Below are 57671 nucleotides of genomic sequence, written 5' to 3'. Positions count from 1 at the left end.
GCCCTGTCGCTATCGTCTTCGGTCGTGAGAGTAATGGCCTGAGCAACGACGAACTGCAAAAGTGCAACTATCATGTGAGCATACCGGCGAATCCTGAGTACACCTCGCTGAACCTGGCCCAAGCGGTGCAGATCATCTGTTACGAGGCTCGTGTGGCACACCTTGCCATGGATTCTGAGACGGTAGAAGTAAAAGAAGAGCAGGCGTATCCCCTGGCCAAGGAGCAGGAAAACTTCTTCGTGCATCTGGAGAGAACCCTGCAGTCGACCGGCTTTATCATCAAGCAGCATCCGGGGCAGGTGATGACTAAGCTCAGACGTCTCTTTAGCCGGGCGAGAATCGAGAGCCAGGAGATGAACATACTGCGCGGTATCCTGACCTCGGTCGACAAGAAGGTTGAATTGGCACAGCAGGCCACACAAGACCCACAGTCAACGAAGGAAGAATAGAGCCATGGGCGTGATTTCCAGAATTAAAGATGACATAGCCTCAATTTATCACAGAGATCCGGCGGCAAACGGTACCCTAGAGATCCTGCTCAATTATCCCGGGATGCAGGCTATTTGGATCCACCGCGTCAGCCATAAACTTTGGAAGGCCAAGTGGTGTCTGACCGCCCGTATGATCTCGACCTTCTCACGTTGGCTGACCGGGGTGGAGATCCATCCCGGCGCGACCATAGGTGACCGTTTCTTTATCGATCACGGTATGGGGGTGGTGATAGGTGAGACCGCCGAGATAGGCAACGATTGTACGCTTTACCATGGTGTCACACTTGGGGGAACTACCTGGCAGGCAGGTAAGCGTCACCCGACCCTAGGCAACAATGTAGTCATTGGTGCCGGAGCCAAGATCTTGGGGCCGATCACCATGCATGACGGAGCCCGTGTGGGCTCTAACTCTGTGGTGGTCAAAGAGGTGCCCAAAGACACCACTGTAGTAGGTATCCCGGCCCGCGTGGTGGCTAAGCCCACCGATGAGGCCAAGGAGCATGCCCAGCGCCGCACCGCGATGGCCAAGAAATATGGTTTCGATGCCTATGCGGTCTCGCCCGATAATCCCGACCCCGTGGCGAATGCCATCGGCCAGATGCTGGACCATATGCATCTGATGGATTCTAAGGTACAAGAGGTATGTCAGGCCGTGCAGAGCATGGGGGGCAGCGTCTGCACCGAGCGACTTCCCGAGCTCGAAGTGGGTGAATTTAGCGATGCCGAGCAGGCCGCCGCCGAGAAGCGCCAGCAGGCGATAGATGAGTTTGATCCCATTATTTAATAAAGAGTGAGATTTATTGCCTTCCGAGCGTTGAATCTTTGCCTTGAAACAGGTTAAATACCCCAGCAACGAAGCAGGGTATTTCCTGTTTCCGATAACGTCCTTAATACCTGACTAATTTGCTAGGTTTTATACTTGACTAAAACAGTCAAGTATGATTGAATTGACTCAAGCATTTTAGAGAGCAGTGGTAGCTATGAAACTAACTTCAAAAGGTCGGTATGCGGTAACGGCAATGTTAGACGTTGCAATGCATTCTACTTCTGGCCCAGTCCCATTAGCTGACATCTCCGAGCGTCAGGGAATCTCCCTTTCTTATCTTGAACAACTCTTCGCAAAATTACGTAAGCATGGATTAGTCTCCAGTGTTCGAGGGCCCGGCGGTGGTTATCGTCTAGGGTTCGATGCCAGTGAGATCTCCGTGGGTATGGTCGTTAGGGCGGTTGATGAGTCGGTCGACGCCACACGTTGTCAAGGTCTGGGAAATTGTCAGAGCGGCACCCGATGTTTAACCCATTCGCTCTGGGGCGATTTGAGCAAACAGATTTCAGATTTTTTAAATGGCATTAGCCTTGCGGGTCTGATGAACAAAAGAGATGTGCAATTTATCTCGATAAAGCAAGACAAGATGCAACAGGAACAGAGAGTAACCCTATAGGTTAACTCTGTTATTAATTATTACTATATGTACGTGGTAAGTGGTCGCGCCATGACTACTCAGTACGGAGTGTGAGATGAAGCTTCCTATTTATTTAGATTATGCTGCAACGACGCCGGTCGATCCGCGCGTGGCAGAGAAAATGATGCAATACATGACGATGGACGGGATTTTCGGTAACCCCGCTTCACGTTCTCACCGTTACGGCTGGCAGGCCGAAGAGGCGGTCGATATCGCTCGCAACCAGATTGCTGAGCTGATCAACGCCGACCCGCGTGAGATCGTCTTTACCTCGGGTGCGACCGAGTCTGACAACCTGGCGATCAAGGGTGTTGCGCATTTTTATAATAAGAAAGGCAAGCACATCATCACCAGTAAGACAGAACATAAAGCCGTGCTGGATACCTGTCGTCAGCTAGAACGTGAAGGTTTCGAGGTGACTTACCTTGAGCCCGAGTCAAACGGCATCATCCCCATCGAGAAAATCGAAGCGGCGATGCGCGAAGACACAATACTGCTTAGCCTGATGCATGTTAACAACGAGATCGGCGTGATCCATGATATCGACGCCATCGGTGAGCTATGTCGTGCCAAGAAGGTGATCTTCCACGTAGATGCGGCCCAAAGCGCCGGCAAGCTGCCTATCGACCTGCAAAAGAGCAAGGTTGACCTCATGTCTATCTCGGCGCACAAGATGTACGGCCCTAAAGGCATTGGCGCCCTGTATGTTCGTCGTAAGCCACGTATTCGTCTGGAAGCGACCATGCATGGTGGTGGACACGAGCGCGGCATGCGCAGCGGTACCCTGGCGACTCACCAGATTGTGGGCATGGGTGAAGCGGCGGCGATTGCCAAGGCCGATATGGAAAGCGATAACGCCCGTATCCGTCGTCTGCGCGACAGATTATGGGACGGCATCAAGCATATTGAAGAAACCTATATCAACGGTGATGCAGAGCAAAGATACTGCGGCAGCCTGAACGTCAGCTTTAACTTCGTCGAAGGTGAATCTTTGATGATGGCATTGAAAGATCTGGCCGTTTCATCGGGTTCTGCCTGTACCTCAGCAAGCTTAGAGCCTAGCTATGTGCTTCGTGCATTAGGATTAGACGATGAAATGGCGCACAGCTCAATCCGTTTCTCTATCGGTCGTTTCACGACAGAAGAGGAGATTGACCATGCGATCGAGACCATTACCAAGTCTATCGGTCAGTTGAGAGAAATGTCTCCATTGTGGGAGATGTTTAAAGATGGTGTAGACCTGTCTAAAGTGCAGTGGGCACACCACTAATCCGGCCGATAAACGAATAGAGATTGGAGCAGAATCATGGCTTACAGTGAAAAAGTAATAGATCATTATGAGAACCCGCGTAACGTAGGTTCATTCGACAAGAACGACCCTTCAGTGGTAACCGGTATGGTAGGTGCGCCTGCCTGTGGTGACGTCATGAAGCTACAGCTGAAGATCGACGAGCAGGGTATCATCGAAGATGCCAAATTTAAGACTTACGGCTGTGGTAGCGCGATCGCCTCTAGCTCTCTGGTCACCGAATGGGTGAAGGGCAAGACGATTGAAGAAGCGCAAGCGATTAAGAATACGGATATTGCCGAAGAGCTTGCCCTACCGCCGGTGAAAATTCACTGCTCGATCTTGGCTGAAGACGCCATCAAGGCAGCGTTAGACGAATACAAGACTAAGCACGAGAAGTAATAGTCGGAGTAATAATGGCAATAACGATGACACCGGCGGCGGCCGAGCGCGTAAGAAGCTTCTTGGCGAACCGCGGTAAAGGTATCGGATTACGTTTGGGACTGAAGACATCGGGCTGCTCCGGCATGGCATACGTGCTGGAGTTTGTCGACGAGCTCAACGACGATGATGAAGTTTATGAAATCGAAGGGGTGAAAATCATCATCGATGCCAAGAGCTTCATCTACCTGCAAGGGATCGAGTTAGATTTCGTCAAAGAGGGACTCAACGAGGGCTTCCAGTTCAACAACCCCAATGCCAAAGGGGAATGTGGCTGCGGCGAGAGCTTCACCGTTTAGCGAGCGAATCGAGATACATGAACTATTTTGAGTTGTTTAGTTTATCGCCATCGTTTGAGCTAGATACCGCTTTACTTTCGGAGCGGTATCGCGAGCTGCAGCGTGCGGTGCACCCGGATAAGTTTGCCAATGCCAGCGAGCAGGACAAGCGCCTTGCGGTGCAGCATACTGCCCAGGTTAACGATGGCTACAACACCCTGAAACATCCTATCTCGCGCGCCGAGCACATGCTTAGCCTCAAGGGGATTGACCTCAGCCACGAATCCACCACGGTTAAAGACACCATGTTTTTAATGCAGCAGATGGAGTGGCGCGAGGCCCTAGAGGAGATCAACGACAGCGATGATCCCGATGAGGCTATCGAACACCTGCACCAATCCTTTGGCGAGTATCGTCGCGAGATCATGGCGCTGCTCGCGCAAAAGATCGACAGTGACGAGGCGTCAGTCTTAGAGCAGGCCGCCGACCTGGTGCGTAAGCTCAAGTTTATGGATAAGTTGCAGGCGGAACTCGAGCGAGCCGAAGACGCTCTCTTTTAAGCGCGAACATTTTTTATGGCTCTGTCGTCGACTGAGCCTTTTATTTTTTTAAGTTGGAAAGATATGGCACTTTTGCAGATCGCTGAACCCGGACAAAGCGCCGCACCGCACCAGCACAGGCTGGCGGTGGGCATTGACTTAGGTACCACCAACTCATTAGTCGCAGCCGTGCGCAGCGGCGTAGCCGATACCCTGGCCGACGAATCTGGCCGTCATGCCCTGGCCTCCGTGGTGCGTTACAGCGAAGATGGGGTGCAGGTCGGTGTCGATGCCGAACGTTTCTCCGCCCAAGACCCGCTAAATACAGTGGTCTCGGTGAAGCGCTTCATGGGGCGCAGCCTGAGCGATATTCAGGCCAAGGACGCCTCGCTACCTTATCATTTCTCTGCTAGCGAAAACGGCCTGCCACTGTTTAACACTCAGGCGGGTCAGTTTAACCCTATTCAGATCTCTGCCGATATCCTGAGACCTTTGGTGAACCGCGCCGAGAAGACCCTAGGTGGTTCTTTGGAAGGCGTGGTCATCACAGTGCCAGCGTATTTCGATGACGCCCAGCGTCAGGGCACCAAAGAGGCGGCGAGCCTGCTGGGTGTCAAGGTGTTGCGTCTGCTCAACGAGCCGACGGCGGCCGCCATCGCTTATGGTTTGGATTCGGGCCAGGAAGGGGTGATCGCCATCTATGACCTTGGTGGCGGTACCTTCGATATCTCGATTCTGCGCCTGAACAAAGGCGTGTTTGAGGTACTGGCTACCGGCGGCGACTCGGCGCTTGGCGGCGATGACTTCGACCATGCCCTGGCCGATCATCTGCAGAGAAGCTGGCAGCTGACCAGCCTTACCGCCAGTGAACACCGTGCGCTACTGATCGAGAGTCGCCGCGTGAAAGAGGCCTTGACCGAACAGGCCAGCGTGACCGCCAGTCTGACCCTGGAGCAGGGCAAGGTTCATGAACAAGTTGTCGACAAGGCACAGTTTGACGCCCTGATCGAATCTTTGGTGAAGAAGACCATAGCTAGCTGTCGCCGCGCGCTGCGTGATGCGGGGATCGGCAACGATGAAGTGCTGGAAACCGTGATGGTGGGCGGTTCGACCCGCGTGCCTCTGGTGCGTGAGCGCGTCGAAGGCTTCTTCGGCAAGGCGCCGCTGACCTCGATCGATCCCGATCGTGTGGTCGCCATCGGCGCCGCGATTCAGGCCGACATCCTGGTGGGTAACAAGCCAGAGTCTGATCTACTGCTGCTGGACGTGATCCCGCTGTCGCTGGGTATCGAAACCATGGGTGGCCTGGTAGAGAAGGTGGTGTCTCGTAACACCACGATTCCGGTTGCCCGCGCTCAGGAGTTTACCACCTTTAAGGATGGTCAGACGGCCATGGCATTTCATGTGGTGCAGGGCGAGCGTGAGCTGGTGGCCGATTGTCGCTCGTTGGCACGTTTTACCCTCAAAGGCATTCCGCCTATGGCGGCGGGGGCGGCGCATATTCGCGTCACCTTTCAGGTCGATGCCGATGGCTTGCTCAGCGTGACCGCCATGGAGAAATCATCTGGCGTCCAGGCGAGCATTCAGGTGAAGCCTTCCTTCGGTCTGACCGATGAAGAGATCGGCACCATGCTCAAAGATTCGATGGCCCATGCCAAAGAGGATATCGAGCGCCGCATGTTGGCCGAGCAGCAGGTGGAGGCGGCCAGGGTATTAGAGTCCCTGTCTGCGGCACTGGCTAAAGATGGCGAACTGCTGGACGAAGCAGAAACTGCCGCGATCCAGGCTGGTATGGCTAACCTGGCACAGGTGGCGAGCCAGTCAGATACGGATGCTATCGAGAAGGCAATTGCCGCGCTGGACGATGCCAGCCAAAGCTTTGCCGCGAAACGTATGGATAATTCCATTCGATTGGCGCTCAAGGGCCAGTCGGTTGATAATATATAGGTAACAATATGCCTCAAATAGTTTTTTTACCCAATGAAGAGTTATGCCCGGACGGCGCGGTAGTCGAGGCCCAGGTGGGCGAGACGGTACTGGACGTGGCGCTGCGTAACGGCATCAGCATCGAACATGCCTGTGAGAAATCCTGTGCCTGTACCACCTGTCATGTGATCATTCGTGAAGGCTTCGATGAGCTGGAAGAAAGCGATGAGCTCGAAGATGATATGCTGGATAAGGCCTGGGGCCTTGAGCCAGAGAGTCGTCTGTCTTGCCAGTCTAAGGTACCTGACAGCGACTTGGTCGTAGAGATCCCTAAATACACCATCAACATGGTGAGCGAAGGCTAATCCAGCTTAAAAGGATTAGCAATGTAGCAGAAAGCCGGTCTATCAGATCGGCTTTTTTGATCCTGCCACCCGCCGAGGAGCTAAACTTAAAGGATAAGCGTTTGCTATAGAGGTAAGACCATGAAATGGATAGATTCTCTCGATGTTGCGCTCAGTTTGCTAGAGGCCCATCCCGATGTGGATCCCGCCAAGATCCGCTTCACCGATCTGCGGGAGTGGATCTTGGCCCTCGATGATTTCGACGATGACCCTAATCACTGTAATGAGCGGATCCTGGAGGCGATTCAAGCCTGCTGGATCAACGAGTATTGACCGTTTCAGCAACGGCTCGGACCAGGAGTTTCACAAGTTTATGCTTCCCACTTTGCGGTCGCGATCGCGCCAGCCTAGATGACGGTTTGATGAATGTCTCATTCATCTCGTTATAAAGGTAGGTTTTTTGGTTTTTATTTCGTATAATCCGCGCGAATTTTTAAAAACCTGTTTAATGAAGGAAGCTAGACATGGCTATCGAACGTACTTTTTCTATCATCAAGCCTGATGCCGTTGCTAAAAACCACATCGGTGCTATCTATAACCGTTTTGAATCCGCTGGCCTGAAAATCATCGCTTCTAAAATGGTTCACCTAAGCAAAGAACAAGCTGAAGGCTTCTACGCCGAGCACAGCGAGCGTCCTTTCTTCGGCGCACTGGTTGAGTTCATGACTTCTGGTCCTATCATGGTTCAAGTACTAGAAGGCGAAAACGCTGTTCTGGCTAACCGTGAAATCATGGGTGCTACTAACCCAGCCGAAGCGGCTCGTGGCACGCTACGTGCTGACTACGCTGACAGCATCGACGAGAACGCCGTTCACGGTTCTGACGCTGTTGCTTCAGCAGAGCGTGAAATCGCTTACTTCTTCAGCGCTGAAGAACTTTGCCCACGTACTCGTTAATACGAGTCTGATGCAAAACTCTCGAAAAGGAGCCTTAGGGCTCCTTTTTTGTGCCTGAAATTTACTGCAAAAAAATAGTGCGGCAAAATAGCACCTTAAAATAGCCCCAAGTAAACTGTGAAGAGAAGTTGATGAAAATTGTAGCCGATGAAAACATGCCCTATGTCGAAGCCCTGTTTGCCGATCTTGGTGAGGTGGTGATGGTCGATGGCCGCACCCTGACCCAGGCTCAGGTAAAAGATGCCGATGTGCTGCTGGTGCGCTCTGTTACTAAGGTGAATAAGAGTCTGCTTGACGGCTGTGATAGGTTAAAGTTTGTCGGCAGTGCCACCATAGGCATGGATCATCTGGATCTGGACTATCTCAAGCAGCGCGGCATATTCTGCACCAATGCGCCGGGCTGTAACGCGGTGGCTGTCGGTGAGTACGTCTTCAATGCCATGCTGGAGCTGGCCAGACGCTTTCATAGCCCGCTCAAGGGTAAAACCGTCGGTATCGTCGGGGCGGGCAATACGGGCACTGCGCTGCAAAAGTGCCTGGAGGCCTATGGGGTGAAGACCCTGCTGAACGATCCCTTGCTCGAGCAAAGTGGCGATGACCGAGAGTTTGTCTCCCTAGATGAGCTGGTTGAGCGCTGCGACGTGATCTCCCTGCATGTGCCCCTGACCCGAGACGGCGAGCATCCTACCCATTATTTGTTTGACAAAGCGCGCCTTAACGCACTCGCTGAAGACACCTGGTTGCTTAACTGCTGCCGCGGTGAGGTGATAGATAACCGGGCGCTTATCGAGGTGAAGCAGCAGCGCAGCGATCTCAAGCTGGTGCTGGATGTGTGGGAGGGGGAGCCTCTGCCACTGCCTGAATTGGTGCCACTGGTTGAGATAGCCACACCGCACATCGCCGGCTATAGCCTGGAGGGTAAGGCTCGCGGCACCTTCATGCTGTACCAGGCCTTGATGGCCCAGCTTGGTAAGCAGGTCGATAAGTCACTTTCCAGCCTGTTGCCACCGCTGTGGAGTCATCAGTTGTCCCCCCTGTCTGTGCCCGATGAAAAGGCCTTGCTCTGCCTGGTGCGTCTGGTCTATGACCTGCGCGATGACGACGAACTGTTTCGCCAGCGTTTCCAAAATGACAAAGGCTTCGACCTGATGAGAAAAAATCATAAGCATCGACGTGAATTTAGCGCGTTAATGCTAGCCAATACCGCGGGTTCTGATGTAGATTGGTTGTTCGAATTAGGTTTTTCAGGAGTCGGTCTGTAATTATGTCGCAGGAATTTAACGTCGTCGTTTTAGGTGCATCGGGAGCCGTGGGTCAAACAATGATTGAGATCCTCGAAGAGCGCAACTTTCCCGTTGCCAACTTGTATCCTCTGGCCAGTAGTCGTAGTGCGGGCGACACGGTAACTTTCCATGGTAAACAGGTCGAAATTTTAGACGTGGAGACCTTCGATTGGTCTCAGGCGCAGTTAGGTTTCTTCTCGGCGGGCGGTGACGTGTCGGCCAAGTGGGCGCCTATCGCGGCGGAACAGGGTTGTGTGGTGATCGATAACACCTCACATTTCCGCTATGACATCGACATTCCTCTTGTGGTTCCCGAGGTGAATCCCCAGGCGATCGCCGATTTTCGTAATCGCAACATCATCGCCAACCCTAACTGTTCAACTATCCAGATGTTGGTTGCCCTTAAGCCTATCTATGATGCCTTTGGGATCTCTCGCATTAATGTAGCGACCTACCAGTCTGTATCAGGCTCGGGTAAGCAGGCGATCGAAGAACTGGCTAATCAGTGTGCCAAGTTGCTACAGGGGCTGCCGGTAGAGCCTAAGGCCTATCCAAAGCAGATCGCCTTTAACGTGTTGCCACAGATCGATAAGTTTATGGATAACGGCTACACCAAAGAAGAGATGAAGATGGTGTGGGAAACCCAGAAGATCTTCGGTGACGACCAGATAGTGGTTAATCCAACTGCGGTACGTGTGCCGGTATTCTATGGTCACTCGGAGGCTGTTCATATCGAAACCGTGCAGCCGGTGAGCGCAGAGGATGTTAAGGCCGTGTTGCATGGCGCGCCGGGTGTCGAGTTGTTTGAGTCAAACGAAGAGTACCCAACTGTGGTGACCGAGGCGGCGGGAACAGACCCTGTGTATGTGGGTCGCGTGCGCGAGGATATCTCTCACCCCAACGGCATCAATCTATGGGTTGTGTCTGATAATATTAGGAAAGGTGCGGCGCTCAACAGTGTGCAGATCGCCGAAGTCCTGATCAGAGACTACTACTGATCATCATGCTTAATGGGCTAAGTAGCGCATAAGTGGAGAAAAAGCCTGCAGTTTGCAGGCTTTTTTTGTGTTATCACTTGTTTTTGAAATGTGAACAGTAGCAGGCCATCTAAATCTGGTTTATAGTAATCTCAATAAATACAATTGCCTAAAGCACGCTGCCAAAAGGCAGTCCATCATCGCTTGAAAGGGAAGAATTGATGAACTTTCGCACATCGCATCTTGCTGGTTTACTGGCCAGCGCACTGCTTGTTCTCTCGTCGACTTCAGGTCTTTTATCTGCCGCAGAACCTCTCAATATCACCGGTCCAGATGGCGAAAGCCGCCAGACGCTGCGTCAATACGGTCCAACCACGGCGTCCGATACCTTCTGGAGTATTGCGCAAAAGTCGCGTCCCGATGCGAGTGTAACCATCTACCAAGTGATGGCGGCAATTTTCGAGGCTAACCCCCATGCGTTTACCAGCGATAACTACAACAGCCTAGAGAAGGGGATGATCCTATTGATCCCCTCTAAAGAGGTGATGTTGGCTATCCCTAAGAGTCTGGCCAAACAGCAGGCGGAAAATAACGATAAAGGCTGGCGTAAGAAGCCGCAGACGGCAGCTAAGCCTAAGTCGGTAGCGACGACGCCAGAGCCACAAGCTAGTCAGGCACAAGCGAGCCAACCAGAGCCCGTTCAAACCAGCACGGCTCAGACAGACAAGCCAAGCGCGGCGCAGCAGAATCAGATCGAGGAGCTAACGGCGAAACTCGAGGCGGAGCAAGCCAAGAACCTGTCGCTCACCGACGAGCTGGCCAGGGCGCAGGACAAGTTAAACCTGGGCAACAATGACAGTGAGATGTTGCAGGCCAAGATAGATGAACAAGATACCCGTATCGCCGAGTTGGAAGAGGCACTGCTGGTACAGAAAGAGCAGAAGGCTCAATTAAGCAGCGAGCTGGAGCAGCTACGTCAACAGTTAGCCGCCGCAACAATGCCGGCACAGCCGAAAGAGGTGGACGATAGCTGGCGTACCATGATGAGCAGCCCGCTCTATATAGGCCTGGCTGCGGCCATTCCCGCGCTATTGCTGCTCGTATTGGTTTGGCTGTTCATCAAGCGTCGCAACAGTAAGAACGAGGCCGTCGAGTCGAGTGAGTCACAGACGCCACCGATGGATGACAAGCCGGTTGCACCAGCGCCTGAAGATAGCGAAGAGATGATGGCGGTGCATCTGGACAATGATGAAGAGGCTGACTCGCTGGATTCCTTGATGAATGTCGACGAGACTCAGCTAAAGCCTGAGGCGGATCTGAGTGAAGAGTTGCCCCAAGAAGCCGCCGAGATGGTGGTCGATTCGGGTGACGAGCAGGTGATGTCGCCGGTTGAAGATGAAGGCCAATCTCTCGATGACCTCTGGGCTGAGGCCATGGGCGAGCAGGAACAGGAAGAGACTCAGGCGACACAGGAAGATGATTTAGACAGTCTGTTGGCAGAGTTGGATACGCCGGCAGAGACGCCTGTCGAGGAGCTAAGCGTCGAGGCGGCGCCGGAGGTGGGCGAGAGTACCGGTTCCGAGACAGATCTAGATGAACTGCTCGCCGAGTTCGAGCAGGAGACAGCGGAAGAAGAAGCCAAAGAGGAAGACTTGGATGCCTTGCTGGCAGAGTTCGACCTGCCCGCCGATTCAGAAGTAAAGGTCGAGACAGAGGAAGCGGTTGACGAGCCAGGCCTGGAGGCCGATGTCGCGGCCACTGACCAAGTGCTAGTTGAAGATGAGAAGCCTCAAGAAGCGCAAGTCGCCGAAGATAAAAGCGACGAAAACGATCTGGCAGATGAGATAGCTCACGAGCTCGAAGATGCGATTGAAGAAAAAGGCGATGAAGGGACGGTCGATGACGCGGATCTCGACGCCCTGTTGGCCGGTTTCGATGCCGAGTCAGCACCGGAAACGGCTCAGGCTCCCGAGGTGGAAAGTGAGCAGCAAGCGGAAGAGGTTGCCCGCCAGATCGCCGCAGAGTTAGATGATGAGGATAGCGACGAGGTCGAGGAAGCCGATCTCGATGCCTTACTCGCCGGATTCGAAGCTGAGGTGCCGGCAAGTGCGTCTGAAGCTGACGCGGCGGCGGATGAAGCGTCCGATACACAAGTTGAAGCAGAGACCCAGGAAGAGGAGCCCGAGCCCGAGCTTGACGCGGCACTAGAGGCTGCGCATCAAGAAGAGCGTCCATCGACTGGCCATGCACCGCTCGAGTTTGATCTCGGTGATGATAAGCCTGGAGTAGAAGTCGAAGAGGCGCAGGCTGAAGACGATAGCGAGGTGGATCTCGATGCCCTGCTGGCGGATCTCGAATCGGTAGAAGAGTCCGAAGAGCCTAAGGTCGAAAAGGGGGAGTCGGGTTTCTTCGGTGATCTAAAGGGCAACAAGCGCAGCAGCGATAACGTGCTGGAGTGGGAATCGGCTCTGACCAACGAAGCGCCTAGCGTTGAAGATACGCCAGCAGAGGATGATGACGAGGGGATCTCGTTACAGCTAGACGATGACGATAACCTTACCGTAGATGAGGCCTTGGCGGCGCTGGATGCAGCGGAGAATAAGCGTCCCGACAGAGCCGTGGCCGAGCATGACTTGACCGCTTTCCAGCAGGATAACGGTTTTATCGATATCGACAGGCTGCTTAACGAGGCCGATGAGGAACAACTGGATGTCGACAAGTATAAGGAACTGGATGTCGACATGGGTGAGCTCGATAACCTGATGGGCAACGCCGCCATGGTAGATGTAGACGACGAGGAGAATGCGGTAAACGCCAAGCTGGATCTGGCCCGCGCCTATATCGAAATTGATGACATGGACAGTGCCAAGGCGCTGCTCAAAGAGGTCGAGCTGGATGGCAACGAGCGTCAGCAGCAAGAAGCCAAGAAGTTGCTAGACGAACTCTAAACCAGATGAGCGATTTGAAAAACGGTGCTTAGGCGCCGTTTTTTTATGGCGGCAAGCCAACATCTTCTCTATTTATGCCGTTAAATTGAGGATGGCCAATTATCGGGCCAGTTAACTATCCAGTTCATACCGAGCTTGTGCTAGAATCCGCCGCCTAGCGTACATCTTTATAAAACATGAGTAATCAAACATGAGGACAGGTATTTCATGCGCGTAGCATTAGGTATCGAATATGATGGCAGCCGTTATTTTGGCTGGCAACGTCAGGCCGAGGTAGACTCGGTACAAGCCCAGCTCGAGAGAGCCCTATCTTTCGTTGCCAACGAACCTATTTCGATTCAATGTGCCGGTCGTACCGACGCAGGTGTGCATGCCACCGGGCAGGTGGTGCATTTCGAGACCAATGCCGTGCGTAAGGAGAGTGCCTGGACCCTAGGGGTCAATGTCAACCTGCCAGACGATATCGCCGTGCGCTGGGCCAAGGATGTGGATGATGAGTTTCACGCCCGTTTCACCGCCACCGCCCGCCGTTATCGCTACATGATCTATAACCACCAGTTCAGACCTGGGATCCTCCGCTCTGGGGTGAGCCACTATCCGGGGCAGATAGATGAGACCAAGATGCATGAGGCGGCTCAGTATCTGCTGGGCGAGCAGGACTTCACGAGCTTTCGCGCCATTCAGTGTCAGTCGAACACCCCGTTTCGCTGCGTCCACGAGGTCAATGTGACCCGTCAGGGCATGTATATCTGTGTCGACATCAAGGCGAACGCCTTCTTGCATCACATGGTGCGTAATATCGTCGGCTCACTGCTCGAGGTGGGCTATGGCCGCCAACCCGTGAGCTGGATTAAAGATCTGCTGGCGCTAAAGGATCGTACTCAGGCGGCGGCGACGGCTAAGCCTAACGGTCTCTATCTGGTGGATGTGACCTATCCCGAGCATTATGCCTTGCCTAAACTGGCCCTGGGGCCGCTGTTTATGCTGGATTAATGCCGAACCGCAAAAACCGAATACGTTCCTAATACGATATTGAATAACATAGAGTTAGAAAGATTCTGATATGACGCCTGTACCCAACGCACAATCTAGTCTAGACGATTGGCTGACGCACCTGATGGTTATCCATCCCACTGAGATAGATATGGGCCTTGGCCGCGTCGCGGCTGTTGCCGAGACCATGGGGCTAGACAGCCTCGAGGGCACCAAGGTGGTGACCGTGGCGGGCACCAATGGCAAGGGAACGACCTGCGCCATGATAGAAGCCATCATGCTTCAGGCGGGTCAGCGCGTAGGTGTCTACAGCTCGCCCCATATGCTCAAATATAATGAGCGGGTACGCATCGATGGTGTCGATGCCAGCGATGAGGCGCTTATCGAGGCGTTTTGCGCCATAGATGCTGCGCGCGGCAATATCTCGTTGACCTTCTTCGAATACGCCACCCTTGCCGGGCTCTACCTATTTAAGCTGGCGAAGCTGGATCTCGTGCTACTCGAGGTGGGGCTAGGCGGACGCCTGGATGCCACCAATATTATCGATGCCGATATCGCGGTGATCACCGCCATCGATATCGACCATCAGGAATACCTGGGCGACACTCGAGAGCTGGTGGGTCGCGAGAAGGCAGGGATCATGCGAGCGGGGCGTCCCGTGGTGATTGGTGAACCTGACTTGCCCGCAAGCGTAGTCGAGTATGCCGAGTCTACCGGCGCCCAGGCCCTACGGGTTAATCACGAGTTTAGCTATCAGGCGAGCGAGGCTGAGTGGTGCTTTACCCTAGGTGCGGTGCCTCAACCCTCTGTGTCCCAATTCTCACTGCCTAAGCTCTCAATAGAAGGCTTGCCGCTGCCGACTTTGCCCTTGGCTAATGCGGCCACCGCCCTGGCCGTGGTGCAGCAGCTTGCGCCGCAGTGGTTTATGACGGGGGAGAACCGCGGCTTTATCGATGCAGGGTTGAGAGAGGCCAAGTTAGCTGGTCGTCTGGAGGTGGTCAGCGAGGAGCCTAAGATCATCTTGGATGTGGCCCACAACCCCCATGCTGCGAGTTATCTGGCCGATCGTCTAAGAGCCTATGAAGGCAGGCGAATCTTCGCCCTGTGCGGCATGTTGAAAGATAAGGATTGCCGCGCCGTGCTTAGCCTGTTAGATGATAGGGTGCATGCCTGGTATCTGGCGGATCTTAATTGTGAGCGCAGCGCCAAGGCGCAAGATCTGCTCACCTATCTGAGCGGCGACAAGCCTGCCCATGGGTTTGCCTCGGTCGAGCAGGCTTATCAGGCGTTAAAGCCAGAGATTGGCCAATCCGATGTGGTAATTGTGTTTGGCTCCTTTTACACTGTGGCAGAGTTTAAGCAATTGGACCTTAGTTAAATGCAGGTGGATGAAGTAGAAGTTAAACAAGAGAAGGTATCGAGCCAGTTTCAAAACCGTCTGGTCGGCATCATTGTCTTGGTGGCCCTGGGGGTGATCTTTTTGCCCGATATCTTAGATGGTAAGAAGCAACATCAGGAAGAGCAGTTTGCCGAGATCCCTCTGCGACCCCAGGGGGAGTCCCATCTCGAAGAGCAAGGCACCATAGCGGCCATCGACCTGAGTGAGCAGCAGGCCCAGTTCGACCAACAGATGACGGCGCAAGCTGATACCGCCGGCGAAACCTCTGCCGAGCACCAGGATAAGCCGCAAGGTGCTCAAACTGAGGTTAAGAGCGCCCCTAATAAGAGCCTAGTCATAAACAGCGACGCTAAGAAAGCTGAGCCTAAGAGAACTGAGTCTAAGCCAGTGACAGCTAGCTCGGCCTATACTCTGCAGCTTGGCAGCTTTAAGAATGCAAACAATGTTAACGCTCTGGTCAAGCGTCTGAGAGACAAGGGCTACCGTGCCTATACGGTGCCGAAGAAGCCGGTGGATGGACAGCTGACTAAGGTGTTTGTTGGCCCGGATATTTCCAAGACCAAGCTGCAGAAGCTGCAGACCAAGCTGGACAAGTTTACCGGTCTTAAGTCGGCTGTGGTCGACTATAATCCGCTGCTCTGATCCTCCTCTTTTGACCCGACGCCCAGGCCTTTGTCCTGGGCGTTTCTGTTTATGGGGTCTGGTTCGAATGGCGTTAGATCAGAATTCAGTGTCCGTAATTGCGGATAAACTAAATCACTTTTAAATCAGGCTAGGGGGTGAGAATGTCTTCAGTCTCTGGTAAAATCCCGCCGTCTTAATGCTAATGCTGGATCACCTTATTCAATGGTTTGGATCGATTATGCCATTATTGCGGTCATCGCAATTTCGACTTTAATTAGTCTGCTTCGTGGTTTCGTCAAAGAAGCTATGTCACTCGTGGTCTGGTTTGCCGCCTTCTTCGTGGCGAGTCAATTTTATGAAGATCTCGCCGTCTACCTGACCCAGATGAAAGATGAAATAGTGCGCAATGGCATCGCCATCGCCATCCTGTTTATCTCTACCCTTATTCTCGGTGCCCTGGTTAACTATCTTATCGGCCAATTGGTGGCCAAAACCGGCCTGTCTGGCACAGACAGAGTGCTGGGGCTCTGTTTCGGCGCCCTGCGCGGTGCACTCATCGTCAGTGCGATACTCTTTTTCTTGGATGCCTTTACCGGGGCGCCCAAGACAGACTGGTGGGCCAGTTCACAGCTGGTTCCCGAATTTGGCGTGGTTATCCAGTGGTTCTTCGACTACGTGGAAAACACCTCAAGCTTTGTACCTAAAATATAAAAATGCGTAAGCATAGTCGTGCCATAGCCAGAGGTTAATGGCCGCAAATAATAATTATCAGAACATCTTAAAATGAGGAAACCTACCCATGTGTGGTATCGTCGGAATAGTTGGCCGAACATCGGTTAATCAGACAATCTATGATGCACTCACAGTGCTACAGCATCGTGGCCAGGATGCCGCGGGCATTGTCACCGTTGATGGCAATGCGTTTAGATTGCGTAAGGCCAATGGTCTGGTAAAAGACGTATTTGAACCTAAGCATATGCAGCGTCTGCAGGGCTCGGCCGGCATAGGTCACGTGCGTTACCCAACTGCGGGTAGCTCGAGTGCGTCTGAGGCGCAACCTTTCTATGTTAACTCTCCCTTCGGGATCTCTCTGGCCCACAACGGCAACCTGACCAACACGGTCGAGCTGCACGAGCGTCTGGTGAAGCAACGTCGTCACGTTAACACCACCTCAGATTCAGAAGTCCTGCTCAACCTGTTGGCCGATGAGCTGCAACACACACAGAGCCAGTTCCTCACAGCCGATGAGGTGTTTGAGGCGGTCACTAAGGTGCATGACCTGACTCGTGGTGCCTACGCGGTAGCGGCGATGATCATCGGTCAGGGCCTGGTGGCATTTCGCGATCCATACGGTATTCGTCCACTGGTACTGGGTAAGAACGAGACAGCGCAGGGCACCGAATATATGGTGGCCTCCGAGAGCGTGGCGCTTGACGCCGTGGGCTTCGAGACGGTACGCGATGTTGCCCCAGGCGAAGCCATCTATATCTCCTTAGATGGTCAGCTCTACACCCGTCAGTGCGCCCAGTCGCCAACCTATTCGCCTTGTATCTTCGAATATGTATATTTTGCCCGCCCAGACTCGACCATCGACAAGGTGTCTGTCTACGGTAGCCGCGTGAACATGGGCACCATGCTGGGTGAGAAGATCAAGAAGGAGTGGGAAGATCACGATATCGACGTGGTGATCCCGATTCCTGAGACCTCATGCGATATCGCGCTGGAGATCGCCCGTAACCTGGATCTGCCATACCGCCAGGGCTTCGTGAAGAACCGTTATATCGGTCGTACCTTCATCATGCCGGGCCAGCAGGAGCGTAAGAAGTCGGTTCGCCGCAAGCTTAACGCCATCAATGCCGAGTTTAAGGGCAAGAACGTGCTGCTGGTGGATGACTCTATCGTACGTGGTACTACCTCTGAGCAGATCATCGAGATGGCCCGTGAAGCCGGTGCCAAGAAGGTTTACTTTGCCTCGGCAGCCCCAGAGATCCGCTTCCCTAACGTCTATGGTATCGACATGCCGACCTCGAGCGAGCTGATTGCCCATGGGCGTGATGCGGAAGAGATCAACAAGTTGATCGGTGCCGACGGCATCATCTTCCAGGACCTGGAAGACTTGATCGAAGCCGTGCGTCAGCAGAACCCTGATATCAAGCGCTTCGAGACCTCGGTATTCGACGGTAACTATATTACCAACGATGTGGATCAGGCCTATCTGGATCACCTGACCCAGCTGCGTAACGACGATGCCAAGGCCAATCGTATCAAAGATATCGGCACTAACTTGGAGCTGCATAACGTCTGTCATCCCTAAGGGATAGCGAATGCGTCAGTTAAAAACCGACCCCTAGTGGTCGGTTTTTTTATGTGGGTGGTCGGTTTTTTTATGGGGCATTTTGCTACATATCTTCCCATGCGAGCGCAATTAAATACCTGATAGCATGGTGATTTAATGCTTTAGTGCTATGTTTAATTATTGACCTTGCTTCGCTTTTGCCCGCCACCTCGAGGAGTGATAAATGAAACACTTGCCCATCAGTACTAAGTTGCTTTGGATCACCTCTGCGCTGTTCTTGATTATCGTCGCCATTCTCTCTTTCAGCCTCTGGTGGTCACTCAGCGATAAAAATGCCCAGCTGGCAGGCCAGGTGCAAAACGCGCTTCACGATGAGACTCGCCAGCGCCTCAGCGCCCGGGCCGGTGAGTATGGTGAGCGGGTAGCAGGCTTCATCAACGAGGCCTATCGAATCCCATTTTCTTTTGCCGGTATGATGGAGCAGAGCGCGGCTACGCAACCGCTATCCCGAGAAGGGGTCGAGGAGGCGGTGGCGGGCGTACTGCGAAAGAACGGTCAGCTATCCTCCATGTATGCTCAGTTCGAGCCTAATGGCTATGATGGCCGCGACGATGAGTATACCCAGATGAGCAGCCATAGCGTGCCTGAGGTGGGCACCCTGGAGATCTATTACACCCGCGGCGACGATGGCAGCGTCGAGCATCAGACGGTGGATGATGCCAGCGAGAAATATGATGCCACCCTAAAGGAGTTTGGCGTGCGCGAGGCCGAGTGGTACCTGTGTGCCATGGACACCATGCGGCCCTGCCTGATGGAGCCCTATCTGTATGAGATCACGCCCGGCAATAATGCCCTGATGACTTCATTGACTGTGCCAGTGGTGGTGGGGGGCAGCTTTCGCGGCGTGATAGGTGTGGATGTTAACCTGCCTGTGTTTCAGAAGCTGATCGACGAACTCTCGGCCAGCCTGTATCAGGGCAAGGCCAAGGTGACCCTGCTGAGCCAGAAGGGGTTGGTGGTAGCAGCCAGCCACTATGATAAGAAGGCGCGGCCACTAGGGGAGTCTATCGCCCCGTCACTCGCCAGTCAGTTGACCGGGCTGCATCGCCAGGGCGGTTACCTGGAGCAGGGTGCCAATATCATAGTCGCCTATCCTATCGAGATCCCACTTGCCAAGGCCCAGTGGTCGCTGGTCATTGAGGTAGCCAAGGCCGATGCCTATCAGGCGGCCAACGCCATGGATGAGGCGATGTCGGCCATGGCCAGTTCCCTGGGGAGCCTGCTGTTGATCGTGGGCATTATCGTGTCGGTGATCGCCGTGGTTACCATTAGTCTGGTGATCCGCTCAATTATCGCGCCGCTTAAGGTGATCCAGAGCCGGGTGGAAAACCTCGCCAGTGCCGAGGGGGATCTGACCCAACAGGTTACCGTAGAATCCCACGCCGAGCTGATCGCCCTTGGCGGCGGCATCAATGGCTTTATCACTAAGCTGCGACTGCTGATCGGTGAGCTCAAGGAGTTGGCGTCCCGCTCACAGGCCGAGAGTCAGGTGGCGGCGGGGATCGCCCAGCAGACCCATGACAGCGTCAATCGTCAGTACAGTGATATCGAGAGTGTGGTGACCGCTGTGAATCAGATGAGTGCCACCGCCCTCGAGGTGGCCAAGGCCTCGGAGCAGACCGCGTCGGAGACCGAGGCGATGACCCTCAACGTCAAGGCCGGTGAAGACAGCCTGAGTCAGGCCATGGGCTATGTGACCCACATGTCACAGGAGTCCCTGCTCGCCAAGGAAGCCGTGGGCAAGGTGGCGGAAAGCAGCACCAACATCAGCCAGATCCTAGAGGTGATTAGCGCCATCGCCGAGCAGACCAATTTGCTGGCCCTAAATGCCGCCATCGAGGCCGCGCGGGCCGGCGAGCAAGGCCGGGGCTTTGCCGTGGTTGCCGACGAGGTGAGGGCGCTTGCGTCCAAGACCCAGAGCTCGACCGATGAGATTGGCAGGTTGATCGAATCACTACAGCAGGAGGTTGGCAGCGCCTCGCAGATCATCGACCAAGGGGTGGACGGCGCCCAACGCGCCGTGGCGCAGACGGAATCTGCCCTGAGTTCACTCAACACCATAGTAAGTCAGATCCAGGAGGTGTCCGGTCAGGTGACCCATATTGCCACCGCCGCCGAGGAGCAGAGTGCCGTGACCGAGGAGGTCAATCGTAACATCACGGGGATCTCAGATTCCGCCTCCGAACTGGCGAGACTCGCCGATGAGGCCCAGCAGAGCAGTGCCAGCCTGGCGGCGCTGGTGGAGCAGCAACACCAGCAGCTGGGCAAATTAAAAACTTAACAGTCTTGGCATAGTGATTGGGCGTCTCCTTGGAGGCGCTTTTTTGTGGCCAGATGCCAGTCGCATCGAATGTCACCGGCGCGGCAAAAACAAGTTTTAGATTAGAGGGGTAAGAGTAACCCCTGGCTTACCCACACCAAGATCCAGAGGCCGAAGATGAGTCCAAGGGCCTGACGACGAAGCTTGCCACTGGGGCTAATGGCGAGCAAGGAGGCCGCGCAGCTCAGTAACAGGAGTAGGCTGAATAGCACCATGGGATCTAGGCTCAATGCCGTCATCGCGGGGGGGATTAAGAGTAGAAGCAGGGCGGCGGTCATCAGCATGGCATAGAGCAGCGCCCGCTCGGGTCGGTAAGGGGTCTTGAGTCGTGTGTGCATAGTTGCCTCCGTGGATTGCCCTTAGATTAGCCTTTAATGAGAATGATTCTCAACTAAATTTACACGTAAGCATGAGATCGCCTTTCATATTTGCGCCAAGGCCGGGAGTGGTTTAAAGTTACTGTTAATTTATACAGTAATTGATGTCAGCATGATCCTATACATAGCAGAGAAGCCCAGTCTCGGGCGAGCAATCGCCGATGTGTTACCTAAGCCCCACAAGAAGGGCGAGGGCTATATCACGGCGGCCAATGGCGATACCGTCTCCTGGTGCATAGGGCATCTGCTGGAGCAGGCCGAGCCCGACAGCTATGATCCCGCCTTCAAGTCTTGGTCGTTCGACCACCTGCCGATAGTGCCGCAGCAGTGGAAGATGACCCCCAAGAGCAAGACTCGGGCTCAGCTCGGCGTACTGAGAAAACTGGTCAAGCAGGCCAGTCAGTTGGTGAATGCCGGCGATCCCGATCGTGAAGGTCAGCTGTTGGTGGATGAGGTGATCGCCTATCTGGGCGTCAAGGGCGACAAGTTAGAGCAGACCCAGCGCCTGCTGGTGAGTGACCTCAACCCCCAGGCGGTGAAGCGTGCTCTGGGCCAGCTGCGTAGCAATCGCGAGTTTATTCCCCTGTCGACCTCGGCCTTGGCGCGCTCCCGCGCCGACTGGCTCTATGGCATGAACATGACCCGCGCCTATACGTTACAGGGGCGCAAGGTAGGCTATCAGGGGGTGCTCTCCGTCGGTCGGGTGCAGACGCCCCTGTTGGGCCTAGTGGTGCGCCGAGATGAGACCATTGAAAATTTTGTCAGTAAGCCTTTCTATGAGGTGCTGGCCAACCTGTACACCCAAGATCAGGCGCATTTCAAGGCCAAGTGGCAGCCCAGCGACGCCTGTCAGCCCTATATGGATGAGGAGGGGCGGGTACTGTCGCGCCGTCTGGCGGAAAACGTGGTGGGGCGGATCACAGAGCAAGCTGCCAAGGTGACGGATCTGCAGGCTAAAGATAAGCAGCAGGGGCAACCCTTGCCCTATAACCTGTCGTCACTGCAGATCGATGCGGCGAAACGATACGGCATGAGTGCCAAGGCGGTGCTCGATACCTGTCAGTCCCTGTATGAAAAACATAAGCTGATCACCTATCCGCGCTCCGATAGCCGCTACCTGCCCAAGGAGCAGCTGGCCCTGGCGCCTAGGGTGATAGATGCCGTGCAAAAAGGAGCGAGTGAGCTTACGGCTCAGTGCGCCGCGCCAGATCCTAAGATAATCTCCAGGGCCTGGAACGATGCCAAGGTAGATGCCCACCACGCCATAGTGCCCACCGAGAAGGGGGCCAACTTGAGCGCCCTGAGCCAGGCAGAGAGGCAGATCTATCTGCAACTGGCCCGTCAGTATCTGGCGCAGTTTTATCCCGTCTATCGTTACCATGAGACCCGGGTCGAGGTAGAGATCGCCGGCGGCCATTTTCATACCAAGGCCAAGCAGGAGATCGCTCCAGGTTGGAAGCAACTGTTCCCCAAGCGGGTCGATGACAAGACAGACGGCGAGGGCGAAGAGGCGTTGGCCCAGCTGCCGCCGCTGCATAAGGGGCAGATGCTGCACTCTGGCCAGGGGGAGCTCATCGAGAAGCAGACCCAGCCCCCCAAGGCCTTTACCGATGCGACCTTACTGAGCGCCATGACGGGGATCAGTCGCTATGTGACCAACCCAGAGATCCGTAAGATCCTCAAAGAGACCGATGGCCTGGGGACAGAGGCGACCCGCGCCGGGATCATCGAGCTGCTGTTCAAGCGCGGCTTTCTGGCGCGCCAGGGGAAGTCTATCGTCTCGACCCCGGTCGGTCGCGGCCTCATCAATAGCCTGCCCGAATCAGCCACCACGCCGGATATGACTGCCTTGTGGGAGAGTCACTTAGATGCCATCAGCCGTAAGGAGGCCAAGTATCTGAGCTTCATGACGCCGCTTATCGACTCGCTCAATGGGCTTATCATGCAGGCCGGTGCCCAGCTGCCCAAGGCCTTGCAGGGGGTCGAGGCGCCTAAGCGTTCGTTTAAGAAGGGTGGCTATGGCAATCGACGCGGCGGGGCGACAGGTGCCAAAGGCAAGAGGGGCAGCGCGGCGAAAGGTACAGCAAAGGGTACAGCAAAGGGTACAGGTAGAGCCGCCAAGGGCAGTGTTAATGCTAGCGCTACCAAGGGAAAATCGCGCGCGGCTAAGGCAAGGGCCTGAGCGCATAGATACAGATACGGCTCGGGCCCTTTGAGATGATTAACGCTTGATCAGCTGTATGGCATAGCCGCCGTTGGCCGCCATGTTCAGCTCTAAGGTGTCGTTCTTGGTGACAGTTTTCTTGACCAATTTATAGTCTTCGGCGAAGTTACCCGCGTTGATGCCATCTTGCAGCAGCTGCATCTCATACTCACCGCCTTCCAGGAAGTCCAGGTTGAGCTGCTGACTTCTCGTCTGGGTATTGGTCATGGCGCCGATATACCAGTTATCACCATTGCGGCGCGCTATGGTGAAATACTCGCCTATGCTGGCGTGTAGCACCTTAAAGTCATCCCATACCGTAGGAATGGCTGAGATAAAGCGCGGGATCTCAGGCTCGGCGCGGTAACTGGTGGGCGTGTCGGCGAGCATCTGTAGCGGGCTCTCGTAGATCACATACATGGCAATCTGTTGCGCCCGGGTGGTCAGGCTCATGGGGCGAGACCAGACCTTGTTGAAGTTCTTCTGCTGGGCATTGGCCATGGCGCCCGGGGTGTAGTCCAATGGGCCTGCGATCATGCGGATGAAGGGCAGATGCAGGTTGTGGGTCGAGGTCACCTCAGACCATTTGTTGTTCTCTAGCCCTCTGACCCCTTCGCGGGTCATCACGTTGGGGTAGGTTCTGTGGATCCCGGCGGGTTTGTAAGAGCCATGGAAGTTGACCATCAGCTTGTACTTGGCGGCCATGGCGGCGGCGCGCCAGTAAAAGTCCACCCGCTTGATGCTGTCGCTGTCCATGAAGTCTATCTTGACGCCGTTGATCCCCCATTTGGCGTAGAGCTTAAACGCCTCTTCCAGGTTCTTGTCCAGTGCCGAGTAGGGCACCCATAGCTGTACCCCGACGCCTTTTTTCTTGGCATGGGCGATGATCGCCTGCATGTCTATGCCCGGCAGCACAGTGAGTACATCTTCCTGTGACGACCAACCATCGTCGATGAGTATGTTCTCGATGCCAAAGTCGGCGGCAAAGTCGGCGTAGTATTGGTAGGTCTTAGTGTTGATCCCCGCCTTGAAGTCGACCCCCTTTAGGTTGTTCTCGTTATACCAGTCCCAGGCGATCTTGCCGGGTTTTATCCAGGAGGTGTCTTCGATGCGTGATGGTTCGGCCAGGGTGTAGCTCATCTGGTTGTCGAGCAGTTCAGCGTCGCTGCGGGCGATGGCCAGAATGCGCCAGGGATAGCTGCGTGACTTGCTGACTATGCCAAGATTCTTTGTATACTGCTCATCTTTATCCAGCTCGAACGGATGCACGCCATAGACATTTCCATCGCCCTTGCCCCTTAGCCAAAGACCGGGATAGCGCTGCAGGTCAGTCTCTGTCAGCAGGACATTGACGCCATTGACCACAAACAGGGCCGGCAGGCTGCCCAGCTCGTCGCCATCGATCCCCTTGGCGGCGATTGGGGTGAATCTTGGCTGGGTGGCGCTGGCAAACTTCTTCTCGAAGGGGAAATAGGCGAAGGCGCCCTTGGCGAAGTTAAATTCGGCCTGCTCAGAGGTGAGGGCACTCTCGCCAGACTGTTGGGCACTGAAACGATAGGCGACCCCTTCATCGAAGGCGCGAAAGTCGACTCTGTAGTTATCTTTGAAGCTCAGGCTCAACTGGTTGTATTGGTTGTCTATCTTGGCGGTGCGCACCTTGATAACCGGGGTGAGCTGCTCTGAGATGGCACTGCGCTTGACCTCAACCACTTGAGGCGAGTTGCCGAGCGCCGTGCCATCGGCGAAGGACATGGCGATGTGTGATGGACTAAGAATGGTCTGGCCGTCGACGCTGACACGGTAGCTAAGCTGCTCCTCGGCGATGACATCGACTAAGATGCTGCCGTCCGGGGAGCTGAGTTGATAGGTCTCACCCATGGCCAGTGCGCTGGGAATTGTTAGCACTCCTACCAACATCAGCTGCTTATACGCCTGGGGCGCCGTCAATAAACGCTGCAACATGTTTTATTACTCCTGATTCATACGGGGAAATTCCCGAAGGTAAGTCATTGAAGCATGGCGATTGATACCCGGGCGCATGAAAACGGGGCTAATGTTTCCCGAAAAATAACCTCTATCTTGCCCCGTCTGCTGTGCATTAGACTGGCGTGCTTTGAGCCAGTGCACCTTGAACCAGAGCACCTTGAATCAGTGCACCTTGAAACAGTGCGCTTTGAGCTAGCGTGCCATCAGCGCCCTTAGATTAATCAACAGCTCATCTAAGTTGGGGCGCTCACTGTCGGCAATAGGCGTTTCGCTGGCTAGAAGCCTGCTGGCTTGCTCCACAGGTAGCGCGATCTCAAGCCGCTTTCCTAGTCCATCTGCCTGCCAGGGGGTAAAGCTGAGGCTGGCGCTGGATGGCTCGCCGCAGAGACTCTCATCTAAGGTGAGGGCTAGCGCGCCATCGCCGAGCCGGTAGTCGATGGCGTGACGATTGAGGCAGAGCCTATCACCGGCTGGGATCTGGCCAAATGTGACCCTGCCATCTCGATACGGCAGGCTAACGGTCTGCCAGGGCACTTGTTGTTCGGCGCTCTTGTCATAGAGAGAGGACGTTTGAATCAAGGCGTCTGGGGCCGCTTGACTCGAGGCGTCTGATGCTGCTTGACCTGCGGCGCTCGGGCACAGGCCCAAGGCATCTTCGCTGACGCTGCAGCCGAGCAGGGCATCTGGCCCTATGCCTACATAGCTGGCTTGCTGTTTTACCTGGCCGCGAATAAGGTCTCGATACCAGCTCATCCAGGGCCAGCTGTAGCCATAGGCCTCGGCGGCGTGAACCACCTGACCGTCGCTGCTGGGCTGGGGATAGCCCTGGTCGGGGAAGAACCATTCCGCCGTGGTATGCAGCCACTCGTGGATGTACATGCCTGGGTCTCTGTCGTCTGTCTTGGCCGCCTCGATGCGCCCGGTGACATCATCATAGAAGCGTATGGTGTAGTAGGAGGCATCGGCGTCAAGTACGCGATAGTCATACCAGGCGATGCCCTTGAAGTCGTCGATATAGCACTCGTCGCTGCCGGCGCCGCCGCGAAAGAAGCTGACGATAAGGTCATAATCGCCCTTGTCGACAATGGTCAGATGGGGCTCGATCTCCGCCGGGCCGATAAGTTTGTCATTGCTCAGGGTCACCACCTCATCCGTGATATCCATACGCTCAAACTGCCAATCCATGGTGTGGTAGCTGTAGGGCTCGATGCGCTCCTCGAAACTCCAGCGAAAGAAGTCAAACCCGGCGTCGAGCTGCTCGGTTTGGTATTGGCTGACACAGCTGCCTCCCTGAGCCTGCACCTTGGCTACGCCGATAAACAGCGCCTTCCAGGTCTTGGGCGCCTGATGGTCGGTGTCATCCAGCGCCAGGCTATCAGCCTGGTCGGCCTCAACCTGAACCGTACGTCTCAGATATTGCTCACTCTGGTTGAGCCCCACGCCTATGCTGTGCTCACCGGGCGCGAGCGTGAGCTCCGCCGGGGTCAGCTTGCCGGTGAAGCGTCCGTCTAGATAGATGGCGCCGCCGCTCTCGCTGGCGGATACTGTGAGACTTGCCTCTGGTGTCGGTGTGGCGACCGGCGGTGTTACAGGTGGCTCGCTAGTCAGGCCGTCATCGCCGCCTGAGCCGCAGCCCGGCAGGCTTATGAGACTTAAGATGACCAGGCTCAGCAGGGGGGAAGCGCTGTGCCTGTTTGGCAGTCTGCTTAATTGCGTGTTTGGCTCATTGCTTAATTGTCTCTCCATGTGAAAACTCTCTCCTTCGATTGTGATGCTACTGGTTATGATTTGACTGCTATGTTTGACTAAAAATTAAGCTATCCAGGCTCGCCCATTCAAGGGCTAATCAACCCTAGAGTAGTTTTCGAGAAACACTATTAATTATTCAGGAATATCAGTTGGATAAGCTAGGTTTTGCAGTGGAAAGAAGGACATAAAAAAAGCCCACCACCTAGTGGTAATGGGCGAACAAAACGATTGCTTAAATTGTCTTTGAGCGAATCATTTAACAAGGGAGATTAAAACTTGAAGCGAACCCCCGCACGATAGCTACGGCCCCAGCTGGAGATATAGTCTACGTGGTTCTTGTCCCCGTTCAGGTACTGCACATAATCGGGGTCAAGCAGGTTGTTGGCCTCTAAGGTGAGGGTGATATTGTCTGTGATGTCATAGCCCACCTGCATATCCAGCTGGCCCCATTCGTCGACCTGTAGGGTCTCAGAGGTCCAGTCGTTGAGGGCATTTGACCAATACCACTGCTTGCCTAGGCTGTACTCGGAACGATAGTTATAGGCCACATTGACCTTAAGCCCATGGTTCTCGTAAAAGGCGACCACATTGTATTGATGATCAGACAATCCTTTGAACGGTAACTGCTCGCCATCGTCCGTGTATTCACCCGACTCGCTATTGTTATAGGTATAGTTGGCCTGCACACCGAAGCCCGCGAGGGGATCAGGCAGGAAATCGTCGAAGGTCTGTAGCCAGTTCAGCTCATAACCCCGGATACGCGACTGGTTCTCATCGTCGTTGTAGGGACGGGTCACCTCGAAGCTGGCGCCATTGATGGTTTCACGCGTCGGCTCGTAGATCACGAAGCCATGCAGCTCCTTGTAGTAGAAGGCCAGGTTCAGGGTGCCGCTATCGCTGTAGTACCACTCCAACGTGGTATCTAGTTGGTCGGCGTAGTAGGGCTCCAGGCCAGGATCGTTTTCATAGATGAAGTTCTCCGGCGGCGTCTTCTCCTCGTTCTGCCAGATAGAGGTGACCGGCGACAGATTCGTTAGCGGCGGACGTGAGATCGCCTGTGACAACGACAGACGCCAGACAAGATCATCGGTCAGCCCTAACTTACCGTTGAAACTCGGTAGCAGCTTTTTATAGTTGCCTTCAAACTCCACCAGGCCGACGGTATCCACCGCATCGGTAAACAGACCATCCTCATCGAAGGCGATGTTGGCCGGATCCTGTGAGTAGCCCCAGGAGGTGACTGTGGTATCTATGTAGCGCAGACCGAAGTCGAGCATGTAGGGCATACCCGCTATCTCATCTTCCAAGATCATTTCGGCGTAGGCGTGAATAGTTTCCTCTTTCACCCCATAGGTATTGCCGCCGGTGAGGTTAGGTCTGGGCACCAGGTATTGATCGAATGCCTCGCTATCCAGTGAGCGGTAGTAGTCGAATAGTCCGGGAATATTGATGCCCGCCCAGGTGTTGGGTAGGTTGGCGTTTGAGCTACCCATGAAGTCGTCGAAGTTGCCCGGGTTGAGGGCACTACCTGGCAATGGGCCCCATAGTGTGTTGCCGGCGATATCCACCTTCTCGCTGTCGGGGGCGTTGATCCACTCGCTATCTGTGGCACCGTTGCGGAAGGTGTAGGCGCTGGGGTTTTCCTGGCTCCAGTAGGTCTTGCCCTTGTCCTGCATGTTATAGCCGGTGCCGAACAGCACCTTGCTGATGATGCCATCGTCGGGCTCATAGGTGCCGTCGAAGTTAAAGTTCCCCGTCTTGTCTTTTACCTTGTCGCCGTCGATGCGGGCATACCAGGCACCATAGTCGATGTTTTCATCCAGCACGGTATCGCCGAAGGAGATGTCGGGCACCTGCTCGCCGTTATCCCAGTTGACCTCGAGGGTGTCGATGGCGGTACGCACCACGACCCAGCTGACCGCCGCCGAGGCATCTTCCGCCTCAGAGTAGGCCATATCGACGTTAAAGTTAAAGTTGTCCCAGATATAGTTGAGGTTCAGTCCTACCTGCATGGCGTCGCTGTCACGGGGATTCTGCGATTCCAGCAACTCGGCGATGGCCGGCGAGTCCATGTTGCCCGGCTCACCAATAGTGATGCTGTTGGTGTGACCGTCCGCACCAAACTGTACATCCTGAATGTTATCCAGGTTCGTGCCCTCAAAGAGGGCCAGGGAGATCATGTTTCCCGTAGATTCAATCTCATACTTGGTATAGAGGGCATCGAAGTTGATATCCAGCTCTGGAGTAGGGCGCCATTGCAATGCAAGGGTGCCGCCGCTGCGCTCGCGCTGATCCGTGCTCACCATGATGTTGGGCCAGCTGGGGAAGCGTCCCGACACGTTCGGATCGCCGTCTGGCATCAGCTCGGCCTCGCTCCACTCGTTCCAGCCCCACTGGGCGCTGTGGCTGTCGAAGCGGGTGAAGGAGGAGGTGTGGTTGGCCGAGATCAAGATCCCCAGTTCATCGTCGTTGAAGGTCTCGCTGATCAGCAGCGAAGCCTGGGGATCTGTCTCGCCGGCGCGCTCGTTATAGTAGCCCTCGATAGAGCCGGCTACCTTGCTGCCTACATTCAGAGGCTTGAGGGTGTCGATATTGATGATGGCGCCAATACCACCTTCGGGCAGGGAGGCCTGCTGGGTCTTGTTGACCTGAATGCCACCAATCAGCTCGGCGGCGATCAGATCATAGTTGAAGTCGCGTCCCACGGTTTCCGAGGCGATCTTTCTGCCGTTGAGGGTGGTGACGTTGTAGTCGCCACTCAGGCCACGCACGGTTACGCTCTGGCCCTCGCCGCGCAGGCGGTTAACGCTCACACCTGGGATACGCTGCATCGCCTCGGCGACGTTACTGTCGGGGAATTTACCTATATCTTCGGCGACTAGGGCGTCGACCACGTTGTCGGCTTCCTTCTTGATCGACTGCGCCTCCTTGAGACTGCTTAAGATCCCCCGCACCTCGATGACTTCCATCTCGGTCTCTTCATTTTGTTGTTTCTCTTCGTCGTCGGCCCCATAGGCGGGAAGCGAAGAGGCCAATGCAAGGCTAATCGCAAAGGCAAGATAATTTCTTTTCATAGTGTTCCCTTCGTGTTGTCAGGCTTTTTGAGCTTTATTGTTTGGGCTGAATTAATTCTTATCAGGCTCAATAAACTAATTTTTGAAATCAGTTCACCCTGATATTTATATCCCCGAGACAGGAAGGGAAACTTCCCGAAATAGTGCCTATGATTTCCAGAAAATATCCTAACGAATATTTAACATCAGACGTTTTCATGTTTGCTACTTGAGTAAGTTTCACTCTGAACCTTCCTGAAAATCAGGTATAACTTCCCGAAAAATAACTTATGTTTGTTAATCAAATGTATTTGGGTTAGGTTCGCTTGAGGTGGGTTAACCGGGGTTATCCTTATGTTCGAATGGGTCGAGAAAATTTCGTTTAGTGAAGCCAGTCCGTTAACGGCGCAGGCGCAGGACAATAAGTTTGGCTTTCATCGCAAGCGGCCAGAGGTAATGGCCCACAGCCATTGGCATGGTCATATAGAGATTAACTACCTCTTTGATTGTTCGGCCGATTATTTGATTAACGGTCAGGAGATCTCCGTGCCCGAGGGGCGGATGATCATCTTCTGGGCCTCGATCCCCCACCAGATGACCGCCTGTCATGGCGACGGCGAGATAGTCAACATCTACATTCCACTGCAGGCCTTTCTCACCTGGATGCTGCCGGGGGAGTTTGTCAGCCAGCTGCTCCACGGCGAGGTGATGGTGTCGGACAGCCTCTATGTGTGCGATCGCCAGCTGACGCAGATCTGGGAGGCGGATATCGCCAGTCAGGAGCCCCTGCTCGCCAGTCAGGTGATCAACGAGATCCGCAACCGTATCCGCCGCATGGCGATAGAGCATTACAGCACCTTTAATCTGGCCCATCGTAGCGGTCACGGGGTCGACAAGCCGGTATTTGGCGGGCTTAACCATATTCAGACCATGCTGCGCTATATCGCCGACCATTATGATCAGAAGATCACCATAGAGAACGTGGCCATGTCCACCGGACTGCACAAGAATTATGCGATGAAGCTCTTCAATCGCGTAATGAAAGTCTCAATAAAACAATATATTAACCAGTTACGACTGCAACATGCCCAGGCACTGCTGATCGATACCGAAAATCCCGTGCTGAACATAGCACTGGAGGCAGGGTTTGGCTCGGTGAGTCGCTTCTATGACATCTTTCAGCGCGAGTTCAACATGTCGCCGCTGGAGTTTCGCCGCCGGGTGGGGTGAGGGTTATTTTTCGAGAAAGTGTCATTGTTTTTTAGTAAGCCTGAGGCCAGTAATGCATGCTTCAATCTGTGAACAGTTAGTGTTTAGCCCGTCTAAACGAGCTTTGATTAAGTAGTAAATAAAGGTTTTGCTGTTAAATAGAGAAGATTATTTATCATCTAGATTATTTATCAGCATGAGTCACTCATAAATAAAATAATACAGATAATAACTAAGCATCATTAATACTCGAATTAAGTCAACAGATGTTATTTATCTTTTGACTTTAATTAAGCGATAAATTTCGAGTGATACTTGATAAAAAGGTTATTAACAACGAGATGAGTATGAAAAAAAGCATTTTATTATCGGCATGCGCAATCGCTATCCTATCGGCCTGTTCTCACCAAGCGCCCCGTTCTGGCGAGCAGCAAGACGCCCCTGTGGCCCACGTGCAGTTAAACGATCTGGCCAATACCCTTAAAGATCGCTGGCAGCTAGGCGGCGAGGGGATCACCTGGCAGGTTCAGGACACCCATGAAGATCATATCGAGATGAGCGGCGAGCAGATCTCGGCCATCATCTACTACGGTAGTGATGAGCAGGGAGAGCTGATCTTGAAGCGTAAGCTGGTCTGGCCCATGCTGCGTACCGTCCCTAACGACACCCATGCCAGCCTGATCCATGATTTTCCCTTGAGCATCTCGCCCGAGATCATGCTTGGCGGTAAGCCTGTTAGCACTGAGACGCTTGAGCGCGTGACCATAGATGGCACCCTGAACCTAACCAGTCAGCTATCAGATGCGCAGGGCAGTAAGGTCAGCCTCAGTCGCACCCTGTCGCCAAGCACCACTGGGCCTAGGATGATCGAACGTCTGCGTTTTACTAACCAGGGTGACCAGACCGTCACGCTGGAGCTTAAGCCTCTAGACTACAAAGTCGAGACGGATGCGGAGAAAGGTGTCTACGGTCGCTACCTCATCCAGGCCAGCAGCGACAAGGCGGGGCAGTTTAGCCTGGTGCCCGGCAGCGACTTTGATCTCTTCGTGACCTTCGAGGCCCACAGAGCCGACAAGCAAGTAGGTGAGGCGGGGCCTGGCCAGGCGCGAGCTCAGGCAAATGATCAAAGGCCGGCACAAGAGCTAACGCCAGCACAAGAGATAAGCGCGCGTCTGGATTATGTGGCCCAGCTTAATCAAAATCTTCGTCTGGAGACGCCTGATCCTGTGCTCAACAAGATGTTCGAGTTTGCCAAGCTGCGCAGCGCCGAGTCTATCTTTAGGACCAAGGGTGGCCTGATGCATGGCCCCGGCGGCGGACGTTACTACGCGGCTATCTGGGCCAACGATCAGGCGGAATATATCAACCCCTTCTTCCCCTTCCTGGGGGACAAGCGCGGCAACGAGTCGGCCATCAACAGCTTTGCTCACTTTGCCCGTTACATGAACGATGAGGGCAGGGCGCTCCCATCCTCTATCATCGCCGAGGGTGACGATTACTGGAACGGCGCCGGTGACAGGGGCGATTGCGCCATGATCGCCTATGGAGCCAGCCGCTTCGCCCTGGCCTATGGCGACAAGCAGCAGGCCCGCGAGCTCCTGCCTCTTATCGACTGGTGTATCGACTTTAGTTATAAGAAGCAGACTCAAGAAGGTGTCATCGCTTCCGACAGCGACGAGCTGGAGGGACGCTTCCCCGCCGGTGACGTCAACCTCAGCACTAACATGTTGACCTATGGTGCACTGATCTCCTCGGCCTACCTGAATCAGGAGCTGGGTCGCACCGAACTTGCCAGCGACTATCGCCAGCGAGCCAAGGCGCTTAAGGCTGCCATCGAGACCTATTTCGGCGCGAACGTGCAGGGTTTCGACACCTATCAGTACTACCAGGGCAACGACAAGCTGAGAGCCTGGATCGCCTTGCCGCTCACCTTCGGCATCTTCGATCGTAAGCAGGCGACCCTGGATGCGCTGCTGTCTGACTACCTGTGGAGTCCGGAGGGGATCTACAGCGAGGCGGGCAACAAGACCTTCTGGGACAGGGCGACCCTGTATGCCTTCAGGGGGATCTTCAGCGCCCAGGAGACAGACACCGCCATGCGCTACTTTAAGTACTATTCGCGCAAGCGTCTGCTGGGTGAGCATGTGCCCTATGCGGTAGAGGCTTGGCCCGAGGGCAACCAGCGCCACCTCTCAGCCGAGAGCGCCCTCTATGCCCGCGTCGTGACCGAGGGGATCTTCGGCATGGAACCCACAGGCTTCAATCGCCTCAAGGTGGCGCCCTATCTGCCGACCGGTTGGGATAACATGTGTTTAAGAGGGATCCGCGCCTTCAACAGCAACATAGATCTCTGCGTCAATCGCACCCAGGCTAAGGGGGATGATGCCTACCAGATCAGCGTCCAGCAGCCAGATGGCAAGGAGCAGAAGTTCAGCTGGGACGGCAAGGGGCCTGTCTCGCTATCGCTCTAAACCGTCATTGCTAACAAGCGCCTTTCTGTCCTTCTAGGGGACGGAAAGGCGCGTCTTCAACTTGTTGAGAGCCAAGTCAACTTGTTGCGAGCCAAGTATGAATCGCCTTAGCCAATATCGGAGGCCCTGTCTGTGAGCATCTTATCCATTGCCATCGTCGGCGGCGGTGCCAGCGGCTGGCTAGCCGCCAACCATCTGGGTCTGGCACTCAAGGGGCGCAGCCCCAAGGTAAGCATTACCCTTATCGAGTCGCCCGATGTCCCCACCATAGGAGTGGGCGAAGGCACTGTGCCCATGATCCGCAAGTCCCTGCAGGCGTTTGGCATAGAGGAGACTGCGCTGTTCAGGCGCTGCGATGCCAGCTTCAAGCAGTCGATCAAGTTCATCAACTGGCGTCACCGCAAGCCTGGCAGCGAGATGAGCGCCTTTCATCACCTGTTCGATCCACCCAGCCCCTTTGGTGTGGATCTCAGCGATTTCTGGCTCGATGAGTTAGCCACAGGCCCCAAGCCTGTTGCGTTCGATGAGGCCCTGTCGCCCCAGAGTTTTAGCTGCGAGGCGCAAAAGGCACCTAAGACATTAGCCTCCGCGCCTTATCAGGGGGCCCACGCCTATGCCTATCACTTCGACGCCGCCAAGTTTGCCGAGCTCCTCAGGGAGAATGCCATCGAGCGTTTCGGTGTCGAGCATGTTCAAGATCATCTGCTCGAGGTTGAGACGGCCAGGCTCGAAATGGACTGTGTTGAGACGGACAGGCTCACAGAGGGCAATGAGAGTAAAAATGATGAGAGGATAGTGGCCCTGCATCTCAGGGAGGGCGGTCGCCGCTGTTTCGACTTTTACCTCGACTGCTCAGGTTTTAGCGGCCTCTTGATGGAGAAGGCGCTCGGTGTCGAGTTCATCTCACTGGCGGATAAGCTCTGGATGAACAAGGCGCTAGTGACTCAGGTGCCAAGCGCGCCCGATGCGCCGCTGCCGCCCTATACCCAGGCGAGCGCCCATCAGGCCGGTTGGATCTGGGATATCGCCCTGCCCAAGCGGCGAGGCGTAGGTCTGGTCTATTGCGATCGCTACCTGAGCGATAAAGAGGCGTGCCAGAAACTCGAGAGGTATCTGGGTGACGAGCTGCCGAGTGCCGGCGAGTTTCGCAGCCTCATCATGCGGGTAGGGCATCTGAAAAAGTTCTGGCAGGGCAACTGCGTCGCGCTTGGGTTGGCCCAGGGCTTTCTCGAGCCCCTGGAGGCGACCTCTATCCTGCTGACAGACTTCGCCGCATCCTTACTGGCGCGCAAATTTCCCACAAGTGATGAGACACTGCCTGTGCTTGAGGCCAGGTTTAATCGCATCGTCGCTCACGCCTGGGAGGCGGTGATCGACTTCGTGGCGCTGCATTATCAGCTGTCGGATCGCCGCGACTCCGCCTTCTGGCGCGACTATCGCCATCATCTGGATGCCCAGCCAACGTCCGAGGAGTTGTCGCGGCGACTCGCCCTGTGGCAACACTTCACGCCCCATCCCGACGACTTCTTCTCTCAGTTCGAGGTGTTTGGCGTGGATAACTATCTCTATCTGCTCTATGGCATGGGCTTTAGTACCCAGCCCAAGACGCTCGATGACACGGCGCGTCAGCAGGCCAGGGCGCAGCTGGATAAGATCACTCACGCCAAGGATTTTCTGGCGCAGAAGCTGCCGGATCACAGGGCCTTCATCGAGGCGTTAACTCAGGGCTAATCTCAGGCTTTATCTCTGGCCGAATATCAGGCTAAAGCCAGGTCAGGCAGAAAAGGCGTTACCAGTTTGCGCCACGCTCTGCCAATGCCTGCTTGAGAAAATCGATAAACACCCTGAGACGGGCGGGCATATGTTGCCGCTCCGGGGTGAGGGCGTAGATGCCATGTGTCGGCGCCTGATAATCTCTGAGCACTGGCACCAGGGTGCCCGATGCCAGCTCCTCTTCCACCAGATACCTGGGCATCAGGGCGATCCCCATGCCATCCAGCAACAGGCGGCGGATCACCTCGCTGTTGTTAACTTTGATATTGCCCCGGGGCTTGATTCGGCTCACCTCGCCGCGCCGCTCAAAGCTCCACTCCAGTCCGCCGCGAAAGTAAGAGTAGAAGAGGCAGTTGTGCGCTCTGAGATCTGTAAGGCTTCTGGGATGACCCTCGCGTGCAAGATAGTCGGGGGAGGCGCACAGCAGGCTGTGACAGGGGCCGAGCCTTACCGCGACCAGGCTAGAATCGGGCAGATCGCCTATTCGCACCACCATATCCAGGCCTTCCTTAAGCAGATCAACCACGCGATCGTCTAGGCTCACCTCCAGGTTGATGGCCGGGTATTGGAGGCTAAATTCGCTCAGCAGCGGCGCGATATGGCGCTGACCGAAGACATTGGGCAGGCTCACCTTTAGGGATCCTTGTACCGCCCCCTGTTGGCTCGCCAGGGCATCCTGGGCCTGCTGCATCAGGGCGGCCGCCTGGTGCACATACTCATAATACTGCCTACCGGCGTCGGTGAGGTGCAGCCTGCGGGTGGTGCGCTGGATAAGCTTGACCCCTAAGGCCTGCTCTAAGGCGCTGATACGCTTACTCACCGCAGACTTGTTGATGCCTAACCGCCGCGCGGCCTCGGAGAAACTGCCCAGCTCGACGACCGAGACAAACAGGGGAATGTTGGCGTAGATGTCCAAATATAGTTTCCAATATGGCAACAAAGATTTTCGAATATAGCGGATTATCTATTTAAGGGAAACAGATTAAAGTGACGCCATCGAGACAGAGGTTGCTATTTAGACGCTATTTAGCGTGGAGCGAAACGATGACGAAACAGCTAATACCACGACAATTGCCACAACTCATGCCACAACTCATGCCACAAGAACCGACACAACTTGTGCCACAAGAATCGACAAGCCAGGCGCAAATTGACCTTAAGCCACAGGCAAGCACGCCACTAAACCTGATGCTTGGGCTGCTGGGCGGAGTGGCCCTGGCGGTGATGATCGCCCTAAACAGCGAGCTGGCCAAGTATGGCTCGCCGCTGCTGGCCTCCTGGGTGGCCCATGGGGTCGGCACCCTAGTCGCCCTCCTATTGTTGGGCGTGGTGCGCCTGAGACAAGGGGGCCTTACAAGGTGCAACGAGGCTGCGCCCTGGTGGGCCTATCTGGGCGGGCTGCCCGGCGCCTTCACAGTGGTACTGGGGGCCATGACGGTCAACAGCGCGTTAGGCCTGAGCGCCAGCATAGCCTTTATCATGGCGGGGCAGATCCTCTTCGGCCTGGTTTGTGATCGCCTGGGCTCGTTTGGCATGGCGAGGCGCCGCCTGAGTTGGGGGCAGGGCGCGGCCCTGGCCGTGATGGCACTGGGCGCCCTGATTGCCTTGCTGGCTCAGGAGGGTGCGTGATGCTAACCCTAATTCTGCTTGCGTTACTTAACGGCGTCTGTATCGGCCTTTGCCGCATCCTCAACGGTCGTCTGGGTCAGGCGAGCGATGCCTACTATGCCTCACTTTGGAATCATGGCGTGGGCTTTGTCTTCTTGAGTCTGCTGCTGGTATTGATGCCGAGCCCGCCCGTCGCAGGCTTGCTCGATGCCCCCCTCTATGCCTGGCTTGGCGGCGTGGTGGGCGCCGTGTTTGTGGTGCTCAATACCCAGGTCATCCTAAGGCTGGGCACGACTCTCTGCAGCCTGCTGGTGATTTCGGGGCAGCTGCTGAGCGGCGTGCTGTTCGACCTTGTGGTTAAGGCGGTCAATCCGCTGCAGCTGCTGGGGGTGGTTGTCATCTTCGCCGGTGTGCTGGCTTTTCGCCGCATGGAGGCGAAAAGTGTCGAGCGGCAGGAGTTTAAGCTGGAGCAGCGAGAGACTAAACACTGAATGGTTATCGTTTTATGTTCATGCCTGTGTTTATTCGTCAGTAAAAAGGCGAGTGAGACAATCGCCGCACTCGCCAAGTGGTCAATACCGCCTGAAGATTAATGGCCGTTTTGAATCAGCATAGGTACGGCCCAGTCGGCGTGATCGAAGTTGATGTTATCGCCGCCATCTGTGGTGACCAGACGCATCTGCTGGGCGCCGCTGACATCGACGGCGACGGCATGGGCCGGGTCGCTGCCAAGCAGGGTGCCGGAGTCGTAGGCGAGCTGGCCATCGAGATAGATCTCAAAGGCCACACTGCCATTGATGCCGGTCTCATCGTCTACGCCGACCTGGGCCTCGAAATCGCTATAGAGGCCCTGAAGGTCGTAGACAATTTCGCTGGTGGAGTGGGTGCCTATGCCAGTTGCAAAGGTCTGTCCGCCCAGGGTGAGCGGATTGCCCTCTATGCTCCTGTCATACTGCATGCTGCCCCAACCTGTGCTTGTACTCATGGGCGTGAGGCTGGTCAGCGGCACGGTTACCTTCTGGGTCAGGCGGGGCAGTAGCCAGTCGGCGTGATCGCTGTTGATGCCATCGCTGCCATCTTCGATAACCAGTCTAAGCTGCAAAACACCCTCGACATCCAAATCGAGCGCACTGGCGTCGTCGCTGCCGGTCATCACGCCTGAGTCAAACGCCAGCTGATTGTCGAGATAGACCTTGAAGCGCACCGAGCCGTTGGCGCCCACCTCATCGTCGACACCCACCTGAGCGGTAAAGCCTTGGTACTGGCCCTGCAGGTCGTAGATGATCTCGCCGTTTGCATGTGTGCCTATGCCGCTATCGTACTGCTGGCCGCCGACCCTCAGGGGATTGCCGTCCACGCTCTTATCAAGATTGATGCAGCCCCAGTCGCTCTGCTGGCTGACAGGCGTGAGATCTGTCAGTGGCGTCCAGGCAACAGGCGGCTCGACCGGCGGCTCTGTGCCATCTTCTGAGGTCGAGACCATGATGCTTTGGCCGCCGTTAAGGTCGAGATCCACATAGGAGAGGGTGACGCCGTTGATACTAATCTGGCTGGCAGTCAGGGCCTGACCATCCACATAGAGACTTGGGTAGCTACCGATAAACTGGGCGCGCCAGGTCAGCGGCTCGCCGCTACCTGTGCTGCGGCTCAGGGTCGTGCTGCGCTGGCCGTCGTGACGCAGAGTAAGCAGGCTGTCTATCTCCCTGTGATAATCGCTGGTCTGCATCAGGCTCTGCCCAAGGGGCAGGTTGGCTACCTGGACATGACCCAGGCTCGCTGGCAGTCGCGATAGGGTGCTGACACTGTGCTGGGGCACATTGGGCTCGAAGCCCATCATATGGGTCACCAGGTTGGAGATGTTGGTAAAGGCGATCTCCGGATAGGTCTTGATCACCTGATCGTCACTGCGATCGGCGAAAAAGCGTTTGAGCCCCGCCTGCATCCAATACCAGCCACGGTCGTTCTGGCCATAGTTGAAGAAGGCCTCGGGCAGATAGGTCTTGGCCTCTTCGTTGAGGCTCTCCGAGTTGTCGTGGATGAAGCTAAGGTAGGCGTCGGCCTTAGCCCCAGGTTCCAGCAGATCTTTCATGGGCATGAAGAAGCTGTTCTCATGGCCCCAGCCGAAGATGGCGTTGCCATAGCCGTCAAATGCCCTGGCGTAGGTCATCTGGCTCGCATCGTACCAACGGGTCTGGAAATCGCTTAGCAAGGCCTGTGCACTGGCCTGATACTGGTCGGCCTTGGCGATAAGCGTTGCGGCTTCCTGGTTGTCGTTCACCAGTTGCGCCTTGGCGCGCAGCATCTGCTCATAGGCCAATATGGCCTGGTACTGAACCCCCAGGGTATCGCCGGCCTCGACCACACGGTTCATGTTGTTCTCGATGCGGTAGAGGTCACGGTTTTCCGTGGGCGTCTGGCTGAAATCCAGCGCCAGATTCACATCTTGCAGATTGTTCCAATCCAGGGTGACGCTGTGTTGACTCAAGATGGCATCGGCGTAGCTGTGGGAGCCCGACTCCACCACCAGGCGGGCCTGGCTGGCGTCGCTAAATTGGAAGCCGAAGGAGAACTTATAGCGATAGGAGCTGTTGCTTATCACCCTATCCAGATAGCTCTTGCTGATGACGACCTGATTGCCGCTGACGCTGTAGTCACTGCCCGGCACCAAGGGGGCCTTGCCGTCGGTGAGTGTGGTCAGTGTAACGCCGGGCGCTCGGTTAAAGCTGAGCTGTAGATCTTGGGTTGGCTGGGTATTTTCGATAAACAGGTAATCGTTGGAGAGGATAGGTGCCTCGCCCGTGGCGGAAGTCAGATTGTTTATCCTGACCCTGAGGTAGTCGTCGCGGCCGTTTCTAAATCTCACCTTTAGGCTCATGTCCTGCACACCGAGGCGGGCAAAATAGCCCTTGTCTATGACGAGGCTACCGCCTTGCTCGTCCGGCGACAGGCTAAAGCTGAGTTCGTTATCGCCGATATGGCTGGCGCCCTCAAATTCCCACAGGGTGGGCAATATCCCTTCGTTACCGCGGTTGTCGACTATGCCGTTGCCGTTAAAGTCGTAACGGTTGGCGAACTCGTTGAGCAGCTGTTCGCCATAGTCCATGAAGGTCTGGGATAACCAGCGCTCATCGCCGGTGAATCGATACATGCGATAGACTTTTTCTAAAAGCTCAAGCGGCGCGGGCAGCTCCTGAAAACCTGCGTCCATATAGTAAGGCGCGCCGTAGAAGTTGTAGGACCATAGGGTCCAGTACTCCTGCCAGAAACTCTTAGGCCGCGCCGAGGCCCAGGGATCTAAGGGGTCGAGATTGGGGTCGCTGACTTCGACTCGCTTGTCCTGCAGGGCGTCGAAGGCGAAGCGGGTCAGCATGTCGATATTTTCTTCATTGAGGCTCAGCAGGGCCGCGCCCTCTGTCTGATGGGCAACATCTCGCAGGCAGAAGTTCTCTCTGTAGCCCGTGGCATTGGCCGTTGGCGTGCCGTGGTAGCTGCCCCACAGGGAGGGGACGGCAGCTACCCCAGCATCGCGAAACTTAGTGATCCGCTCGGCTTCTTCCGTGGTGGGGTATTGCTGTGGGCCGACCACCAGATAGTCGTAGATGTAATCGACCGAGCGGGCGATGGCGAGATCCAGCTGAGGATCGCTGGAGCTGATCGTGAGCTGGGTGTCAGGCCTGATCCTAGGGTCGCGGATCAGGCCATCGGCCAGACCGACCTTGGGCAGGGTGCCCAGGGCGAGGCCGATAGCCAGGGTGAGTGTTGCACAGGGTCTTGTGGTTATTTTCATTGTTTAAACTCCTGATGAGTTATTTATTCATGATGATTAACCTCAGCAACTTCAGCCAAATCAATAGCTTGACTATGCAATAATTATCGGTGACTTATCTTTTTGATACGCCAGACTATCCAAGCATCCTCTGTCGTGAGGGATCCCCCTGAAAATGCGTAAATCCTTATCGAAAAATCAGTTCATTGCTTAGGCCTGCCTTTAGTGACGCCTGTCTAGGGAGCAGTAGGGGGAGTGTGGGGATGAATATTGGTTTCAGTCAGATTGTTCAAGGCGTTTAGCGCGGCTTTCTCCTCGTCTGGGTAGAAAATGGGAAGTAAAGGCCTCTTTTCAGGAATGACGAAGCAGGGTCAACTGGCCGAGCATAGCGATCACTTAAGACCCAAGGATGTAGATCGCTATTATGTTTCAAAAGACCCAGGCTAAGTCGCAATTTTCAACCGATGATCACCCCCATCGCCGTTTCAATCCCCTCACTGGCGAGTGGGTGTTGCTGTCGCCCCACAGAAGCAAGCGACCCTGGCAGGGACAGACCGAGGCGCTGGACCTCACCACGGCGCCGAGCTACGACAGCGAGTGTTTTCTCTGTCCGGGCAACAGGCGCATCAATGGCGAGCAAAACCCCAAGTACGACACCACCTTCGTGTTTCAAAATGACTTCGCCGCCCTCAATAGCGAGGGCCCCAAGGCCCAGGGGAGCGATGCCCTGTTTCGTTTCGAAACGGTAGAGGGAGAGAGCCGGGTACTCTGCTTCTCGCCGGATCACAGCCTGACGCTGGCGCAGCTCAGCCCCGAGGCGATGCAGGCGGTGATCGCCGCCTGGCAGAGTCAGAGTAGGGAGTTGGGGCAGAAATATCTCTGGGTGCAGGTATTTGAAAACAAGGGCGCCGCCATGGGCTGCTCTAATCCTCATCCCCATGGGCAGATCTGGGCCCATAACCACCTTCCCACATTGGTGGCGACTAAGCAGCAGCGCCTTGCAGACTATTATCAGCAGCACCACAGCAACCTACTGGCCGATTATGTCGAGCGTGAACTTAAGGAAGAAGTGCGCATTGTGGCGAGCAATGATGATTGGGTGGCGCTTGTGCCTTACTGGGCCAGCTGGCCCTTCGAGACTTTGGTATTGCCAAGATTCGATATCCGGCGCATGACAGAGCTGACCGCCAAGACCCGGGAGACGCTTGGGGAGATAATCGGCGCGCTTACCGTGCGTTACGATAACCTGTTCCGGTGCGCCTTTCCCTATTCCATGGGCTGGCATGGTGCCCCGTTTGATGGTCAGGAACACCCAGAGTGGCGCCTGCACGCTCACTTCTATCCGCCGCTGCTGCGTAGCGCCAGCGTGAAAAAATTTATGGTGGGCTATGAGCTGCTGGCCGAGATCCAGCGGGATATCACCCCAGAGCAGGCCGCCGCGCGCCTGAGGGAACAGTCGCCGATCCATTACAAGAATAGCCACTACCAGAATTGCCACGGCTAGCAGAGCCAATAAAAACACAGATAAAACCAGGCGAAAAATAAAAGGACAGAAAGATGAAAAATGGCGAGCTGACTCAAGCCTTTACCCAGGCCTTCGGCCAAGAGCCTGCGCTGGTGGCCTATGCCCCGGGGCGGGTCAACCTGATTGGCGATCATACCGATTACAACCTGGGGTGGGTCCTGCCTGTGGCGCTGGACAGGGGCACCTTAGTCGCGGCATCACGGGGCGATGATAGCCAGTTCCAGGTGGTGGCTTGCGACCTGGACAATGAGAAAGTTTGCTTTTCGCTCGATGATCTGGCTGAGGATCAGATGCCACTGGATGTCATTTCGCCTTGGAGCAAGTATGTGCGCGGCACGGTGAAGATGCTAAGCGCCTATCTGGCCGAGACGGGGCAGTCACCTCTCAGGGGCGCCAAGTTGATGATCACAGGCAATCTGCCTAAGGGGGCGGGGCTGAGCTCATCGGCGTCTCTTGAGATGGCGCTGATCAAGGCCTTCGCCGGGCTGTACGATCTCAAGATCGACGGCATCAAGGCGGCGCAGCTGGGCCAGCAGGCGGAGAATGACTATGTCGGCTGTAACTGCGGCATCATGGATCAGCTGATCTCGGCAATGGGAGAGGCGGACAGTGCCATGCTGCTCGATTGCAGCGATCTCACTATCGATCAGGTGCCGCTGCCAGAGGGCCTTAGGTTGATGATCATCAACTCAAATGTGAAGCGGGCGCTGGTGACCAGCGAATATAACCTGAGGCGAGAGCAGTGCCGGCAGGTGGCGCAGCATTTTGGCGTGAGTTCACTGCGTCAGGTGAGCTATGAGCAGCTGTGTCAGGCAGAAGCCTCGCTCGAGCCAACCCTGTTTCGGCGTGCCCGCCATGTGGTGAGTGAAAACGCCCGGGTGCTTGAGATGGCGAAGGCGCTGAATGTTGGCGACAGCGCTTGCATCGGTCGTCTGATGGCCGCCTCTCATGGTTCCCTGCGGGACGACTTTGCCGTGAGTACCCCAGAGGTGGATTGTCTGGTGGCACTGGTTAGCGAGGTGCTGGGCACAGATGGCGGCGCGCGCATGACAGGCGGTGGCTTCGGTGGTTGCGTGGTCGCCCTGCTGCCCGAGAACAAGATAGCTGGGGTGCGCGAGACAATCGCCGCCGAGTATCAGGCACGGACAGGGCTGACGGCGGAAATCTACCTGTGCCACAGCGGGGCGGGAGCCTTCGCCTAAGCGCCTAAGCGCCTAAGCGTCTAAGTGCTTAAGCCTGTTTGGGGGGCGGGTCGGTGACTCGCCATAGAAAAAGTCATAAGAATAAGAGAAGACGACTATGTTAGAGACACTGGATATTGGCATACTGCTGGTCTACGCCCTGGGGCTGTTGGGGCTGGCGCTGTGGATCTCCCGCCGGGACAAACGTCATGAGCGAGATACCAAGGACTACTTTCTGGCGGGCAAGGCCTTGCCCTGGTGGGCGATCGGCGCCTCCCTTATCGCCGCCAACATCTCCGCCGAGCAGATCATCGGCATGTCAGGCTCTGGTTATGCCATCGGCCTGGCCATCGCCTCCTACGAGTGGATGGCGGCGATCACCCTGATCTTGGTGGGTAAGTATATGCTGCCCATCTTCATCAAGAACGAGATCTATACCATGCCCCAGTACCTGGAGCAGCGTTTCGACAAGCGGGTGAAGACCACGCTGGCGCTATTCTGGTTGTCTGTGTACATCTTCGTCAACCTCACCGCCGTGCTCTGGCTCGGCGGCCTGGCGATCGAGACGGTAGCGGGAGTAGACTGGCTCTATGGCATGGTGTTCCTGGCGCTGTTTTCCCTGGCCTACTCCCTCTATGGCGGCCTCAAGGCGGTGGCCTACACAGACATCATTCAGGTGGTGCTGCTGATCTTCGGCGGCCTGCTGCTCAGCTATCTGGCGCTGGACAGGGTCGCCGACGGTCAGGGCGTCTGGGCCGGGTTCGACAGTTTGTCCAGCGCACTACCGGAACATTTCGAGATGATCCTCAGTCAGAGTAACCCCCACTACATGAGTCTGCCGGGGATCTCTGTGCTGGTGGGCGGGTTGTGGATCATGAACATCAGCTACTGGGGCTTTAATCAATACATCATACAGCGCGCCCTGGCGGCCAAGAGCGTGGCCGAGGCGCAAAAAGGGATCGCCTTCGCCGCCTACCTCAAGCTCTTGATGCCGCTCATCGTGGTGCTACCGGGGATTGCCGCCGTGCTCCTCTATCCCGGGCTGGACTCGCCGGATCAGGCCTATCCCTCCATGATGGCCTTGATGCCCGTCGGGGTGAAGGGGCTGGTGTTTGCCGCGCTGGTGGCGGCCATCGTCTCCTCCCTGGCCTCTATGACCAACAGCATCTCGACCATATTCACCATGGATATCTATGCCATGGTGCGTCCGGCCAAATCCGAGGGGCACTATGTATTGGTGGGCAGGTTGTCTAGCCTGGTGAGTCTGCTGATCGCCCTGGTGATGGCTCAGCCGCTGCTAGGTGAATTTGAGCAGGCATTTCAATATATTCAGGAGTTTACCGGAGTATTCACCCCGGGGATCGTGGTGATCTTCCTAACGGGCATGTTCTGGCGCCGGGCCACCTCTCATGGGGCGCTGGCGGCGGCACTGGGCTCGGCCATCTTCTCCTTTGGCCTGAGGTTTTATTGGCCCGAGCTGCCCTTCATGGATCGCATCGGCCTGGTGTTCCTGCTCTGTCTGGCCCTCAGCGTGCTGGTGTCCCTCATGGGCCGCTCTCTCGAAGAGGGGACGAGTGTGGCCCTTGGTGGGGTCAGTTTCAAGACGGGCAGAGCCTTCAACCTCAGTGCCCTGGGAGTGGTGGTGATCCTCAACTTCCTCTATGTCACCTGGTGGTAGGGCTTATAAACAGATGAGACAGGAAAAGATGAACGTCTTAGTCACAGGGGGCGCCGGCTATATCGGCTCCCATGCCTGCGTCGAGCTGTTAAGCGCCGGCCACCAGCTGGTGGTGCTGGATAACCTGTCCCGGGCCAAGTTTGAGTCCCTGGCGCGGGTAAAGCAGATAACGGCGGCCAAACTCACCTTCGTCGAGGGGGATATTCGCGATGAAAGGGCGCTCGATGCTTTGTTTGAGCACCATGCCATAGATGCCGTGATGCACTTTGCCGGGCTCAAGGCGGTGGGGGAGTCGACCCGGCTACCGCTTGAATATTACGACAATAACGTGGTGGGTTCCATGCGGCTGCTAAGCGCCATGACCCGCCATGGGGTGAAGACCCTGGTCTTCTCCTCCTCGGCCACCGTCTATGGTGCCAATCCGCCGCTGCCCATCACGGAAGCGGCGCCCTGTTCCAGCACTAACCCCTATGGCCAGACCAAGCTGGTGGTGGAGCAGATGTGCGCCGAGTGGGCCAGGGCGCGCCAAGATGTCAGCGTGATCCTGCTGCGCTACTTTAACCCTGTGGGTGCTCACGAATCCGGGCTGATTGGCGAAGACCCTAAGGGAGAGCCCAATAACCTCTTGCCTTATATCACCCAGGTGGCCATGGGGCGCCGGCCCTATCTCGCCGTATTTGGCTGCGACTATGCAACAACCGATGGCACAGGGGTACGCGACTATATCCATGTGGTGGATCTGGTGCAGGGGCATCTGGCGGCCCTGACGCGCCTTCATGGGGTGGCGGGCTGCCATACCTTTAATCTGGGATCGGGCCAGGGCTATTCTGTGCTTGAGATGGTAAGGGCCTTCGAGCAGGCGAGCGGTAAAGAAATTGCGCTGCATATGGCGCCGCGCCGGCCCGGGGATATCGCCGCCAGCTATGCCTGCCCCGATAAGGCGGCCCGTGAGCTCCACTGGCGGGTGGCCAGAGATCTTTCGCAGATGATGCAAGACTGCTGGCGCTGGCAGTGTCGTAATCCCCAGGGATATAGCTAATTTGCTAGCCTATTCATCTACTGCTTCTTGGCTTACAGATGGGTTAGTCGCTATTTACAGGCCTTGTACTGGTTGCTGATAGGGTCATATTCGAACCCCGAGGCGGCCAGCTTCTGCTCCAGTTGGGCACTGGGAATGTCCAGCTGGTAGAAGAGCTCCCGCTTATCATGGCAGTTCAACCTGAGCTGCTCGTTGACTATGCCCACCAGAATATCGCCGCTTAGCTGGGTTAAGTGATAGTCCATTATCTCCTCCAGAGTTTGTGTCATACATATGTTATAGGTTTAGCCCAGATTTTACTGGCTGACAACGGTGCTGTTATCCAGTGAAAGCGTCTGCAAAAGCCCATTATCAAAGCTTTTTACAACGATATTTAATTATTAACACGATATTTAGTGGTGGGAGTTCACGATATTTCGTGAACGCTTGATCTCAATCTAACTTCCTGTCGATAAAGCCCTTTTATCCAGTGCTGGCACGTTAGCTGCTGTTACAGGTTATTGGGGATACCCAAGCTAACAATAAAACAGCGTAAACACTGATAAAGGGAAAATGTGATGAATAAGAAGTTATTGGCTCTGTTGATCCCATCTGTATTGATGGCCAGCTCGGCGCAGGCTATTGAATTGTATAAGGATCAAACCAATGCACTGAACATGATGGGCTGGCTAGGTTTTGCCGCAGTCAACGATGGTGACGATACCGCCGTGGTTGATAATTTTTCGCGTGTCGGCTTCAGGTTCGACCGTCAGGAGAAGAACGGCTGGCGCAGCTTCGCTCACACCGAGTGGGGCATCAACATGGTCACCAGCGATGACTCGCTCAAGTATGTGGGCGGCCAACTGGGCGCCCAGAAGACCTCAGACTTTCTGTTTAACCGTCTGGGCTATGTCGGCCTGTCACACGCCAAGTGGGGTAGCCTGAGCTTCGGTAAGCAGTGGGGTGCCTATTATGATGTGGCCTATACTACTGACGTGCTCAACGTCTACACCGGCTACTCGGTGGGTGCCTATACCTTTGGTGACGGTGGCCTAACGGGCGCGGGCCGTGCCGATTCTGCCTTCATCTATCGCAACAGCTTCGGCGCATTGGATATCGCGCTGCAATACGCCGCCAAGCAAAATGGTGACGTTGCCCTGTTTGATAAGAATGGTCAGGCGGTGGATGATGGTTCTCACCTAAGTTTCGACACCAGCTATGGTGCCAACCTGACCTATCATGTGACCGATAAGTTTAAGGTGCTTGCCGGCTTTAACCGCGGCGATTTCGAGGGTGAGCTGGCAGGTGTCAGCGTCGATGACACCAACGAGATCATAGGTATCGGCGCTCAGTACGGCTCCTTCTACCAGTACGCGCCTGGCCGTGACGCCAAGGGCCTATATGTCGGTGTTAACGCCCATCAGAGTAAGCAAAACGAATTGGTGGCCGGCCAGCTTTATGACTCTACCGGTGCCGAGTTCCTGGTGGCCTACCACTATGACAATGGTTTCGTGCCAAGCTTCCTGCTTTCTTATCAAGATCTGGATACCGATGAGACCACTGCCATCAAGGGTAACTGGACACGCCAGTTTGCTGTAGTAGGTCTGCACTATCGTTACAGCCGCGATACCGTGATGTTTGCCGAAGCCAAGTTCGACTTCAGTGACATGGATGACAAGGGCTTCGAGGCGGCCCAAGACAATAGCTATGCCGTGGGTATCCGCTACTTCTTCTAACCTCATTTTCCCTGCAGTTAAAAAGCACTCCTAGGAGTGCTTTTTTTCGTTTGGGCTAGTTTAGTGCTAACAAAGGCTTTTACATTAGGCTGTTAACACAGGCCCAGCTTCTTCATCTTGCTGCGAAGCGTATTGGGGTTGATGTCCAGCATCTCGGCGGCGCCGCCCGGTCCATAGAGTTTGCCGCCGGTGATCCGCAGCGCATGGGCGATATACTTACTCACCATCATTTCCAGGGGCACCAGCTTATCGCTGGCATGGCTGGGATCGATAATGATGGTCTCATGTTTGCCGCTCGCAGCAGGCTCCACCTTGTCCACCTGAAGCAGGTTGAAATTGAGCGGTCCCTTAGGGGCTTCGATCATGGCCCGCTCCAGTACATTGATCAGCTCACGCACATTGCCTGGCCAGTGGTAATGATTCAGGCTGTCGAGCTGTTCGGCGCTGACCCTGGGCAGTTTGTCCAGGTTGAACTTGGCCGCTAGCACTTCTAGAAAGTGTTGCACCAGCAGGGGAATGTCCGAGCGACGCTGACGCAACGAGGGGATCTCGATAGGAAAGACCGCCAGGCGGTACCAGAGATCCTCACGAAAGGTCTGCTTCTTCACCATGGCCTGCAGGTTTCTGTGGGTCGCGGCGATCACCCGAATATCCAGGTTGATGGCGTCGAACCCTCCCACCCGGGTGATGGTACCGTTCTGCAGTACCCGCAGCAGGCGCACCTGCACCGACAGCGGCAGCTCACCAATTTCATCTAAGAAGATGGTGCCACCGTTGGCCTGTTCGAAGAAACCCGCCTTTCGATGCTCGGCGCCTGTGAAGGCGCCTTTCTCGTAACCAAACAGCTCAGAATCGATCAGGCTCTCTGGGATGGCGCCGCAATTGACCTTGATAAAGGGCTTGTCGGCCCGCTGGGACTTGCAGTGAACGGCATTGGCGATCACCTCCTTGCCGCAGCCGGTCTCGCCGAGGATCAACACGCTGGTATGCAGCTTGGCGATCGCCTCTACTTGGGTCATGACCCGCTTGAGGCCTGAGTCGGCCCCTATCACCCCGCAGGGATTGAAGGCCTGTTTGAGTAGCCGGTTTTGTTGGGTGAGTGCCTGATTGGCCTTGAGCAGGTTGCGTCCCTTGAGGTTAAAGGCGGTGATCAGCGACAGGGTGTCTTTGTGGGGCTCGATCAGCTCGGCGTGGCGATGACAAAACTGCGCCTTCTGCTTGGCATAGAAACCTACCACCCCCAGATGGGTGTTGCCGCTCAGCATGCGCAGCAAGATCACCGACTGGATATTGGGGATCACCTGGGGGGCAACAAAGCCAGTGACCCTATCGTGTTCCAGATCGTTGATGATGCGGATCACCGGGCGGTCCGGTTGGCTCAGCAGAGCCTGCATCTCGGTGGAGATCTTCACCTGTTTGTTCAGCGCCGTGGTTTGCGCTTCATCCACATGGGCCAGAAACTGGATGTCGCCGTATTCGGGGCGATAGATGTTGAGGTAGATGCCATCTATGGGCAGGTGTTGCCTGACATATTCGAAGTAGGCCTGCAATGATTGCTCAAGTTCCAGGCTGCTACAGAGTCGCTGGGTGGCTTCGAAATAGAATTGTTTTTGCATTGATATGTCACGGTGATCACGAAGTTTCGTGATTGTAGATCATCATATTTCGTGTTTCTGTGCCCCCCTTCATAAATTGTTCCTTATCCCCCTCTTTTTAGGTAGTTGGCATGACAGGTGCAATCTTATCTGTATGAAATCGAGGTGAATTACCCGGTTTTAACTTGCTCATATGATCCAAAGGAAAATAGAGAATGAAACAGAAAGATCTGATTAGTCCGGGTCGTCGCCAGCTGTTAAGAGGCGGCGCCGCGATGGCCGTCAGTGTGGCAGGATTGGGAGCTATGTCCGCCCAGGCGGCCGAGTGTACTGGCGATAAGCCGCCCCGATTTGACGAGATAGTCGATGTGCTGGTGATAGGTAGTGGTTTCGCCGGCATGTCGGCTGCGCTGCAGGCCAAAGAGGCGGGCGCCAGCGTCATGGTGATCGATAAGATGCCCGTGTTTGGCGGCAACTCCACCATCAATGGCGGCGCCATGGCGGTGGCCGGTTCTAAGTTACAGGACAAAGAGGGTATCAAGGATTCGGTCGACACCATGGTGGCCGATATGCTCAAGGCGGGCCGCGGCATGAACGATGTCGAGATGCTTAAGCTGGTATGTAACGGCACCGCCGAGTCTTGCCAGTGGCTGGAGGCCTATGGGGTAGAGTGGAAGCCTTTCGTGCAGCACTTCGGTGGTCACTCTCTGCCGCGTGTGCTGCAGACGGTGCAGAGCTCTGGTGCCGGCATCATTCGTCCGCTGATTAAGGCGGCAAAGCAGCATGGTATCGAGATGCGAAATCAGACCAAGCTCGAATCTTTTGTGAAAGATCAGGCGGGTCGCGTGATCGGTGTCCAAGTTCGCGATGGCTATTATTTCCCGAAAGAACGCACGGGTAAAATGCGTCTTATCGGTGCACGCAAAGGGGTGATCATGGCCACTGGCGGCTTCTCCCGGGATCTCGAGTATCGTCAGATGCAACAGCCTAAATTAAACGGCGAACTCGACTCTACCAACCATCCCGGCGCGACCTCAGAAGCCCTCAAGCAGATGATGTTGATCGGTGCCAACCCGATCCATCTGGACCAGATCCAGCTCGGCCCCTGGGCATCGCCCGATGAGAAGGGTTTCGGTACTGCCTCACAGTTTAACACTATCGCCACCTATCCCAGCGGCATAGTGGTGGATGTGCGTACCGGCGAGCGTTTCTTCAACGAGCTGGCGGACCGTAAGGCACGCGCCGATGCCATCATGACTCGTCGTGACGAGCAGGGTAACCCCGTGTACCCCGTGGGCTTTACCAATGCCAAGGGGGCGGCCAAGGCCCAGACATTGGAGTGGGGCATGAAGTACAAGGTGATCCAGAAGGCGGACACCTTAGAAGAACTGGCGGCCCTGTATCAGATCCCCGCCAAGGCTTTGAAAGCCCAGGTGGCGCGCTGGAATGACGCGGTGAAAGCCGGCGAAGACAAGGAGTTTGGTCGCCCGATGCAGAAGGCCATGGCGCTGGAAGAGGGCCCCTGGTATGGCGTGCGTATGTGGCCCAAGGTGCACTACTGCATGGGCGGCGTGAAGGTGAATACCCAGTCTCAGGTGCTGCACCTAGTGAGCAACGAGCCGATTGACGGTCTGTATGCCGCCGGTGAGGCGACGGGTGGTATCCATGGGGCGAGCCGTCTCGGCGCCTGCGCCGTGGCAGAAGGTGTGGTGACGGGCCGAAACGCCGGTCGTATCTGCGCGGCGAGCGCGGCAATCGAATTAAAACAGGCTTAACACAGGTGTGCAGCCTAGAAAAATATTAAGGAATTGATGATGAAAAAAGTAAATACTCTGTTGGCAACTACTGCCCTGGCCACTAGCGCCTTGGCGATGACCTCTGGCGCGGCACTGGCGAGCGATACTGTGGTGCTCGACGGTCAGCATCTGACTCAGGCCCAGGCCTGGGCAATCGCCGATGGTGCCAAGGTGGATATCGCGCCTCAGGCGGCCTCATCTTTGGTGAAGGCCCACGACCTGTTGATGGAAGCGGCGCGTCTGGGTAAGCCTGTATATGGCCTCACCGTAGGTGTGGGCTTGAACAAGGATCACAAGCTGTTCGATGCCAACGGCGAGTTGAGCGCCGAGGTGATGGCAGCCTCTAAATCCTTTAACTACAGCACCCTAAGAGCACACAGTGCGGGCGTTGGCGAGCCAATGCCGGTCAGACTCACCCGTGTCGCCCTGGCGGTTCGCCTGAACACTATCTTGTCTGGTCACACCGGCGTGCAGCCCTATGTGGCCGAGATCTACCAGGCTTACCTGAACAAGGGGATCACCCCTGTCATTCCATCGCTGGGTACTGTGGGTGAGGCAGATATTCTGCTGGCATCTCACGTAGGTCTGGCGATGATCGGCGAATGGGATGTGTTTTACCAAGGCAAGCGCATGAGCAGTGTCGAGGCGATGAACAAGGCAGGCGTCAAGCCGCTTAAGCCCGTCGGTAAGGATGCGCTCTCTATTTTGTCGAATAACTCGGTTGCCGTGGCCTACGCAATGCAAGGCTATCAGGATGCCGAGCATCTGCTAGAGGTCTCGCCAACCGTATTTGGCCTGAGCCTGGAAGGACTAAACGGTAACGTGGCGCCATTTTTGCCGCAGACCAATGACATTCGTCCTTTCCCTCATCTTAAGGCGACCACTGAGAATATCCTGGGCTCACTCTCTGGTAGTTACCTGTGGGATCTCAACAGCGAGCGTCCGCTGCAGGATCCGCTGAGCTACCGCACAACGGCCTATACCTTAGCGAGCGCTGAGAAGGCGTTGGCCGATCTGGGTCAGGTGATCGACATTCAGATCAACCACTCAGACGATAACCCTGGGGTGATCCTGGGCGCCAGCAAGCAGTACGCCGAAAACTCTCAGGTGGCCAAGTACCTGGTAGAAGGCAAGGGCGGTGTGTTCCCGACCACTAACTTTGAGCCGCTTCCCGTGGCCCTGGCGGTGCAGCAACTGAGTGTGGCTCTGACTCACGTGTCTCACAACAGTGCCATGCGCACCATTCACCTGTCGGACGACCACTTTACCCATCTGCCACGCTTCCTGAGCGCGCCGGGTAACAATGGTCATGCCTTCGGTGCGATTCAGAAAACCTTCGTGGACATGCAGGTGCGTAACAAGATGTTGGCGACCCCAGTGTCATTCGACGGCATTCAGATCGCCGGTAACATCGAAGACACCTTCACCAACCTTAAGCTGGCGAGCGACAACCTGATCCAAATAGTCGACAACATCAACACCATGTATGGCCTCGAGTTGTTGCACTCTACCCAGGCGATCGACCTGCGCAAGGCCGCCAACGCCGACCTTAAGCTAGGCAAGGCGACCCAGGCCATGTACCAGGCGTATCGTCAACAGGTGCCTTTCGTCGAGCTTGACCGTCCGTTTACGCCAGACATTCAGGCGTCACACGACTTCATCGTCAAGTACTGATGGGTTGGGCGTTAGCCTAAGCGAGTTATGAGCTGGGGCGCTTGGCGCCCCACAATAAGGATTAAAGATGTTAAGAGTATTATCGGCCCTCTGTTTGGCGGCGCTACTGAGCGCGCCGGGCGCACAGGCTATGAAGTTAAAAGATTATCACCAAGAGATCATGACCAACGAGCAGGGCAAGGTGGAGTGCAGCGCCTGCCATGGCGAGGCGAAACGCAAGAGCATACCTAAGATGAGTGCCTGTGAGTCTTGCCACGGCACGGCGGCCGAGATGGCCGAGCTGACTAAGCGCCCCGAGGGGGCAGGCCACAGCGTTGAGCCGAATCCCCACGACAGCCTGCACTATGGCAGCGATCTTCCTTGTACCTACTGTCACCAGGAGCACAAGGAGAGCAAGGTGTACTGTAACCAGTGTCATGAGTTTAAGTACCCTAAGATGAAACGTTAGCCAAGTTCGGCTAGGGCGCCCAGTGCCGAGTCTGGGGACAAGGGCCACAGCGCACGCTCCCGCTGCTGTGGCCTTTTTCGTTGCTTTTTCTTTGCCTCTTTCCCGCGATTTTCCAGCTATTACCTTCAGTTATTCGATTAAATAGGCTACTTTGTCTTTGATTATCAACATCTGATGACTAATTTGGCGACTAATTAAGAACGAATAGGGGAGATGGCCTTGGATAGAATCGATACCATGAAGGCCTTTACCGCCGTGGTGCAGGAGGGCTCCTTCACCAAGGCGGCGGACAGGCTAGGGCTCTCCTCGCAACTGGTCAGCAAGTATGTGTCCCAGCTCGAGGAGCATCTCAAGGTGCGCCTGCTCAATCGCACCACGCGGCGGGTCAATGTGACCGAGGCGGGCAGGGCCTACTTCGAGCGCTGTCAGCAGGTGCTTATCGATATCGAGGAGATGGACAACGCCCTGACTAACCTTAGCGAGACCGCCTCGGGTCTGCTTAAGGTCAGCGCCCCCATGTCTTTCGGTATTTATCATCTGCCTAGTGCCCTGGTGCAGTTTCAGCAGCAACACCCGGATGTCAGGCTGGATATTACCCTGACGGACAAGAAGGTGGATCTGCTGGAGGATGGCGTCGATGTGGCGCTGCGCATCGGTCAGCTTTCGAGCTCTTCGCTTATCGCCAAGAAGCTCACCCCGATCAAGCTGGTTGTCTGCGCTTCTCCTAAGTATCTGGCCGAGCGCGGCGAGCCCAAGACCCCGGCGGATCTTATCCATCACAACTATCTGCACTTTAGCTACTCGGATCTGGGCGCGGCCTTCGGTCGTTTCGGCGAGCACTTCTCGGCGCTGAAGATCCCAAGCGATCTGGCCTGTAACAATGGCGACATGCTGGTGGAGGCCGCCATCGCCGGTCGCGGAATAGTGGTGCAGCCTACCTTTCTGGTGAGCAAGGCCCTGCGTAGTGGTAAGCTCAAAGCGATCCTCACCGAGTATACGCCAGAGCCCTTCGGCCTGTACGCCGTCTATGTGCACCGTAAGTTTCTCGCCAGCAAGGTGCGCTGTTTCGTCGATGCCCTGAGCCAATACTATGGCAAGACCCCTTACTGGGATGCGATAGACGACTAGCTGGCTCTTATTCATGAGCCAGCTCTTTTATAGACTGGCTAACCTTACTCCCGTCCTCACTGTTCTTGCCTTGGTGGTAGTCACTCTTTTCGCGCCTTAAAACTAATGCCCCAAGACTAAAGCTTAAAGACGTAAGCCCCATCTGCCGTCCAGGCTGATTATCGCCATTTTGTTGTTAATCATTAAATGATAGCGATGTTTATCAATTTGGCGTTGAGAGCTACATTTACCTCATCGGCAGCGAATGGCTAATGACTTTTACCTAATCAAAGTCAAAGGCCAAAGGCTGCAAACCAAACATCTTTGAGGAGATCACTATGAACAAGCAAACGTTAATCAAACTACTTAACAGCGATGCGGGACTGGCCCCCTTGGTACTGCGTCTACCCCTAGGACTCATCTTTGCCGCCCACGGCGCCCAGAAGCTGTTCGGCTGGTTCGGCGGCTATGGCCTGGAAGGCACAGGGCAGTGGATGGCCAGCGTCGGCTTCGAACCCGGTTACCTGATGGCCCTGCTGGCCGGTAGCGCCGAGTTCTTCGGTGGTCTGGCACTGGTGCTGGGTCTGCTGACTCGTCCCGCCGCCGCGCTGACGGCCTTCACCATGGCGGTGGCCATGACGCTGCATGTGGGTAACGGCCTGTTTGTCTCTAACAACGGCTACGAGTTTGCCTTGATCCTGCTGGCGGCCTCGCTATCTCTGGCGGTGCAGGGCGGTGGACGCTACTCAATCGACAAGCTACTGACCGGTCGTCTCTAAGGTTAGCCAATTTTACGGTAGGGGCGGGTGTAGGAGACTATGCCCCGTATCCTGTTACGGGTTTAGAAGGAGAAGCAGATGTTAGTCGATGGTCGTTGGAATGGAGATTGGCAGCCGGTGCAGGCGAAGGATGATGAGGGGCGTTTCGTGCGTCAGATCTCTAGCTTTCGCAACTGGATAACACCGACAGGCGAGGCTGGCCCTACGGGTGAGGGCGGTTTCAAGGCGGAGTCTGGCCGCTATCATCTCTATGTCGCCTATATCTGCCCCTGGGCCTCACGTACCCTGATGGTGCGGGCGCTCAAGGGCCTTAACGAGCATATCAGCGTCAGCGTGGTCAACCCCGTGCTTTCGGAGCAGGGCTGGCAGTTTGGCGGCGCGCCTGATAGCAAGGTGGGTGGAGACAGCGACATCCTCAATGGCCACAAGTATCTGCATCAGCTCTATACCCAGGTAGATCCTCACTTTACCGGCAGGGCGACCGTGCCCGTGCTCTGGGATAAGCAGCGCCAGGTGATAGTGAATAACGAGTCGGCAGACATCATTCGCATGTTAAACACCGCCTTCGATCACCTTACCGACTCGGCGCTTGATCTCTATCCAAAAGAGCAAAGCCAAGCTATAGATAGCTTGAATGAGCGTCTCTATCACGAGTTAAACAATGGCGTCTACAAGGCGGGCTTTGCCACCAGTCAGTTTGCCTACGAAGAGGCCTACCAAGGCGTCTTTAGCCTGCTCGATGAGCTGGAGCAGACCCTGCGCGATGGTCGCCCCTATTTGCTCGGCGAGCAGCTGACCGAGACGGATATTCGCGCCTTCGTGACCCTGGTGCGCTTCGATGTCGCCTACTATGGCCTGTTCAAGTGTAACCGTGAGCTGATCGCCCAGAAGCCGCAGCTACAGGCCTATTTGCAGCGCATCTATGCCCTCGATGGCATCGCAGCCACGGTCAACATAGAGCATATCAAGCAGGGTTACTATTCGATTAAGGCGCTGAATCCTACAGGCATAGTGCCTGTCGGCCCACAGGTTAGCTTATGATTTCGAGAGTTAGTTCAAGCATGAGTACAAATATGAGCGAAAGTAAGAGCTTAAGACAGATCTCTCCTGAGTTGAGTGAGCAGCTAAAGGCTGCAACCGTAGAGACTGCAACCAGTACCGGATTAATGCCGAGCCTGTTCGTCTCCCACGGCTCGCCCATGTTGGCCCTGGATGACAGCGACAACGCCGCCTTTCTCGCCGAGCTGGGCCAGGTGCTGCCAAGGCCCAAGGCGATACTGGTGTTCTCGGCCCACACGGATCTCAGTGGCAAGGTGCGTATCACCTCAAGCGAGGCCCCGCGCACTGTGCATGACTTCTACGGCTTTCCCGACGCCCTCTACCAAGTTAATTATCCGGCGCCGGGTGCACCTAAGCTGGCTGGTGAGGTCGCTGATCTTCTGCAAACCGCCGGGTTTGACGCCGAGTTAGATGACCAGCTTGGCTGGGATCACGGCCTCTGGACGCCGCTCTGCCGTCTCTATCCTGAGGCGGATATCCCTTTGGTGCTGGTCTCTATCGACAGCCGTCAGGGCGCCAGCTATCACTACCGCTTGGGACAAGCGGTAAAATCCCTGCGCGCCGACGGCTTATTGGTGCTGGGTTCGGGTGGCATCAGCCACAACCTGGGAGAGCTGTTTCGTCGCCCCGGCGATCCGCAAAAGGTAGAGAAGATGCAAAGCTTCGTCAATTGGATCGCCGATAAGCTTTCCCAAGGGGATCTACCATCACTGCTGGATGTCGAGCGCCAGGCCCCATACGCCCGGTTCAACCACCCCAGCATAGAACACCTGATGCCCTTCTACGTCGCCCTAGGCGCAGGGCAGGGCGACGGAGTTAATGAGGCCACCAAGCCCCCACTACGACTACACCAAAGCATCGAACTACAAATCCTCGCCCTCGACACCTACGCCTGGCTAGAGTGACTATCAGAGCGACAGAGGTGCCTTACGCGACATAACTCATTTTTGGATAGAAATGAGTTAGAACTTTAGAGCTATTTATGTGAACTTCAGATTAATGATTTTATGTGTTAACGCCGCATTAAGGTGTGAGCAACGCTGCCACGAACTTAAACCATTGCGCTGTAAACACGAAACCGAACCTTGAACTGAAAATGCCAAGCTTTGGGAATCACTCTTAAATGCTTTGTATGGTTAATCCTGTTCCATTTTAGGGTAAATTGGAGGCCCACCCTCAATGGCCGTTGAGGGTCTTTATGCAGTAGCTCGATTGAATGGCGGCTCCTCTTACGAGAGACCGGTAACAAGTGGG

Annotated in this window: 46 protein-coding genes (1 of these 46 running past the window's edge); 38 read left to right on the top strand and 8 right to left on the bottom strand. The window is 55.5% G+C overall.

Features of this window, described 5'->3' with window-relative positions:
* The 20 genes from trmJ to GNT65_RS16910 form a co-directional block, all read left to right on the top strand.
* Positions 1-449 carry the 3' portion of a tRNA (cytosine(32)/uridine(32)-2'-O)-methyltransferase TrmJ gene (gene trmJ / locus GNT65_RS17005; RefSeq protein WP_160798393.1) on the top strand. It extends 319 nt beyond the left edge of the window, so only the last 449 of its 768 coding nucleotides appear in the window; its start codon lies beyond the left edge, outside the window; its stop codon occupies positions 447-449.
* Positions 450-453: 4 nt separating this feature from the next.
* Positions 454-1275 (top strand): serine O-acetyltransferase, encoded by an 822-nt coding sequence (gene cysE / locus GNT65_RS17000; protein ID WP_160798391.1) that lies wholly within the window; start codon positions 454-456, stop codon positions 1273-1275.
* Between the two features lie 196 nt (positions 1276-1471).
* Entirely contained in the window at positions 1472-1933 is a 462-nt protein-coding gene (iscR, locus tag GNT65_RS16995; RefSeq protein ID WP_160798389.1) for a Fe-S cluster assembly transcriptional regulator IscR, read from the top strand.
* A gap of 76 nt (positions 1934-2009) precedes the next feature.
* Complete coding sequence (locus GNT65_RS16990; RefSeq protein ID WP_160798387.1) at positions 2010-3224, top strand: IscS subfamily cysteine desulfurase; 1215 nt, start codon at positions 2010-2012, stop codon at positions 3222-3224.
* 36 nt (positions 3225-3260) lie between these two features.
* On the top strand, positions 3261-3644 hold the full coding sequence (iscU, locus tag GNT65_RS16985) for a Fe-S cluster assembly scaffold IscU (RefSeq protein ID WP_160798386.1): 384 nt from the start codon (positions 3261-3263) through the stop codon (positions 3642-3644).
* 14 nt (positions 3645-3658) lie between these two features.
* Complete coding sequence (gene iscA, locus GNT65_RS16980; protein ID WP_041510955.1) at positions 3659-3982, top strand: iron-sulfur cluster assembly protein IscA; 324 nt, start codon at positions 3659-3661, stop codon at positions 3980-3982.
* Positions 3983-3999: 17 nt separating this feature from the next.
* Complete coding sequence (gene hscB, locus GNT65_RS16975; protein ID WP_160798385.1) at positions 4000-4521, top strand: co-chaperone HscB; 522 nt, start codon at positions 4000-4002, stop codon at positions 4519-4521.
* 63 nt (positions 4522-4584) lie between these two features.
* The gene (gene hscA / locus GNT65_RS16970) at positions 4585-6447 is read left to right on the top strand and encodes a Fe-S protein assembly chaperone HscA (RefSeq protein ID WP_160798383.1); all 1863 of its coding nucleotides are present in this window, start codon (positions 4585-4587) and stop codon (positions 6445-6447) included.
* A gap of 8 nt (positions 6448-6455) precedes the next feature.
* Complete coding sequence (fdx, locus tag GNT65_RS16965) at positions 6456-6791, top strand: ISC system 2Fe-2S type ferredoxin (RefSeq protein WP_041510958.1); 336 nt, start codon at positions 6456-6458, stop codon at positions 6789-6791.
* Between the two features lie 120 nt (positions 6792-6911).
* Positions 6912-7103 carry a Fe-S cluster assembly protein IscX gene (gene iscX, locus GNT65_RS16960; RefSeq protein WP_160798382.1) on the top strand — a complete coding sequence of 64 codons (192 nt, stop codon included), beginning with the start codon at positions 6912-6914 and terminating at the stop codon, positions 7101-7103.
* A gap of 191 nt (positions 7104-7294) precedes the next feature.
* On the top strand, positions 7295-7726 hold the full coding sequence (gene ndk / locus GNT65_RS16955; protein WP_160798380.1) for a nucleoside-diphosphate kinase: 432 nt from the start codon (positions 7295-7297) through the stop codon (positions 7724-7726).
* Between the two features lie 131 nt (positions 7727-7857).
* The gene (locus GNT65_RS16950) at positions 7858-8988 is read left to right on the top strand and encodes a 4-phosphoerythronate dehydrogenase (protein WP_160798378.1); all 1131 of its coding nucleotides are present in this window, start codon (positions 7858-7860) and stop codon (positions 8986-8988) included.
* Positions 8989-8990: 2 nt separating this feature from the next.
* Positions 8991-10007 (top strand): aspartate-semialdehyde dehydrogenase, encoded by a 1017-nt coding sequence (locus GNT65_RS16945; protein WP_160798376.1) that lies wholly within the window; start codon positions 8991-8993, stop codon positions 10005-10007.
* 200 nt (positions 10008-10207) lie between these two features.
* On the top strand, positions 10208-12934 hold the full coding sequence (locus GNT65_RS16940; protein WP_160798367.1) for a FimV/HubP family polar landmark protein: 2727 nt from the start codon (positions 10208-10210) through the stop codon (positions 12932-12934).
* A 207-nt stretch (positions 12935-13141) separates the two neighbouring features.
* Positions 13142-13927, top strand: coding sequence for a tRNA pseudouridine(38-40) synthase TruA (truA, locus tag GNT65_RS16935; RefSeq protein ID WP_160798365.1), 786 nt, complete (start codon positions 13142-13144; stop codon positions 13925-13927).
* Between the two features lie 70 nt (positions 13928-13997).
* Positions 13998-15305: a bifunctional tetrahydrofolate synthase/dihydrofolate synthase gene (gene folC, locus GNT65_RS16930; RefSeq protein WP_160798363.1), complete on the top strand. Its 1308-nt coding sequence runs from the start codon at positions 13998-14000 to the stop codon at positions 15303-15305.
* Positions 15306-15968 carry a cell division protein DedD gene (dedD, locus tag GNT65_RS16925; RefSeq protein ID WP_160798361.1) on the top strand — a complete coding sequence of 221 codons (663 nt, stop codon included), beginning with the start codon at positions 15306-15308 and terminating at the stop codon, positions 15966-15968. It abuts the gene before it with no gap.
* A gap of 204 nt (positions 15969-16172) precedes the next feature.
* Positions 16173-16661, top strand: a complete 489-nt coding sequence (locus tag GNT65_RS16920; protein ID WP_160798359.1) for a CvpA family protein — start codon at positions 16173-16175, stop codon at positions 16659-16661.
* 88 nt (positions 16662-16749) lie between these two features.
* Positions 16750-18264 carry an amidophosphoribosyltransferase gene (purF, locus tag GNT65_RS16915; RefSeq protein WP_160798357.1) on the top strand — a complete coding sequence of 505 codons (1515 nt, stop codon included), beginning with the start codon at positions 16750-16752 and terminating at the stop codon, positions 18262-18264.
* A 205-nt stretch (positions 18265-18469) separates the two neighbouring features.
* Positions 18470-20587, top strand: a complete 2118-nt coding sequence (locus GNT65_RS16910; protein WP_160798355.1) for a methyl-accepting chemotaxis protein — start codon at positions 18470-18472, stop codon at positions 20585-20587.
* 101 nt (positions 20588-20688) lie between these two features.
* Here the strand turns inward: GNT65_RS16910 and GNT65_RS16905 are convergent, their stop codons facing one another.
* Positions 20689-20964 carry a hypothetical protein gene (locus tag GNT65_RS16905; protein WP_160798353.1) on the bottom strand — a complete coding sequence of 92 codons (276 nt, stop codon included), beginning with the start codon at positions 20962-20964 and terminating at the stop codon, positions 20689-20691.
* A 151-nt stretch (positions 20965-21115) separates the two neighbouring features.
* On the opposite strand from GNT65_RS16905, the gene GNT65_RS16900 reads away from it, so the two are divergent.
* Entirely contained in the window at positions 21116-23185 is a 2070-nt protein-coding gene (locus GNT65_RS16900; protein ID WP_160798351.1) for a DNA topoisomerase III, read from the top strand.
* A 39-nt stretch (positions 23186-23224) separates the two neighbouring features.
* On the opposite strand, the gene GNT65_RS16895 is transcribed toward GNT65_RS16900, so the two are convergent.
* The 3 genes from GNT65_RS16895 to GNT65_RS16885 all read right to left on the bottom strand — a co-directional run bounded on the left by GNT65_RS16895 (position 23225) and on the right by GNT65_RS16885 (position 30015).
* On the bottom strand, positions 23225-25168 hold the full coding sequence (locus GNT65_RS16895; RefSeq protein ID WP_160798349.1) for a glycoside hydrolase family 97 protein: 1944 nt from the start codon (positions 25166-25168) through the stop codon (positions 23225-23227).
* 216 nt (positions 25169-25384) lie between these two features.
* Complete coding sequence (locus tag GNT65_RS16890; protein ID WP_160798347.1) at positions 25385-26938, bottom strand: PEGA domain-containing protein; 1554 nt, start codon at positions 26936-26938, stop codon at positions 25385-25387.
* 272 nt (positions 26939-27210) lie between these two features.
* Complete coding sequence (locus GNT65_RS16885; protein ID WP_160798345.1) at positions 27211-30015, bottom strand: TonB-dependent receptor; 2805 nt, start codon at positions 30013-30015, stop codon at positions 27211-27213.
* 333 nt (positions 30016-30348) lie between these two features.
* Between GNT65_RS16885 and GNT65_RS16880 the strand changes: the two genes are divergently transcribed.
* The 3 genes from GNT65_RS16880 to GNT65_RS16870 all read left to right on the top strand — a co-directional run bounded on the left by GNT65_RS16880 (position 30349) and on the right by GNT65_RS16870 (position 35405).
* Complete coding sequence (locus tag GNT65_RS16880) at positions 30349-31224, top strand: helix-turn-helix domain-containing protein (protein WP_011866092.1); 876 nt, start codon at positions 30349-30351, stop codon at positions 31222-31224.
* 326 nt (positions 31225-31550) lie between these two features.
* Complete coding sequence (locus tag GNT65_RS16875; RefSeq protein WP_181006345.1) at positions 31551-33674, top strand: glucosidase family protein; 2124 nt, start codon at positions 31551-31553, stop codon at positions 33672-33674.
* 132 nt (positions 33675-33806) lie between these two features.
* Complete coding sequence (locus GNT65_RS16870; protein ID WP_160798341.1) at positions 33807-35405, top strand: tryptophan 7-halogenase; 1599 nt, start codon at positions 33807-33809, stop codon at positions 35403-35405.
* A 58-nt stretch (positions 35406-35463) separates the two neighbouring features.
* On the opposite strand, the gene GNT65_RS16865 is transcribed toward GNT65_RS16870, so the two are convergent.
* The gene (locus GNT65_RS16865) at positions 35464-36363 is read right to left on the bottom strand and encodes a LysR family transcriptional regulator (protein ID WP_160798339.1); all 900 of its coding nucleotides are present in this window, start codon (positions 36361-36363) and stop codon (positions 35464-35466) included.
* Between the two features lie 128 nt (positions 36364-36491).
* Here GNT65_RS16865 and GNT65_RS16860 point away from each other — a divergent pair, with 128 nt between their 5' ends.
* Both GNT65_RS16860 and GNT65_RS16855 read left to right on the top strand, forming a co-directional pair.
* On the top strand, positions 36492-37076 hold the full coding sequence (locus tag GNT65_RS16860; protein ID WP_160798337.1) for a DMT family transporter: 585 nt from the start codon (positions 36492-36494) through the stop codon (positions 37074-37076).
* Positions 37076-37546: a DMT family transporter gene (locus GNT65_RS16855; RefSeq protein WP_160798336.1), complete on the top strand. Its 471-nt coding sequence runs from the start codon at positions 37076-37078 to the stop codon at positions 37544-37546. Before GNT65_RS16860 ends, GNT65_RS16855 begins: the two co-directional genes overlap by 1 nt.
* A gap of 98 nt (positions 37547-37644) precedes the next feature.
* Here GNT65_RS16855 and GNT65_RS16850 read toward each other — a convergent pair whose 3' ends face one another.
* The gene (locus GNT65_RS16850) at positions 37645-40842 is read right to left on the bottom strand and encodes an NPCBM/NEW2 domain-containing protein (protein WP_160798334.1); all 3198 of its coding nucleotides are present in this window, start codon (positions 40840-40842) and stop codon (positions 37645-37647) included.
* Positions 40843-41245: 403 nt separating this feature from the next.
* Here GNT65_RS16850 and GNT65_RS16845 point away from each other — a divergent pair, with 403 nt between their 5' ends.
* The 4 genes from GNT65_RS16845 to galE all read left to right on the top strand — a co-directional run bounded on the left by GNT65_RS16845 (position 41246) and on the right by galE (position 46244).
* Entirely contained in the window at positions 41246-42325 is a 1080-nt protein-coding gene (locus tag GNT65_RS16845; protein WP_160798332.1) for a UDP-glucose--hexose-1-phosphate uridylyltransferase, read from the top strand.
* A gap of 53 nt (positions 42326-42378) precedes the next feature.
* Positions 42379-43548, top strand: a complete 1170-nt coding sequence (galK, locus tag GNT65_RS16840; RefSeq protein WP_160798330.1) for a galactokinase — start codon at positions 42379-42381, stop codon at positions 43546-43548.
* Between the two features lie 97 nt (positions 43549-43645).
* The gene (locus GNT65_RS16835; protein WP_160798328.1) at positions 43646-45205 is read left to right on the top strand and encodes a sodium/sugar symporter; all 1560 of its coding nucleotides are present in this window, start codon (positions 43646-43648) and stop codon (positions 45203-45205) included.
* Between the two features lie 28 nt (positions 45206-45233).
* Positions 45234-46244, top strand: coding sequence for a UDP-glucose 4-epimerase GalE (gene galE, locus GNT65_RS16830; protein ID WP_160798435.1), 1011 nt, complete (start codon positions 45234-45236; stop codon positions 46242-46244).
* A gap of 50 nt (positions 46245-46294) precedes the next feature.
* Here the strand turns inward: galE and GNT65_RS16825 are convergent, their stop codons facing one another.
* Positions 46295-46489, bottom strand: a complete 195-nt coding sequence (locus GNT65_RS16825) for a DUF4250 domain-containing protein (RefSeq protein ID WP_160798326.1) — start codon at positions 46487-46489, stop codon at positions 46295-46297.
* A gap of 312 nt (positions 46490-46801) precedes the next feature.
* Here GNT65_RS16825 and GNT65_RS16820 point away from each other — a divergent pair, with 312 nt between their 5' ends.
* The gene (locus GNT65_RS16820; protein ID WP_160798324.1) at positions 46802-47959 is read left to right on the top strand and encodes a porin; all 1158 of its coding nucleotides are present in this window, start codon (positions 46802-46804) and stop codon (positions 47957-47959) included.
* Between the two features lie 92 nt (positions 47960-48051).
* Here GNT65_RS16820 and GNT65_RS16815 read toward each other — a convergent pair whose 3' ends face one another.
* A complete protein-coding gene (locus tag GNT65_RS16815; RefSeq protein ID WP_160798322.1) occupies positions 48052-49575 on the bottom strand; it encodes a sigma-54-dependent Fis family transcriptional regulator in 1524 nt (507 codons plus the stop codon).
* A 194-nt stretch (positions 49576-49769) separates the two neighbouring features.
* On the opposite strand from GNT65_RS16815, the gene GNT65_RS16810 reads away from it, so the two are divergent.
* From GNT65_RS16810 to GNT65_RS16780, 7 genes are all read left to right on the top strand, one after another.
* Positions 49770-51329 carry a flavocytochrome c gene (locus tag GNT65_RS16810; RefSeq protein ID WP_160798320.1) on the top strand — a complete coding sequence of 520 codons (1560 nt, stop codon included), beginning with the start codon at positions 49770-49772 and terminating at the stop codon, positions 51327-51329.
* A 36-nt stretch (positions 51330-51365) separates the two neighbouring features.
* Positions 51366-53024, top strand: a complete 1659-nt coding sequence (locus tag GNT65_RS16805) for an HAL/PAL/TAL family ammonia-lyase (RefSeq protein WP_160798318.1) — start codon at positions 51366-51368, stop codon at positions 53022-53024.
* A gap of 67 nt (positions 53025-53091) precedes the next feature.
* Positions 53092-53472: a cytochrome c3 family protein gene (locus tag GNT65_RS16800; protein ID WP_160798316.1), complete on the top strand. Its 381-nt coding sequence runs from the start codon at positions 53092-53094 to the stop codon at positions 53470-53472.
* A 219-nt stretch (positions 53473-53691) separates the two neighbouring features.
* The gene (locus GNT65_RS16795) at positions 53692-54600 is read left to right on the top strand and encodes a LysR family transcriptional regulator (protein ID WP_160798314.1); all 909 of its coding nucleotides are present in this window, start codon (positions 53692-53694) and stop codon (positions 54598-54600) included.
* 317 nt (positions 54601-54917) lie between these two features.
* Entirely contained in the window at positions 54918-55358 is a 441-nt protein-coding gene (locus GNT65_RS16790) for a DoxX family protein (protein ID WP_160798312.1), read from the top strand.
* 78 nt (positions 55359-55436) lie between these two features.
* Positions 55437-56399, top strand: a complete 963-nt coding sequence (locus GNT65_RS16785; RefSeq protein WP_160798310.1) for a glutathione S-transferase family protein — start codon at positions 55437-55439, stop codon at positions 56397-56399.
* Between the two features lie 32 nt (positions 56400-56431).
* Positions 56432-57322, top strand: a complete 891-nt coding sequence (locus GNT65_RS16780; protein WP_244952214.1) for a DODA-type extradiol aromatic ring-opening family dioxygenase — start codon at positions 56432-56434, stop codon at positions 57320-57322.
* The last annotated feature ends 349 nt before the right edge of the window (positions 57323-57671 follow it).

It is taken from the genome of Shewanella insulae (assembly GCF_009831655.1).
GTDB classification, from domain to species: domain Bacteria; phylum Pseudomonadota; class Gammaproteobacteria; order Enterobacterales; family Shewanellaceae; genus Shewanella; species Shewanella insulae.
The sequence above is the reverse complement of the archived record's forward strand: the minus strand, read 5'-3'. Positions and strand labels throughout refer to the sequence as shown.

Excerpts from the sequence above, each read along its gene's own strand:
- cysE (WP_160798391.1), top strand. The coding sequence starts at position 454 with ATGGGCGTGATTTCCAGAATTAAAGATGACATAGCCTCAATTTATCAC.
- iscR (WP_160798389.1), top strand. The coding sequence starts at position 1,472 with ATGAAACTAACTTCAAAAGGTCGGTATGCGGTAACGGCAATGTTAGAC.
- GNT65_RS16990 (WP_160798387.1), top strand. The coding sequence starts at position 2,010 with ATGAAGCTTCCTATTTATTTAGATTATGCTGCAACGACGCCGGTCGAT.
- iscU (WP_160798386.1), top strand. The coding sequence starts at position 3,261 with ATGGCTTACAGTGAAAAAGTAATAGATCATTATGAGAACCCGCGTAAC.
- iscA (WP_041510955.1), top strand. The coding sequence starts at position 3,659 with ATGGCAATAACGATGACACCGGCGGCGGCCGAGCGCGTAAGAAGCTTC.
- hscB (WP_160798385.1), top strand. The coding sequence starts at position 4,000 with ATGAACTATTTTGAGTTGTTTAGTTTATCGCCATCGTTTGAGCTAGAT.
- hscA (WP_160798383.1), top strand. The coding sequence starts at position 4,585 with ATGGCACTTTTGCAGATCGCTGAACCCGGACAAAGCGCCGCACCGCAC.
- fdx (WP_041510958.1), top strand. The coding sequence starts at position 6,456 with ATGCCTCAAATAGTTTTTTTACCCAATGAAGAGTTATGCCCGGACGGC.
- iscX (WP_160798382.1), top strand. The coding sequence starts at position 6,912 with ATGAAATGGATAGATTCTCTCGATGTTGCGCTCAGTTTGCTAGAGGCC.
- ndk (WP_160798380.1), top strand. The coding sequence starts at position 7,295 with ATGGCTATCGAACGTACTTTTTCTATCATCAAGCCTGATGCCGTTGCT.
- GNT65_RS16950 (WP_160798378.1), top strand. The coding sequence starts at position 7,858 with ATGAAAATTGTAGCCGATGAAAACATGCCCTATGTCGAAGCCCTGTTT.
- GNT65_RS16945 (WP_160798376.1), top strand. The coding sequence starts at position 8,991 with ATGTCGCAGGAATTTAACGTCGTCGTTTTAGGTGCATCGGGAGCCGTG.
- GNT65_RS16940 (WP_160798367.1), top strand. The coding sequence starts at position 10,208 with ATGAACTTTCGCACATCGCATCTTGCTGGTTTACTGGCCAGCGCACTG.
- truA (WP_160798365.1), top strand. The coding sequence starts at position 13,142 with ATGCGCGTAGCATTAGGTATCGAATATGATGGCAGCCGTTATTTTGGC.
- folC (WP_160798363.1), top strand. The coding sequence starts at position 13,998 with ATGACGCCTGTACCCAACGCACAATCTAGTCTAGACGATTGGCTGACG.
- dedD (WP_160798361.1), top strand. The coding sequence starts at position 15,306 with ATGCAGGTGGATGAAGTAGAAGTTAAACAAGAGAAGGTATCGAGCCAG.
- GNT65_RS16920 (WP_160798359.1), top strand. The coding sequence starts at position 16,173 with ATGGTTTGGATCGATTATGCCATTATTGCGGTCATCGCAATTTCGACT.
- purF (WP_160798357.1), top strand. The coding sequence starts at position 16,750 with ATGTGTGGTATCGTCGGAATAGTTGGCCGAACATCGGTTAATCAGACA.
- GNT65_RS16910 (WP_160798355.1), top strand. The coding sequence starts at position 18,470 with ATGAAACACTTGCCCATCAGTACTAAGTTGCTTTGGATCACCTCTGCG.
- GNT65_RS16905 (WP_160798353.1), bottom strand. The coding sequence starts at position 20,964 with ATGCACACACGACTCAAGACCCCTTACCGACCCGAGCGGGCGCTGCTC.
- GNT65_RS16900 (WP_160798351.1), top strand. The coding sequence starts at position 21,116 with ATGATCCTATACATAGCAGAGAAGCCCAGTCTCGGGCGAGCAATCGCC.
- GNT65_RS16895 (WP_160798349.1), bottom strand. The coding sequence starts at position 25,168 with ATGTTGCAGCGTTTATTGACGGCGCCCCAGGCGTATAAGCAGCTGATG.
- GNT65_RS16890 (WP_160798347.1), bottom strand. The coding sequence starts at position 26,938 with ATGGAGAGACAATTAAGCAATGAGCCAAACACGCAATTAAGCAGACTG.
- GNT65_RS16885 (WP_160798345.1), bottom strand. The coding sequence starts at position 30,015 with ATGAAAAGAAATTATCTTGCCTTTGCGATTAGCCTTGCATTGGCCTCT.
- GNT65_RS16880 (WP_011866092.1), top strand. The coding sequence starts at position 30,349 with ATGTTCGAATGGGTCGAGAAAATTTCGTTTAGTGAAGCCAGTCCGTTA.
- GNT65_RS16875 (WP_181006345.1), top strand. The coding sequence starts at position 31,551 with ATGAAAAAAAGCATTTTATTATCGGCATGCGCAATCGCTATCCTATCG.
- GNT65_RS16860 (WP_160798337.1), top strand. The coding sequence starts at position 36,492 with ATGACGAAACAGCTAATACCACGACAATTGCCACAACTCATGCCACAA.
- GNT65_RS16855 (WP_160798336.1), top strand. The coding sequence starts at position 37,076 with ATGCTAACCCTAATTCTGCTTGCGTTACTTAACGGCGTCTGTATCGGC.
- GNT65_RS16850 (WP_160798334.1), bottom strand. The coding sequence starts at position 40,842 with ATGAAAATAACCACAAGACCCTGTGCAACACTCACCCTGGCTATCGGC.
- GNT65_RS16845 (WP_160798332.1), top strand. The coding sequence starts at position 41,246 with ATGTTTCAAAAGACCCAGGCTAAGTCGCAATTTTCAACCGATGATCAC.
- galK (WP_160798330.1), top strand. The coding sequence starts at position 42,379 with ATGAAAAATGGCGAGCTGACTCAAGCCTTTACCCAGGCCTTCGGCCAA.
- GNT65_RS16835 (WP_160798328.1), top strand. The coding sequence starts at position 43,646 with ATGTTAGAGACACTGGATATTGGCATACTGCTGGTCTACGCCCTGGGG.
- galE (WP_160798435.1), top strand. The coding sequence starts at position 45,234 with ATGAACGTCTTAGTCACAGGGGGCGCCGGCTATATCGGCTCCCATGCC.
- GNT65_RS16825 (WP_160798326.1), bottom strand. The coding sequence starts at position 46,489 with ATGGACTATCACTTAACCCAGCTAAGCGGCGATATTCTGGTGGGCATA.
- GNT65_RS16820 (WP_160798324.1), top strand. The coding sequence starts at position 46,802 with ATGAATAAGAAGTTATTGGCTCTGTTGATCCCATCTGTATTGATGGCC.
- GNT65_RS16815 (WP_160798322.1), bottom strand. The coding sequence starts at position 49,575 with ATGCAAAAACAATTCTATTTCGAAGCCACCCAGCGACTCTGTAGCAGC.
- GNT65_RS16810 (WP_160798320.1), top strand. The coding sequence starts at position 49,770 with ATGAAACAGAAAGATCTGATTAGTCCGGGTCGTCGCCAGCTGTTAAGA.
- GNT65_RS16805 (WP_160798318.1), top strand. The coding sequence starts at position 51,366 with ATGATGAAAAAAGTAAATACTCTGTTGGCAACTACTGCCCTGGCCACT.
- GNT65_RS16800 (WP_160798316.1), top strand. The coding sequence starts at position 53,092 with ATGTTAAGAGTATTATCGGCCCTCTGTTTGGCGGCGCTACTGAGCGCG.
- GNT65_RS16790 (WP_160798312.1), top strand. The coding sequence starts at position 54,918 with ATGAACAAGCAAACGTTAATCAAACTACTTAACAGCGATGCGGGACTG.
- GNT65_RS16785 (WP_160798310.1), top strand. The coding sequence starts at position 55,437 with ATGTTAGTCGATGGTCGTTGGAATGGAGATTGGCAGCCGGTGCAGGCG.
- GNT65_RS16780 (WP_244952214.1), top strand. The coding sequence starts at position 56,432 with ATGAGCGAAAGTAAGAGCTTAAGACAGATCTCTCCTGAGTTGAGTGAG.